Genomic DNA, 56,746 nt, shown 5'->3' with positions numbered 1-56,746 from the left:
GCCCACGGCCACAGGTGCGGCGGCGGTAAGCCAGCCGGCGTAGATTGCCACCGGCGAGGTTTGCAGCCAGCGGTCCATGTCCCCGGTCAGGAACAGCGCCACAATGGCGGTGACCAGCATCGCCCAGATCATCACCGTGGCGATGATCGGCGACATGCCTGCCACCGGCAGCCACGGCACGCCGATGAGGATGCTGATCGTCAGCCACTTGCGATGAGGTTGCCAGTCGGCCTCTTCACTGCGGCGCAGCAGGCCAAAGCCGGTGCCCGCGAGAAGCCACAGCACGATGAGCCCCCATATGGCAAAGGCGTAGCCCGCCGGCTGGACCGGCGGATTGTCCTGGGGCACCGGGAAGGCCTCGGGGGGATAGCCCCCGAAACCGCTCCAGCTGAGGACCACCGCCGCGAAGGCGAGGGTCACGATGAAGGTGGCAGCGGCCATGAGCTTCTGCATGGCTCAGACCAGCTTGCCATCGGCGGTGAGGGTGGTCTTGCCGCCCAGCCACGGGTGCAGCGCCTCGGGCAGCTTGACCGACCCGTCCGCCTGCTGGCCGTTTTCGAGCACGGCGATAAGGCAGCGTCCCACCGCAAGGCCCGAGCCGTTCAGTGTGTGCAGCCAGTCGGGCTTGCCGCCGCCGGCGGGCTTGAAGCGGGCGTTCATGCGCCGCGCCTGGAAATCACCGCAGACCGACACCGAGCTGATCTCGCGGTAGCTGTCCTGTCCGGGCAGCCAGACCTCGATGTCATGGGTGCGGCGCGCGCCGAAGCCCATGTCGCCAGTGCAAAGCACCACGGTCCGGTAAGGCAGCCCGAGCTTTTCAAGGATGCCCTGCGCGCAGCCGGTCATCCGATCAAGCTCTTCGCGAGATTTGTCGGGATGGGTCACCGACACCATCTCGACCTTCTCGAACTGGTGCTGGCGCAGCATGCCCGCAGTGTCACGGCCCGCGCTGCCCGCTTCGGAGCGGAAGCACTGGGTGTGCGCAACGTAGCGGCGGGGCAGGGTGTCTTCGTCTACGGTCAGGCCGTTGACGATGTTGGTCAGCGTGACCTCGGCGGTGGGCACCAGCCACCAGCCTTCGCGGGTCTGGTAGCTGTCCTCGCCGAATTTCGGCAGCTGGCCGGTGCCCTGCATCATCTCGTCGCGCACCAGAACCGGGGTCCAGGTCTCGGTGAGACCGTTTTCCTCGGTGTGGGTGTCGAGCATGAACTGCGCCAGCGCGCGGTGGATGCGGGCCACCGCGCCGGACAACACGACGAAGCGCGCGCCGGACAGCTTGGCGGCGGTCTCGAAATCCATGCCGGATTTGACGCCGGGCAGCTCGTAATGTTCGAGCGGCTTGAAGTCGTAGCTACCGGGCGTGCCCCAGCGGTGGATTTCGACGTTGTCGTCCTCGTCAGCCCCGTCGGGGATGTCGTCGTAGGGCAGGTTGGGGATGCCCATGAGCATCTCGGTCAGTTGGGCGTCCAGTTCCTTGGCGCGGGCCTGCATGGCCGCGACCTCGGCCTTCTTCTCGCCCACGAGGGCGCGGAGCCGTTCGAATTCGGCCTCGTCGCCGGATGCCTTTGCCTTGCCCACTTCCTTGGAGGCCTTGTTCTGCTCGGCCTGAGCGGTCTCGGCGGCGTGAATGGCGGCGCGGCGTTCTTCGTCGATCGAGAGGACCGAAGACGACTGGGCCTCCACCCCGCGGCGCTGGAGCGCCGCGTCCCAGAGCGCGGGGTTCTCGCGGATGGTGCGGATGTCGTGCATCGTCCCTTGTCCTTTCATGAGGGGTTCGAGTCGGGGCGGTTATGCCCTGTTTCGACATGAAGGTGTAGAGGGAGGGGGGGCCGCGCCAGCCGCCAGTTCGGGGCAGGGGGAAGACGTCCCCTACAGAGCCTGTCCGAAGCTGCAACGAAGGCGCGAAACAGGCCTGAAAAGGCACAGCATTCGGATTGAACCGGATGGCAGGGCACAACGATTTATTGTGGGTTGCCAATCCCTTGAAAGGATTGTGGCGGAGAGACAGGGATTCGAACCCTGGGACCCCGTGAAGGGTCAACGGTTTTCGAGACCGCCCCGTTCGACCACTCCGGCACCTCTCCGCGGGGGTCTTGGTGAGGGGGCGTTTAGCGGTATGCGCCGGGGGGTGCAACAGGGAAATTCGAGAAAAATGAGAACTCGCGCCGAGAACGTTCATCACGCAGCCGTGCCCTTGGAAAAGACCCGAGCGAGGCATAGGGTGCGATGCACTTGCTTACCGGGGAATCTTCTACATGCACCTGCGCCTTGTCGCATGCCTTTCCGTCATGACCATCTTTGCACCGCTTTGTGCCAGCGCAGAGCAGGGAGAGGAGACGAACGCGCTTCTCGATGCGCTCGGGCTGCCCGAGATTGTCGGGATCATGCGAGAGGAGGGGATGTCCTACGGGCAAGAAATGGCCATGGACCTTATCCCTGGCGGCGCGACCAAACGCTGGATGGACGAGGTGTCGGCGATCTACGACACCGACACCATGGAGAACGTGGTGCGCCACGGTTTTGCCGAGAGCTTCGGCGACACCGATCCCGCACCGCTGCTGGAATATTTCCGGACCGCTCCGGGGGATGGCATCGTCGATAAAGAACTGGCCGCCCGCCGAGCCCTCATTGATGATGGCGTCGAAGGAGCCGCGCGCGAGGCCTTCAATCAGATCGACGGCTCGTCCGACCCGCGTTTGGGGCAGATCACACGATTCGTTCAGGCCAACGATCTTGTGAACGAGAACGTGGTGGGTGCGCTCAACGCCAGCTATCAGTTCTACATCGGCCTCGTGGACGGCGGCGCGCTCGAGATGTCCGAAGATGATATCCTGACCGAGGTCTGGGCGTCCGAGCCGGAAACCCGCGCCGACACCCGCGAATGGCTCTATGCCTACCTGCTGCTGGCCTACGGGCCCCTGACCGATCGCGAGATGCGTGATTACGTCAAGCTGTCGGGCAGCCCCGAGGGCAAGGCGATGAACCGCGCGCTGTTCGAGGCCTTCAACGGCATGTACGACGGCATCTCCTATGCGCTGGGGCGGGCGGCGGCGCAGCAGATGATGGCACAGGATCTATGAGACCTTCGGGCCGGATCGTTCCGCGTCTTCAGCCAGGCTTGACAAATGCACCCTATCTTCGCATAAGCGCGGCTCGGACGGGGCTCTTGCAGCCCCGCTTCTGATTCATATATTTACAGCAGCCCTCGAAGGGCGCGCTGTCCGACGGCGGGGATTGCCCCCCAAAAGTCCCGTACCGGGCGCCACAGGACGCGGTAGAAAAAGGAAGACGACGATGTTCGCGGTGATGAAAACCGGCGGCAAGCAGTACAAAGTCCAGGCAGGTGATATCCTGCGCGTGGAAAAGCTGGCCGCAGACGCGGGTGAAACCGTGCAGTTCAACGATATCCTCATGCTGGGTGGTGACAGCGTCACCGTCGGCGCGCCGCTCGTTTCAGGCGCAGCCGTGCAGGCAGAGGTGGTCGACCAGATCAAGGCCGACAAGGTCATCAACTTCGTCAAGCGTCGCCGTAAGCACAGCTCGCAGCGCACCAAGGGCCACCGCCAGAAGCTGACCCTTGTCCGCGTGACCGAGATCCTTGCGTCCGGCGCAGACAAGTCCGGCGTCAAGGCAGCCATCGGCGCGGGTTCCGCTCCGAAGTCCGCCGCTCCGGCAGCTGCTCCCGCAGCCGCAGGCGACGACCTGACCCAGATCACCGGTGTCGGCCCCGCCGCCGCCAAGAAGCTCAACGAAGCAGGCATCAACACTTACGCTGACCTCGCTGCGGTGAACCCCGACACGTTCGAGGCCGCCAAAGTGAAGCCCGAGTGGGTTGAACAAGCCAAGACCCTCGCCTGAGTACAAGGAGACTGACCTATGGCACATAAAAAAGCAGGCGGTTCGTCCCGTAACGGCCGCGACTCCGCAGGACGCCGCCTTGGCGTGAAACTGTACGGTGGCCAAGCCGCCAAAGCAGGTAACATCATCATCCGTCAGCGCGGCACCAAGTTCTGGCCGGGCAACGGCGTGGGCATGGGCAAGGACCACACCATCTTCGCAACCGAAGAAGGCTCCGTGTCCTTCCACAAGGGTCTGAAGGGTCGCACCTTCGTATCCATCCTGCCCGTGGCGGAGGCTGCCGAGTAAGCCGATCTCGCAGCAAGAAATGAAGGGGATCGGCATCGCCGGTCCCCTTTTTCGTTCCGGGGGCATTCGTCCCCACGTCTTCGGGGGGAGGGCGCGGAACGACCAAGAGGACGTGCATAAGAGGAGCATGCACATGAACCTGGACCAACTCAAAAGCCCCGAACGGCCTGCGCCGGTCGCGCTTCAGGCTGACATCCCCGCAGAGCGGTTCATGCTGCGCCCGCTGCGCCGCTCGGATTCCGGTCTCCTGGCGCTTTATGCCGGTGACCAGCGCGTGGCGCGCATGACCATCTCGATTCCCCATCCGCTGCCGCCGGGCGCCATCGACGCCTATATCAGCCGCGCGACAGCGCAGGATCGTGGCAGCGACATCTGGGCGCTGGATGCATCGGGGCAGGGTGGATCAGAGGTGCTTGGGGTTATCTCGCTCAAGCGCATCGACACGGCTCAGAGCGAGATCGGGTACTGGGTCGCTCCTCCGTTTTGGAACACGGGCCACGGCTCCGAGGCGGTGCGTGCGCTGGTCGAGGCAAATCCGCAGAATTCTTCGACGATTTTCGCCAGTGTGTTCCAGGACAATGCTGCATCGGCGCGGGTCCTGACGAATTGTGGCTTCGAGTATATCGGTGACGCAGAGGCCTACTGCCTTGCGCGTTCAGCCAAGGTGCCGACGTGGACCTACCTGCGCCGCATGGGGTGACGATACCGCCATTCCGCGCTGGCGGGATGGTTGGCCACTACCGAAAGTTAATAAATTGTAAAAAAGAAGAGGCGCCCGGGAACCGGGCGCCTTTTTCTGAGTTGGTTCCGTGGAAGGATGCGCGAAGCCGTTAGCTACCCCAGGAGCGAACCGGGCCGCAGTCCATGTGCACGAAGCTGGAGCTCGTGTAACGCCCGACGCCACCTGCGCGGCAGGCGGAAGCTGCTTTTGCCAATTGATTCACGGAGCGTGAGTTCATGTGCAGATCTGCCGCTTCGCCAAGAAGATGGCGGGACTTTTTTGCCACTCCGCTGCTACGCGCACGGAGCATCGCATTGGTCTTGGGCGACCGGTAGCCGGAAATGAGCATGTAAGGCTCGGAGCTGCCGGTCAGGTTATGCGCGGCCGTCATGATATCGATGGTGCGCGCGTCGATGTTCTTGACATCGTCGGTGCGCCAGTCGCGCATGAAGTGGTTGATTTCTTTGAGAGCTTCCGGAATGTATTCGCCCTCGATCCAGTAGATCATGTCGATCTTTTCACCGGTTCGTCCCGAGTACATCTTCAGCCGTCGAATGTCGCCAGATCCCCGTAGAAAGCCGGCTGCGTTCGCGTAAGTTGGTGCTGCCGTGACGAGGGTGGCTGCAAATGCGCCAAGAAGGCCGCGGCGTGTGAAGCCGCCTGCAGATTGTTCAGTCATGTGAAAGCGCCTGTCCCGTTTAGTCGCTGTACCTGTTTATGTCGCCTCGTTGGACGACCTGCCATCTCTCCCCAGATGTTCCTCTTGTATGGCACAAGGTTTAAAGAGTCGGAAGCGTCACGACGATTTTGGTTCCATAGGCAAGTGTTTTGGGCGAAAACTTGCGTATGTCACAAGACATGTGTGGCTTCTTTGCCAAGAACAGATCTTCGGGCCGGTGCGTGACGTTGGTGAAACAGTTGCGCCCTTAAACATCCTCCTCGTAGCAGAATGCGGTGGACACTCGCTGAATGCGACTATCTCATTTGTAGAACTAGGTTATCCATAGATCCGGGGCCCCCATGACGACGAACCGAGAACGCAGAACCCGCACCGTGCTATCCGGCGTGGTTGCCATCGTCGTTTCCGGGCTGGTCGCCGGGGCGCTGCCCCAGGAGGCCGCGGCGCAAAGCTCCGCGCCCAGCCTGACGGCCGGGCTGGGGATGACTGCATACAAGCAGGCGGTTGCCGAAGCGTTGTCCGAGGACGAGGGGCTCGCTGCCTTCTACCGTGCGCGCGACTTTGCCCCGCTGTGGACCGCGGCGGATGCTGTGGGCGCGGAACGCCGGTCCGCCTTGATCGAGGCGCTGGCGACCGCGTCTGACCACGGCCTGCCCGAAGCGCGTTACGATGCCGATGGCCTGATGGCCCGCATGGCCCGCGTCACAGGCGAGCGTGCCATGGGCGAAATGGAAATCGAGCTTAGCCGCACTTTCCTGCGCTTTGCCCATGATCTCAACGGCGGCATGCTAGACGGGCGCCGCGTCGACAGTGGTATCAAGCGCCCGCCAATTCGCGTCCCCAGCGAAGCATTGCTGCAGGCCATGGCCGACGGTGAGCCGCGCACGGTGATCCATGGCATTGCACCACGCACGCCGGAATATGCCGGCCTCATGCGCGCAAAGCTCGAGCTCGAGCGCACGATCGCCCACGGCGGCTGGGGCATGCCTGTCACTGCGACGCGGCTCGAGCTGGGTGACAGTGGGCAGCAAGTTGTGTCCTTGCGTGACCGGCTTAGCGCCATGGGCTACCTCAAGCCGACGCTCACGGCTGTCTTCGATGACACCATGCGCAGCGCGGTGTCGGATTTCCAGGCGGACCACGGTCTTGCGGTGGACGGCATCGTCGGCGGCTCGACCCTGAGCGCGATCAACACTTCGCCCGAGGCGCGTCTGCAATCGGTTCTCGTCGCCATGGAGCGTGAGCGCTGGCTGAACCTACCCGAAGGGCGGGGCAAGCGACATGTCTTCGTCAACCTCGTGGATTTCCACGCCAAGATCATCGACGATGGCAAGGTCACCTTTGAAACCCGTTCGGTCATCGGGCATCAGGACCCAGACCGGCGCACGCCGGAATTCTCGGACGTGATGAGCCACATGGTCATCAACCCCTCGTGGTACGTGCCCCGGTCCATCGTGGTGAAGGAATACCTGCCGCAGTTGCGCCGCAACCCCGGCGCGGTCAGCCATCTCGAGATCACCGACAGGAACGGGCGCCGGGTTAACCGGGGGCGGGGTTTCTCGCAGTATTCCGCTGCGAGTTTCCCGTTCTCCATGCGCCAGCCGCCGGGGCCGCGCAACGCGCTGGGGCTGGTGAAGTTCATGTTCCCGAACAAGTACAACATCTACCTGCACGACACGCCCTCCAAGAGCCTTTTCAACCAGACGCAGCGCACCTATTCCCATGGCTGCATCCGGCTGAACGATCCGCAAGATTTCGCAAAGGCGCTGCTGGCGCTTCAGACCGACGATCCGGTGGGCTTCTTCCAGAGCCGCCTGCGCACGGGGGCCGAGACGCGGGTAAACCTCGAAACCCCGGTTCCGGTGCATCTTGTCTACCGGACCGCCTTCACCACGCCCAAGGGCCACATCAACTTCCGCAACGACGTCTACGGGCGTGACGCGAAGATCTGGCAGGCGCTGGCCGCTGAAGGGGTGGCGTTGGGGCGTCCGCAAAGCTAAGTCTGCCGGGGACGAAAAGCCTCGCGTGCGTCCAGCACGCGGGGCGCAGACAGCCCGGAGTCCTCCATGTCCTACAGCATTGCCGAGATCGCCGCCGCCTTGGGTCTTACCGCCGAGGGCGACACCGACATCATCGTGAGCGGCGTCAACGAGCCCGCGCTGGCCTCGGAGACAGAGATCGCGCTGGCCATGAAACCCGATTTTGCCGCACAGATCCCGGAAGGGGCCGCACGTGTCGCCATGCTCTGGGAGGGCGCGGACTGGCGGGCCATGGGCCTTGCCGCCGCGCTGCTGGCCAAGCGTCCGCGCCACGCCCTGTCAGGGCTTTCTGCGATGATGGACCCGGGCCAGGGCTGGGGTGAGGGCCTGCACCCCTCAGCGGTCGTGGACCCCAGTGCCGAGATCGGCGAGGGCGTGAGTATCGGGCCGCTCGCTGTCATCGGCGCAGGCGTGCGCCTCGGAGATGGAACGGTTGTGGGGCCGCATTGCACAATCGGTGCATGGACCGAGATCGGCCCGAACGCGCTGCTCCATGCAGGGGTGATGATTGGCCCACGTCTGCGCATCGGCGCCCGCTTCATCGCTCAGATGGGCGCGGTGATCGGTGGTGACGGATTCTCCTACGTCACGCCCGAGCCGTCCGGGGTCGAGAAGGTGCGCAGCACCCTCGGGCGTGAAAGCGATGCCGAGGCGCAGGCCTGGGCCCGCATCCATTCGCTGGGCGGCGTCGAGATAGGGGATGATGTCGAGGTCGGCTCGAACACCTGCATCGACCGGGGCACTGTGCGTGCCACCCGCATCGGCGACGGAACCAAGATCGACAACCTCGTGCAGGTGGGTCACAATGTGGAGATCGGGCGCAATTGCCTGCTTTGCGGACAGGCAGGCATCGCCGGATCCGCGCGCATCGGGGACAACGTGGTGCTGGGCGGCAAGGCCGGCGTGGTGGACAACATCTTCGTCGGTGACCGCGTGATTGCCGGTGCGGCCAGTGTCGTCATGTCCAACGTCCCTGCGGGGCGGGCGGTGTTGGGCTACCCGGCCACCAAGATGGACAGCAGTATCGAAAGCTACAAGGCGCTGCGCCGCTTGCCGCGGCTTCTGCGCGATGTGGCCGCTCTGAAGAAAGCGGTTCCCAAGGAGCGCGGGGACGGGTAGATGGACCGCGTCTGAAGGGCAGCAGGGAGCTATGCCATGAGTGACACGACTGTCAGGGAGAAGGTCATCGCGATCCTCGCGGAGCAGGCCATGCTGGAGCCGTCCGATGTGACGATGGACAGCAGTCCGGAGGATCTCGGTATCGACAGCCTCGGGTTGGTCGAGAGCATCTTCGCCATCGAGGAAGCCTTTGACATCTCGATTCCTTTTAATGCAAACGAGCCCGACCAGAGCGATTTTGACATCTCATCGGTCGCCACCATCGTGGCCGGCATCAAGACGCTGATCGCTGAGCAGGCCGACGCGTGAAACGGGTCGTCATCACCGGCGCGGGAACGATCAACGCGCTGGGGCGGAACGTGGACCAGACCCTTGCGGCCATGCGCGAGGGGCGCTGCGGCATCTCGGAACTGGAGTTCCGCGACGTGGAACGCCTGTCGATCCGCATCGGCGGTCAGGTCAAGGGCTATAATCCCGAGACCGCGTTCAACCGCCAGCAGCTGGCGCTTTACGATCGCTTCACTCAGTTCGCGTTGCTGTCCGCCCGCGAGGCGGTGGCACAGTCGGGCCTGACATTCCATGGCGAACTTGCCGATTGCTCCGGCGTGGTGCTGGGCACCTCCGGCGGCGGGCTGACCACACAGGACGACAATTACCGCTCGGTCTACGAAGAGGGGAAGAACCGCGTTCATCCCTTCGTGGTGCCGAAGCTGATGAACAACGCCGCCGCCAGCCACGTGAGCATGGAGATGAACCTGCGCGGCCCCACCTTTACCGTGGCCACCGCCTGCGCGTCGTCGAACCATGCCATGGGCATGGCCTTCCAGATGGTGAGGTCGGGAATGTGTTCGGTGATGCTCACCGGTGGGTCGGAATCCATGCTGTGCTTTGGCGGGGTCAAGGCTTGGGAAGGGCTTCGGGTCATGTCCAAGGACGGTTGTCGCCCGTTTTCCGCCAATCGCAATGGTATGGTGCAAGGAGAGGGGGCAGGTGTCTTCGTCTTCGAAGAATACGAGCACGCGAAGGCGCGGGGGGCCGAGATCCTCTGCGAGGTGGCGGGGTTTGCCATGACCTCGGATGCGTCGGACATCGTGATGCCCTCCAAGCAAGGCGCCGCGCGGGCCATTTCCGGCGCGCTGCGCGATGCGGGCATGGCGCGCGAGGAGGTGGGGTACATCAATGCCCATGGCACCGGCACCGCCGCCAATGACAAAACCGAATGCGCCGCCGTGGCGGACGCGCTCGGGCCGCAGTCTGACCGGGTGATGATCTCGTCCACCAAGGCGATGCATGGGCACTGTATTGGCGGCACCGGCGCGGTGGAGCTGCTGGCCTGCATCATGGCCCTGCGCGAGGGGGTGATCGCCCCCACAATCAACCATGAGGAGCCTGACGCGGAATGCGCGCTCGACGTGGTGCCGAACGAGGCGCGTGAGGCCGAGGTGTCGGCGGTGTTGTCCAACGCCTTCGCCTTTGGCGGCCTCAACGCGGTGCTGGCCCTGCGGCGGGCTTGACCCACCAGTGCAGCGCCCGGCCCCGACGCTGCGCAATGCGTATTTTCAAGAGAAGATGCAGGGCGGGCGGCGCGCCTGACTTGTCGTTTGCAGGCGTTGCGAGCGCGGTCGGCCGGGTCTGTGCAAAATTCGGTACGAGCAAGATGAGGGAGTGTATGCGTCTTCGTCGCGGACGCTCATGGATGGCGCGGGGCTGGGGTGTGAGCCTCTTCCAAACGGTTGCGACGTTCGAATGCGGCATGTGCTTTAGCTCAGCGGCGGTGGCAAAGCCATGGGGCCGCGTTGCCGGCGGTCGGTCGGGTTGTTACTCCTGAGCGGTGACGGTCACTTCTGACCGTTGCGGGCGCTCGGCCTTGCGCATCGTCCAGAGGCAGTAGGCGAGGCAGGGCGCGCCCTTGGGGCCGCTCTCTCACGCGTCGAAACGGTCCCAGGAAAAATCCCGCATTAATTGTGTATCCCTGCACAGATGCAGCGCGATCCGTGCACTGATCATTGCGGCCTGCCAGCACTATCTTTGTTCGTGAAGCACAAAGGAGCTCATCATGTCGAAGCATGTTGCCGTGATCGTCGGATCCCTGAGGGAGGGATCGTACAACCGCAAGCTTGCGCAGGCTCTTGTGGGGCTGGCGCCCGATGGTCTGGAATTCACCTTCGTGGGGACCGGGGATCTGCCGCTTTACAACCCCGACCTTGATGAAGCCGTCGTTCCCGAGGCATGGGTCCGGTTCCGCAAGTGTATGGGCCGGGCGGACGCGGTGTTGTTCGTGACTCCGGAATACAACCGGTCACTGCCGGCGAACGTCAAGAACGCGCTGGACGTCGGCTCGCGGCCCTACGGGAGCAGCGTGTGGGACGGTAAGCCCGCCGCCATCGTCACTGGCTCGCCGGGGGGGATCGGCGGGTTCGGGGCGAACCACCACCTGCGCCAGTCGCTCGTATTCCTCAACATGCCCGCGATGCAGCAGCCCGAGGCTTATGTGGGCGGGCTCCACGATCTGTTCGACGAGCAGGGCAACATCACCAATGATGGCACCAAGGACTTCCTGCGTGGCGTCATGAAGGGGTTCGCCGCCTGGATCGACAAGCTGAGCTGACCGTGCCAGATGCGGAGCCCTGTACCGCAGGGCTCCGCATCTGGTGCCGCGTGTTTGGCATTTCCTTGCAACCGATTGGCCACCAAAGGTCCATCAGCCGAAAAGCGACCCCTCGGCGGCGTGTTCAGAGTCTTGGCTGAAAGTTTGAACGGGATGGATCAGGCCGGGATGAATAAAGAGGCGGCGGTCTCCCCTCCGCCGCCTCTTCGTGTGGGGTCTGACCCGTGCCGTCACCTAGTGGTGCAGGCGGCCCATGGCAGCTGCCACGTCGGCCATGCGGGCCGAAAAGCCCCACTCGTTGTCATACCACGCCAGCACGCGCACGGTGCGCTTGCCGACCACTCGCGTCTGATCCGGTGCGAAGATCGAACTAGACGTCGTGTGGTTGAAATCCACTGATACCTTGGGTTCGGGGTCGTACGCAAGTACCATTCCCATACGGCCCGCAGCGGCTTCACGCACAACCTCGTTCACATCTTCGACGGTCACGTCCTTGCTGGCCTGGAACGTCAGGTCCACAGCGCTCACGTTGGGGGTGGGCACGCGGATGGCCGAGCCGTCGAGCTTGCCCTTGAGGTTCGGCAGAACCTCGCCAAGCGCCTTGGCGGCCCCGGTGGAGGTGGGGATCATCGCCATGGCGGCGGCGCGGGCACGGTAGAGATCGTCGTGCCGCCGGTCCAGCGTCGGCTGGTCGCCGGTGTAGCTGTGGATCGTGGTCATGACGCCGGACTCGATACCTATGGCATCGTCGAGCACCTTGGCCAGCGGGGCGAGCCCGTTGGTGGTGCACGATCCGTTCGAGATCATCACGTCACCCTTGACGAGATCGCGGTGGTTCACCCCGTATACGATGGTTTTCTGTACATTCTTTGCCGGGGCTGAGATCAGCACCGATTTCGCGCCTTGGCGGATGTGGGCATCCGCCTTGTGGCCATCGTTGAACTTGCCGGTGCATTCGAGCACCACGTCGCAACCGCTCCAGTCAAGCTCGGCGGTATTGTAGGTCGACATCACCTCGATCGGGCCACGCCCGAGATCGAGCGCATTGCCCCCCACGACTTTCACCTCGGAGCCGAAGCGCCCGTGCACGCTGTCATAGCGCATCAGGTGGGCGGCCGTCTCAATCGGGCCGGTGGCATTAATGCGGACCACCTGGACATCGTTGCGTGCGCTTTCGGCGATATGGGCCAGCGTGCAGCGGCCAATGCGGCCGAAACCGTTGATCCCGACGGTGACTGTCATGGCATTCTCTCCTTGCTGGGGCCAGTGGGCAAGGGTTCGTATACCTGCGCGTTTCTGGATTCCAACACAATTAGCGCAACCATTTCATAGTGTTAGCGATAAACATGAAGGTGGCGCTAACATTTGTCGGGGCATTTTGCGATGCTTGCGCAAACAGTCGCGCGTGGCATTTCTTGATCATCTTCACGGCTCCGCTACGTTGCCGTGAAACATGGATCGGAGACTTATATGAGCGGGCTTTTCGCGCTTCTCGACGACGTGGCGGCGATCGCCAAGCTGGCGGCGGCCTCGGTCGACGACATTACCGCCAACGCGGCCAAGGCCGGGTCGAAGGCGGTGGGCGTGGTGATCGACGACGCCGCGGTGACGCCGAAATACGTGCACGGATTTGCGCCCGCCCGCGAGTTGCCGATCATCTGGAAGATCGCTCGCGGCTCCATCTTCAACAAGCTCATCATCCTGCTGCCCGCGGCTCTTCTCATGGCGGCTTTCGCACCGTGGCTGGTGCCACCGCTGCTGATCCTCGGGGGCTCGTTCCTGTGCTTTGAAGGGGCAGAGAAAGTCATCCATGCGCTGTCGCCGCATAAACCCTCGGGGCCGGACGCGGCACTTGCGGAAAAGACCGATCCCGCGCATCTCGAGGAAGCCAAGGTAAAGGGGGCGATCAAGACCGACTTCATCCTGTCGGCCGAGATCATGACCCTTGCGCTGTCGACCATCGACGCGACCGAGGTGTGGATCCAGGCCGCAGTGCTGGCACTGGTGGGCCTTGGAATCACCGCGCTGGTCTATGGTGCCGTGGCGGTGATCGTGAAGATGGATGATATCGGGCTGTGGCTGACGCAGGTGGGCAAGCTGGGGATCACGCGGGCCATCGGCCGGGGCATCGTCAAGGGCATGCCTTGGGTGATGAAGATCCTGACCGTTGTGGGCACCGCTGCCATGCTTTGGGTCGGTGGATCGATCATCGTGCACATGTTGGCCGAGATGGGCTGGCATGCGCCCGAGGAGTTCATCCACCACTGGTCCGAGATCGCCGCCCACGCCGTGTCCGAGGATCTCGCGCCCGCGGTCATGTGGCTTGCCACCGCCGCGCAGGATTTCGTGCTCGGCATCGTCTGGGGCACCATCCTCGTCCCCGTGATAACCAAGGGTATCCTGCCGCTTCTGCCGGGCAAGAAGGCGCCGCACTGAGCCACAGTTTACCAAAGTGGGTGAGGGCTGAAGCGGTGCCTGTCGCAACATGCGCGGTAGGGCTTTCCGGGTGGCGTCCTGCCCTTGGCCAGGCAGAGCGTCCCTGCCGAAGCGTCCCTTCGGGCCGTCGAGTGTGTTGTCGAAAGCTGTGTTTTAGGAACAAGCGCGCCGGCGCTTTGCGTGCGATAGGGATATCTTGTCTACCCCAAGGCGGCACGCCACGGAGCCGGGTCAGTCCAGCCCGTCGACCAGAAGCGCATCCAGCGTGGAGCCCGGGCGCCTCAGGAGGGCGAGGGACTGGAACGCATCGGAATTCCAGAACGCCGTTGCGTGATCCCGGTCGGGGAATTCGATGATGAAGGCCGCGTGCGGCAGGGGAGCATCGCCCTCCATACGCTCGGGCGCGCCGCCCCGCACCCGAAAGGCGCCCCCGTGCCGTGCCACCACGTCGGGGATCTTGGCGAAGTACTCATCCATCCAGCCGCGGTCGTGGATCATCATCTGGCCGATCACGAAAGCTGTCATGTGACCCTCTCTACTGCTGACGGCACCTTGCCCCCGGTAGCGTAGGGTGATCGTCTGCACCTCGCAACCGCTGTGTCTTTGCCCTCGTGCGGGCGCTTCTTCGGGCGGCGGCTGACCGATGGCCGCGTGGCTGGAGGCGACCGACTGATACGTGGTGAGGTTTCCCTCGGTCCAGATAAGGGCGCTGCACTGCTGCGGGCGCCTTGGGCGCGCTCTCAGGCCGGAGGGCGTCAGGAGGGTGGGCTGAAGACGCGGCGGGCCTCTGCCGCTGCCTCGCGCAGAGCGCAGCCCTCGAGATGATCGTTGATCAAGCCCATCGCCTGCATGAAGGCGTAGACCGTGGTGGGGCCGACAAACTTCCAGCCGCGTTTCTTCAGCTCTTTCGACAGCGCCACCGAGGCGGGCGAGGTGGTCTGCGATTGCGGGGGCAGTCCATCGGGCGCGGGCTCGTAGGTCCAGACGAAGCGGGCGAGGGAGCCTTCGCGTTCCGTCAACTCGATGCAGCGGCGGGCGTTGTTGATGACCGCCTCGATCTTGCCCCTGTGGCGGATGATGCCCGCATCCCCAAGCAGGCGCTCCACGTCCGTCTCGTCGAAGGCGGCCATGCGTTCGATGTCGAAACCTGCAAAAGCCGCACGAAAGTTTTCGCGCTTGGCAAGGATGGTGCGCCAGCTGAGGCCGGACTGGAAACTCTCGAGGCAGAGCTTCTCGAAGAGCCGACGGTCATCGCTGACCGGAAAGCCCCATTCCGCGTCGTGGTAGGGGAAGAACTCCGGCACGGTGCCACACCAGCCGCAGCGCGGGCGGCCATCGGGGCCGGGGACGAGGATGCTCATGTGGGGGCTCCTTTCAGGCAGGACAGTAGGCGGCCGGCGCGGGTACAGGCAATGAAAAAGGCCCGGCGCAAGGGGTGCGCCGGGCCTTCATTCGTCACGGCAGAACCGCGATCAGAGCATGTCGCGGACCTTCTGGGCCACGTTCTCGGCCGTGATGCCGAACTTCTCGTACAGCACCTCTGCCGGAGCGGAGGCACCGAAGCTTTCCATGCCCACGAAGGCCGCCTTGGCCTCGCGGCCACGCTCGCCCAGCAGCCAGCGGTCCCAGCCGAAGCGGGCCGCTGCCTCGACGCCCACGCGCACGGGGCCGGCTGGCAGAACGCGCTTGCGGTAGGATTCCTCCTGCGCTTCGAACAGCTCCCAGCAGGGCATGGAGACCACGCGGGTGCCGATGCCCTCGGCCTGCAGGATGTCGCGCGCCTTCATGGCAATCTCGACTTCCGAACCGGTGGCCAGCAGGATCGCCTGACGCTTGCCTTCCGCGTCAGCAAGGATATAGGCGCCCTTTTCGACAAGGTTGTTGTTCTTGTGCTCTTTGCGCAGCGTCGGCAGGCCCTGACGGGTCAGCGACAGCACCGACGGCGTCTCTTTCTGCGTCAGCGCGATTTCCCATGCTTCGGCGGTTTCCACCACGTCCGCGGGACGGAACACGAACATGTTCGGGGTCGCGCGGCTGATGGCAAGATGCTCGATCGGCTGGTGGGTTGGGCCGTCTTCGCCAAGGCCGATGCTGTCATGGGTCATGACGAAGACCGTGGGGGTCTTCTGCAGGGCCGCCAGACGCATCGCGGGACGCGCGTAGTCGGTGAACGCCATGAAGGTGCCGCCGTAGGCGCGCAGGCCGCCGTGCAGCGAGATGCCGTTCATCGCGGCGGCCATGCCGTGTTCACGGATGCCCCAGTAGACGTAACGGCCCTTGCGGTCCTCGGTGTCGAAGATGCCCATGTCACCGGTCTTGGTGTTGTTCGAGCCGGTCAGGTCGGCAGAGCCGCCGATGGTCTCGGTCATCACCGGGTTCACCACCTCGAGCACCATTTCCGATGCCTTGCGGGTCGCGACCTTGGGCTGGGAGTCGGCGTTCTGCTTCTTGAACGCGCGAATGACGGACGACAGCTTCTTGGGAGCATCGCCGGCCATGACGCGGGCGAATTCCTGCTGCTTGCGGTCCGACAGACCTGCAAGGCGGGCTTCCCATGCTTCACGCTCGGAGGCACCGCGCGAACCGGCCTCTTCCCACCACGACTTGACGTCGGCGGGAATGTCGAATTCGCCAGCGGTCCAGCCCCAGCCAGCCTTGGCTTCGGTGTTCTGGTCAGCGTTGGTGAGCGCGCCGTGACCTTTGGACGTGTCCTGGGCGGCGTGGCCGAGGGCGATGTGGGTCTTGCAAGCGATCATCGACGGCTGGTCGGTGACTTTCTTGGCGGCGGAGATGGCGGCGTCGATGGCCTCGGGGTCGTGGCCGTCGATTTCCTGCACGTGCCAGCCGGACGCCTTGAAGCGCGCCACCTGGTCGGTGCGATCCGACAGGGACACCTTGCCGTCGATGGTGATGTCGTTGTTGTCCCAGAACACCACGAGGCGGCCAAGGCCGTAGCGGCCGGCGATGCCGATGGCTTCCTGGCTGACGCCTTCCATGAGGCAGCCGTCACCGGCGATGACATAGGTGTAGTGATCCACGACCTGCTTGCCGTGACGGGCGCGCAGGTTCTCTTCGGCAATGGCGAAGCCGACCGAGGACGAGATGCCCTGGCCGAGCGGACCAGTGGTCATCTCGATGGCATCGGCATGGAAGTTCTCGGGGTGGCCGGCGGTGCGGGCGCCCCACTGGCGGAAGTTCTTCACCTCGTCGAGGGTGATCTGCGGATCGCCGGCAAGGTAGAGCAGCGAGTAGATCAGCATCGAGCCATGGCCGGCGGACAGGATGAACCGGTCGCGGTCGGGCCAGGTGGGGTTCTTGGCGTCGAACTTCATGTGCTTCGACCACAGCACCGTTGCCACGTCGGCCATGCCGATGGGCATGCCGGAGTGGCCGGAATTGGCGGCTGCGACCGCGTCAAGGGTAAGGGCACGGATGGCGGTGGAGCGCATCCAGTGCTCGGGATGGGCTTCGCGCAGGGCTTTGATGTCCAAGATGACGTCCTCTTTCTCTCCCGGTGGGCCGTTGCCGTGGTGAATACCAGCCCGTGGGCGAAGATCAAGCGTTGGCGGTATCATAAACGGTTTCATGGGCGATCCGGCGCTTCTGCGATGGGTGAACGGGTGGCGATAAGGCGTTGGAAGTTATGGGGGCGCATTTTCAGAAAGCGCTTGGTAGACTGCCCCGGAACGGGGCCATTGCGATTCGCGCGCGGATCGGCAGGACAGACCCCGATGGGCAGACTTGAGAGGGCATGATGAGCCAGATCGACGAATTGCAGTCGCGCCTCACCCGGGCGCTCGACCGCATTGCACAAGGGGTCGAGGGGCTGTCGGCCCCGGTGGAGCAGCCTGACACCTCCGCCGAGGATGCCGCCGCCGCCGAAGCGGCGAAGGCCGACCGTTACGCCATGGAGGCCGAACTCAACGCCGCGGTCAGCGAAGCCGCCCGCATGCGCGATCTTCTCGACGAGGAGAAGATGGCCAACGCCCAGCTCGAAGAGCGGGTGAGGGTGCTGCGCGCCCGCCTGAACGACACGCCAACGGCCCCGAGCGCGCCGGACGTGGCCGCCGACGCGGCGCTGCGAGAACAACTCGAGGCGCAGCGTGAGAGCCTCGCCGCGCTCGACGGCGAAGTTCAGCGCATGCGCCTGTCCAACGAGATGCTCATGCGCACCAATCAGGAAATGCGTGAGGCGCTGTTGGGCAACGTCGGTGAGCCTCACCTCGTCAACAAGGCAATGCTGGCGGAACTCGAGGCGCTGCGCGCGGCGCGCGCCCTCGAGGAAGCCGAGGCGCGTGCTGTGCTTGGCGCGCTCGAGCCGTTGCTGGCGCAGGCCGCCGGTGAGACATCTGAGAATACCGCGCCCGAAACCAGCGGAAACCATGGGGAGGCCGCGCAATGAGCGAACAGATCGAGGTACAGATCAACATCGGCGGGCGCAGCTTCGACGTGGCCTGCCAGCAGGGCGAAGAGCAATACCTTCTGACCGCCGCGCGCATGCTCGACACCGAGGCGCGGGTTCTGGTGGATCAGATCGGCCGCATGCCCGAGGGGCGGATGCTGTTGATGGCGGGGCTCATGCTTGCGGACAAGACCGTGGGCCTCGAAGAGCGGCTGCGCGCTGCCGAGGACCGCATGGGCGTCATGGCCGAAGAGCTCAAGGAACTGCGCGGGCGTCCCGCGCCGGAGGCCGAAAAGGTCGAGGTGCCGGTGATCCCCAAGAGCGTCACCGATACGCTGGCGGAGCTCGCGGCCCGGGCCGAGGCGGTGGCAGACGAGGTCGAAGCCAAGGCGTCTTGAGCCTGCCAGACACCGTATTGCCAGTCACTGCTTTGCCGGTCACGGCATGAAAAGCGGCATGAAAAGCGGCATGAAAAAAGGGGCGGCACCCGCGCGGTGCCGCCCCTTTTCCGTTTGCTCCCGATCGGCCCGGCGACCAAATTCCTGTGACAGGAATTTGCACCGCCCCGTGGCTGGGGCGGTGCGGACGCGCTTAGCGCAGGATCGACTTGCCCGCGTAGATCGCGGTGTCGCCCAGCATTTCCTCGATGCGGATCAGCTGGTTGTACTTGGCCAGCCGGTCCGAGCGTGCGAGCGAGCCGGTCTTGATCTGGCCGCAGTTGGTGGCGACGGCGAGGTCGGCGATGGTCGCATCCTCGGTTTCGCCCGAGCGGTGGGACATCACGTTGGTGTAGCGCGCGCGGTGGGCCATATCGACGGCCTTAAGTGTCTCCGACAGCGAGCCGATCTGGTTCACCTTGACCAGCATGGAGTTGCCCACGCCCTGTTCAATGCCCATGGAAAGGCGGGCGGGGTTGGTCACGAAGAGGTCGTCACCCACCAGCTGCACCGATGCGCCGATCTTGTCGGTGAGCATCTTCCAGCCGTCCCAGTCGTCCTCGGCCATGCCGTCCTCGATCGAGATGATCGGGTAGTTGGCCACCAGCTCGGCGAGGTAATCGGCGTTCTCGGCAGAGGTCAGGGACTTGCCTTCGCCCTTCATCTCGTACTTGCCGTCCTTGTAGTACTCGGTCGAGGCGCAATCGAGCGCGAGGAAGATGTCCTCGCCGGGCTTGTAGCCGGCCTTCTCGATGGACTTCAGGATGAAATCGAGCGCTTCAGTGGTGCTGCCCAGTTCGGGTGCAAATCCGCCTTCATCGCCAAGGCCGGTGGACATGCCCGCCGCCGACAGTTCCTTCTTGAGGGTGTGGAACACCTCGGAGCCCATGCGCACGGCTTCGCGGATGTTTTCCGCCGCCACTGGCATGATCATGAATTCCTGGATGTCGATGGGGTTGTCCGCGTGCTCGCCGCCGTTGATGATGTTCATCATGGGCACGGGCAGGACGCGGGCCGAGGTGCCGCCGACGTAACGGTAGAGCGGCTGGCCGGTGAATTCCGCCGCTGCCTTGGCAACTGCCAGCGACACGCCGAGGATGGCGTTGGCGCCGAGGCGTCCCTTGTTCTCGGTGCCGTCCAGTTCGATCATCGCGCCGTCGATGGCTTCCTGCTCGGTGGCGTCGAAGCCCACCAGCGCCTCGGCGATCTCGCCGTTGACGGCGGCCACGGCCTCGAGCACGCCCTTGCCCATGAAGCGCGACTTGTCGCCATCGCGGCGCTCGTGTGCTTCGTGCACGCCGGTGGAGGCGCCCGAGGGCACGGCGGCCCGGCCCATGGAGCCGTCTTCGAGCGTCACGTCCACCTCGACGGTGGGGTTGCCGCGGCTGTCGATGATCTCGCGCGCGTGGATGTCGATAATGGTGCTCATGGGGTGTTCCCTCCCGCGATAAAAGCCTTTGATCCCGAGCTATAACAGCCCCGGCATGGATGTAAACGCTGCCCCGCGAGGCAGGGCGCTAACACTGGGGACCGGCGGCGCCGGGTCTCCCGGGTCCTGCCGATACCGCTAACATGTGTCGCCTGCATAACGCGCAGTTCTGCCCGAAAAGTGCAAGGGGGAGGCGCGGGAAATCGCTGTTTCGCGGTTTTCCGCCGCCTCGGCTTTTGCCTAACGCCGCGCTGCGGCTAACTGACGATGCAAGTGCAGAAAACCGACAGAAGCCACGAGCGGAGAGGAGGCGCGCGATGGCAGGAGATGTAATGGAACATGAACTTGAGCAGCTCGGCACACAGGTCGAGGAAATCACCACCGGTATCGAAGAGGTCATTCCTGTGCTGCCCACATGGGTGATGCCGGTGGCGGTGCTCGTGGTCGCCTTCCTCGCGGGGCTGATTGTCTTCCGGCTGGCGTTCGGCATCCTGAACCGCATGGTGGCGCAGAAGGACCTGTTCTGGCGCAGCCTCGTGGCCCGCACCCGCCGCCCGCTGCGGCTTGGGCTGCTGGTGGCTGCCCTGACCGTGGGCGTCGCCGTGGCGCCCTTATCGCCCGAGGGCACCCAGCTGGGCCGTCACGCGCTACTCATCGCTTTCATGGTGCTGGTAGGCTGGACGGTGCACACCGCCCTGCAGATCTGGACCACGGTGCACCTGCGCAAGTTCACGCTGGACTCCGAGGACAATTACCTTGCCCGCAAGCACGTCACCCAAAGCCGTATCCTCGTGCGGATGGCGGGATGGATGATCGTCATCATCGCCACGGCGGCCATCCTGATGACCTTTGACGGGGTGCGGCAATGGGGCGTGTCGCTGCTCGCCGCCGGTGGTGCCGCCGGTATTGTCGTCGGTCTGGCCTTTCAGCCGGTGCTCAAGAACATGATCGCGGGCATTCAGCTGGCCATCACCCAGCCCATCCGCATCGACGATGCGGTGATCGTCGAGGGTGAATGGGGCTGGATCGAGGAGATCACCGGCACCTACGTGGTCATCAAGATCTGGGACTGGCGGCGCCTTGTCGTGCCGCTGAGCTACTTCATTGAGCAGCCGTTCCAGAACTGGACACGGGACACCTCGTCGCTTATCGGCAACGTGCTGCTCTACCTCGACCACACCACGGACATCGCCCGCCTGCGCGAAGCTGCGCGCAAGGCTGTGGAAAGCTCCGAGCTGTGGGATGGCGAGGTCTTCGTGGTGCAGGTCAACGATTTCCGCGAACGCGAGATGGAGGTGCGTATTCTGGCCTCCGCCCGCTCTGCGCCGCGCACCTACGATCTGCGCTGCGAGATCCGCGAGAAGCTGGTGACGTGGATCCAGAAGGAGATGCCCCAGGCCCTGCCGCGCACCCGCGAGACGGTGTCCGTGGACGGCACCGGGCGGCCTCTGCCGCCGGAAATCCAGGAGATCAACGGCCGGGTTTGACACGCTGCCCGTTGGCGCGGCTCGCGACGCCGGCAGACCGGTGGGGCAAGCGGGCTCCGATTATGTCCTGCAAGCCCTGCGCCTGTGGCTGCCCGGCAACCGAGCCGGGTGGCAGATGAACTAAAGGGGCGCCGATTGCAGCGGGAACGCGTCTGGCCGGGGCGCCGTGTGGCGTGGCCGGTGTGTCTTTTTGCGTATTTTCAAAGAGAAGAAGAGCCGGAGCGTGCTTATGATCGGCAGCCGGCGGTCTGTTTGCATCGGTTGGCCGGGGCGCGCCGACCTTGACGGGTGATGGTGTCGGGCGCGCCGCGCGGTTTTGCGAATGTGGTCCTGCCATGTCCGCCTGACCGTATCGGGGTGATGGAGCCGGGCAGAGAGCTCAGGCAGGCCGCGCGAGGCGTCGTTCGCGCAGGAAACTGTAGAGCCCCGCCGCAAGGATCAGCGCCGCGCCGGCAAGAGTCCACTCGTCAGGCCGTTCGTCAAAGAACATCATCCCCAGCCCGGCGGTGAACACCAGCCGCGTGTACCGGAACGGCGCCACCGAGGACACCGGCGCCATGCGCATGGCGGCCGTCACCGCGAGGTAGCCCGATGCCGTCACCACCACCGCGCCCGCCATGTAGCCGAACGCTGCGGGATCGAGGCTGACCGGGCTTTGGGTGATCAACATCAGCAGCAGTCCGGCGGGCAGCACCGCGCCGAAACCGTAGGCCGAGACGGCGATGGAATCGAGATGGGCGGGCAGGGTGCGGGTGACAAGGTCGCGCGCCGCGAGGCCGGTGACGCCGATCACCGGGAACAGCTCCCACCCGGTGAAGCCTGCCCCAAAGGGGCGGATGACCATGAGCATGCCCACGAGGCCCACGCCGATGGCACACCAACGCCGCCAGCCCACGGGTTCATGAAGGAACAGCGCCGCGCCGATGGTCACCACGAGTGGCGCGGTCTGCATGATTGCCGCCATCAGTGACAGGGGGATGCGTGACAGCCCCACAACCATGCCGATGGCGCCGATCATCTCGAAGCCGTTGCGCAGCAGGATCTTGCCGCTCGTGAGGTCGCGCCAGCGCAGTGGCACTCGCCGCGTCAGCGCCAGCGCCACAAGAACCGCCGTGCCGCCTATGCTCAACATCGCCATGACCTGGCCCACCGGAGCATGTCCGGAGGCCAGTTTCAGGAAAGCATCACTGCCAGCCAGCAGCGCCATTGACAGGACCATCAGCGCGATGGCGCGAAGCGTGTCCACCTTGGGTCAGGTGATGACGTCGGGAGCATCGCGGCCTGTGCGGGCCTTGATCTCGGCGATGGTCTCGGCGGCTGCGATGACCTCGGCCAGCGCTTCCTGCGGGTCGAGCCCGAACTGCGCCGGATCGGTTTCGACCTTCTCAAGATAGACGCGCAGGGTCGCGCCCTCGGTGCCGGTGCCCGAAAGACGCAGCACAAGGCGGCCGCCCCCTTCGAAGCCGACCCGCAGGCCCTGGCCTTCGGCGCGCGAGCCGTCCACCGGATCGTCATAGGCAAACTCGTCCGCTGACACGACCTTGAGGCTGCCGAAGCTCTGACCCGGCAGGCTACCGAGTTGGCCGCGCACGTGGTCCATGACCCCGGCGGCGGCGTCGCTGTCCACCGCCTCGTAATCGTGGCGCGAGTAGTAGTTGCGCCCGTAGGTGGCCCAGTGTTCGTCCATCAGCTCGGCGACCGAGCATTTCTTGACCGCAAGGATGTTGAGCCAGAACAGCACCGCCCAAAGACCATCCTTTTCGCGTACGTGATCGGACCCGGTGCCAAAGCTCTCCTCGCCGCAGAGCGTGGCCTTGCCTGCGTCAAGAAGGTTGCCGAAGAACTTCCAGCCGGTCGGGGTCTCGTAGCAGTCGATCCCGAGCTTCTCGGCCACGCGGTCCACCGCTTGACTGGTGGGCATCGACCGCGCCACACCCTTGAGGCCGTCCTTGTAGCCCGGTACCAGCGTTGCGTTGGCTGCCAGCACCGCAAGGCTGTCCGAGGGCGACACGTAGCACTGACGGCCCACGATCATGTTGCGATCGCCGTCACCGTCCGAGGCGGCGCCGAGGTCGGGCCCCGAGGCTGACATCATCTCGTCCCAGAGCTGTTTCGCCCAGGTGGGGTTCGGGTCGGGGTGGCCGTCGCCGAAATCGGGAAGGGGGATCGCGTTGAACACCGTGCCCGGCGACGCGCCAAGCATCTCCTGCAGGATGCGGCTGGCATAGGGGCCGGTGACGGCGTGCATGGCGTCGAAACGCATGCGGAAGTCTGATTTGAACAGTGCGCGGATGGCGTCGAAATCAAAGAGCTCCGCCATGAGGTCGGCGTAATCGTCCACGGGATCGACGATCTCGATCTCCATGTCGCCAAGGCTCACGGTCTCAAGGGTGCGCAGGCCGATGTCCTGGGTTTCGGTGATCTTGAATTCGGCGATGGATTTGGTCGCATCGAAGATCTTGCCGGTGATGGTTTCGGACGCGGGCCCGCCGTTCGAGCTGTTGAACTTCACGCCGAAATCGCCGTTAGGGCCGCCGGGATTGTGGCTTGCCGAAAGGATGATGCCACCGTCGGCGCCGCGCTTGCGGATGAGGTTCGATGCGGCGGGGGTCGACAGCAGGGCGCGCTTGGCGACGATCACCTTCTTGGCGCCCGATGCGGCGGCCATGCGCAGCACGACCTGCGCGGCCTGGCCGTTGAAGTGGCGCCCGTCACCGCCCAGCACGAGGGTCTTGCCCTCGACGCCACCGATGCCGTCCCAGATGCTCTGGATGAAATTCTCGAGGTAATGATGTTCCTGGAACACGGCCGTCTTCTTGCGCAGGCCCGAGGTGCCGGGCTTCTGGCCGTCGATGGGATCGGTGGGAACGGTGCGAATGGTGGTCATCTTGAAATAGGTCTCCTATCGCCCGGCACGTTTCATGATACGGGCGCAGTTTGCAAGCACGGGCGAGGATGTGATGCCCGCCACTCCGGCGGCAAGTCGCTGACGCCAATTGGGATATTCGAACACGGTGCCTGGAAGGTTCGGCTGATCCGCCATCCCGAGCATATCCTCGACCTGAAGTGCCACCATGCGCGACGCGGTGGCGGCCAGAAGCGAGGCCATGGCCTCGGGGCGTTCGGGGGCATGGTCGCCGCGGTAGGGCGACGTTGCGCCGTCCATGCCTTCGACCTCGCGGCCGCGGAAGCCCAGCATGCCATCCACATGTGACGGATCGATGATGCCGATGTCGCGGCGCAGCTTGATCTCGCGACCCTCCCGCCAGCCTTTCCAGGTGGGCGCGTCATGGGACGAGAAGCTGGCAATCGCGCCCTTGGAATAGGCTTGCGGGGCTTTGTACCAGGGCGGATCGCCGTCATGCTCGAAACACATTAGGCGGCAGCCGAGGATGCCGCTTTGCTCAAGCTCGTGCTGTAGACCGTCGGGGATCACCCCGAGATCTTCGCCCACGATGACCGCCCCGGCGCGTGCGGCCTCAATCCGGGCGATGGCCAGCATCGCATCACGGGGCATGGCGACATAGGCGCCGGGCTGGCCGTCGGCAACCCAGTAGGCGCGCTCGAAGCCAAGGATATGGTCAATGCGCAGCGCACCCGAGAACCGCAGCTGCTGGCGCAGGGTCAGGGCCAGAGCCTCAAAGCCGGTGTCGATGAGATGCGCGGGGTTGAAGGGCGCAAGGTTCCAGTTCTGCCCCTGAGGTGCGAAGGCGTCGGGCGGCGCGCCGAGGCTGGCACCGAAGGCAAAGGCGTTGCGGTCTTCCCACGTCTCGGCCCCGTGCGGATGGGTGCCAACCGCTAGGTCAAGGTAAAGCCCGAGCTTCATGCCTGAAGCCTTTGCCTTTGCTTGGGTTTCCGTCAGTTCCGCCTCGGTGCGATACTGCAGCCATGCGTGGAACCGAACGCGGTCTGCCATGTCGCGCGCGGCGCTTGTGACGGCCTCGGAGGCGGGGTCGTGGTAGGCTTCGGGCCAGGTGTCCCAGTATGGCCCGAGCTTTTCCGACAATGCCTGATGGACCGCGAAGCGGTGCAGCGCTTCGCCCTCGTGAGCGAGGTAAGCCTCGAAGGCCGGGCCCGGCGGACTGGCGTGGAATTCGGCCTCGAGCGCAGACAGCCGCGCGGGGATCTCCTGGCTGAGCTCCAGTAGCGGGCCGGGGTCTTTGGCGGCAGCCTCGGTATGCAGATAAAGCGGCGCGAGGCGGCGGCGGTGGGATGGCGTGTAGGGGCTGAAGCCCCCCAAATCGCTCAGGAACCCGGCGTGGATCGGATTGATCCCGGCAAAGGCGGCACCCATGGTGCCGAGCCCTTCGGTGAGGCGGGCAAGATCACGGTAGCTGCCGATCCCGGCTTCTCCGATCCCGCGCAGGCAGGCCAGCGGCACCATGAGGCCCCACATCGGGTCCGGCAGCGACAGGCGTGCGGGGGCGCTCAGCAACCAGCATTTAGCGCCACTGGTGGTCAGCAGGTGGCGGCCCAGCGGCAGCGCAGGCAGGGGGCCGCGCCCTTCGATCGTGGTTCCGTCCTCGAGCGTGATCTGCCAGTCGGTCGGACAGTCGAGCGGCGCGGGAATGCCCGGCTCGCAAATCAGCCAGCGGGGCAGCGACTGGTCCGGCGCCACCATGCCATCCTCAAGCCCCATGGCCGCCAGAAGGGCGCGGCGGGTGTCGTCACTGGTGTGCTGGATCTGGCCGGAAAGGTCTCGGAATTCTGATAGGATTCCGGCACTTGCGGCGCGTTCTTCCAGTGTTTTTTCAGTCATGCAGGCTCCTCGACGAAGGCCACGACGGAACAAGCCGCCATATCGAAATGGGCGCCCACGGGCGCGGCCTCGGGCGTGGGGGTGTTGGTGTCGATGTGGCGGACCCAGCTGAAGCCACGGGGTACTCCGGGCAAGGTCAGGCGCACAGCGTCACCGGCGTTGAAGGCAAGGTAGATCGCTTCTTCCCTTTGGGCATAGCTGGGCGTGCCGCTGGCCATGCGAAATTCGGCGCAGAGCGTTTGCAGGTGGCCATTGGTCCAGTCGGCGCGGGTCATCTCGGTGCCGTCGGCGCGCCACCAGAAGAGGTCGGGCACGCCATCGACGATGCGCGGGCGCGAGTGCAGGAAGCGCTTCTGCCGCAGGATCGGGTGGGCCTGCCGGAAGTTGATGAGCCAGCGGGTGAATTCGATGAACTGCTCATCGGCGCTGTACCAGTCAAGCCAGCCGGTGGCGTTGTCCTGGCAATAGGCGTTGTTGTTGCCGCGCTGGGAGTTGCCGAACTCGTCCCCTGCAAGGATCATCGGGGTGCCTTGGCTCAGCAGCAGGGTTGCCATCATGTTGCGGCGGCGCAGGGCGCGGGCGTCATTTATCGCCTCGTCCTCTGTGGGGCCCTCGTGGCCCATGTTGTCCGAATGGTTGTCGCCGTGGCCGTCGCGGTTGTCCTCGCCGTTGGCGTCATTATGCTTTTCGTTGTAGCTCACCACGTCCATGAGGGTGAACCCGTCATGGGCAGTGATGAGGTTGACCGAGGACGTGGCCTGCCGCCCGGAATGATCGAACAGCCCCGCCGAACCGGTGATGCGGTCCGCGAGCTTTGGCACGAGGCCCAGATCGCCGCGCCAGAAGCTGCGCACGCCGTCGCGGAATTGGTCGTTCCATTCCGAGAACTGCGCGTTGTAATTGCCCACCTGATAGCCGCCGGGGCCAATATCCCACGGCTCAGCGATCATCTTTTTCATCGCCAGAACAGGGTCTTGCTGGACGGCCTTAAAGAATGCACCGTTCCGGTCAAAGCCCGTGTCGGTGCGCCCCAGAGTCGAGCACAAGTCAAACCGGAAACCGTCCACGCCCATGGTCGTCGCCCAGTAGCGCAGGCTGTCCATCACCATGCGCAGCACCATCGGATGCTCGAGGTTCATCGTGTTGCCGGTGCCGGTGTCGTTGATGTAGTGGCGCTTGTCGTCCTGAAGGCGGTAGTAGGACCGGTTGTCGAGGCCTCGGAAGGACAGCGTGGGGCCGTGTTCGTCGCCTTCGCCGGAGTGGTTGTAGACCACGTCGAGGATCACCTCGATCCCCGCCGAATGCAGCCGCGCGACCATGTACTGGAATTCCCACAGCCTGCCTTCGGTCATGAAGCGCGGCTCGGGTGCGAAAAAGCCGATGGTCTGGTAGCCCCAGTAGTTCACCAGCCCCTTCTTCACGAGGAAGCGGTCATTGAGGAAAGCATGGACAGGCAGCAGTTCGACCGCCGTGACCCCAAGCCGGATCAGGTATTCCAGAACCGCGTCAGAGGCCAGCGCAAGGAAATGGCCGGGATGGTCGGCGCCCGGAAAGGTCTGGGTGAAGCCCTTGACGTGGGCTTCATAGATGACGCTTTCCTCCAGCGGGGTCTGCGGCGCCCGGTGCCCCTGCGCGCCCCAGTCAAAGCTGGGGTCCTCGACGATGGATTTCGGCATGTAGCGCGCGCTGTCCTGCGGGTCGGGCGATGTGGTACCGCCCATGAGCGCATCGTGCCAGACCGGGTGGCCGGTGAGGCGCTTGGCATAGGGGTCAATCAGCAGCTTTGCCGGGTTAAAGCGGTGGCCGTTCTCGGGGTCGAACGCCCCGAGCGCGCGGTAGCCGTAATGTTGCCCCGGCATCAGGCCCGGCACGCGACCGTACCAGATCTGGCCGTCTCGCTCGGGCAGCGGCATACGAGTGGTTTCCACGCCATGTTCGTCGAAAAGACAAAGCTGCACCGCCTCGGCATGTTCCGAGAACACGGCGAAATTCACCCCGTCACCGTCAAAGGTCGCCCCAAGCTGTGCGGGGCTGCCGGCAAGGATCTCGGGAGAGGTCATGTGCCTCGGGCCATGTCGCGGTAAAGCTCTGCGTAGGCGCTGGCGGAGTGGCTCCAGCCGACTGGGGCTGCCATGGCATTCTTCATCATCTTCGTCCAGGTTGCACGGTCCTCGAAGAGTTTGACCAGCTTCATGAGAGCTTGTGCAAGGGCCTGCGCGGTCACCGGGTGGAACTGCACCCCGGTTGCCGCCCCCGCTGCCAATCCGGCAGGCGATGCATTGATGACCGTGTCCGCGAGCCCGCCCGTCAGAGCCACCAGCGGCAGGGTGCCATGGGCGAGGCCGTAAAGCTGCGTCAGCCCGCAAGGTTCGAACCGTGAGGGCACGAGGATGGCGTCGCCCCCGGCGATCATGCGGCGGGCCAGCGCCTCGTCATAGCCGATGGTGGTGGCGACACCGGGGTGCACTTCTGCGTAGTCGAGGAAAGCCTGCTCCAGCGCGCGATCGCCGCTTCCGAGCAGCACCAGCTGGCCGCCGCGGTCCAGTAGCGCGGGCAGCGCCTGCAATAGGAGGTCGAGACCCTTCTGCTCGGTCAGCCGCGAGATCAGCACGCAGACCGGGCCGGGCCAGTCGGGCAGCCCGAACTCCTTCCGCAGCGCGCGGCGATGCTTGGCCTTGCCCGAGGGGCTCTTGTAGGGAGCCGACCATATGCCTTCGTCGATGCCGTTGAGGATACCGGTCAGATCTTCCTGTCGCTGTTGCAAGACGCCGTCGAGACCCATGCCGAAATCTTCGGTCATAAGTTCGGACGCATAGGTGGGCGACACGGTGGAAAGTTTATCCGCGTAGACAAGGCCGGCCTTCAAAGCGCTGATATTGTTCCAGTATTCGTATCCGCGTTCGTTGAAGCCCGAATGCGGAAGGCCAAGCCGTTCGATCATCGACGCCCGGGTGATGCCCTGGAAGGCGATGTTGTGTATGGTCAGCAAGGATTTCACGCGATCGCCTGCGCCAAGCTCGCGCAGGTAGAGCGGCGCGAAGCCCGCCTGCCAGTCGTGGCAGTGCAGAATCTGTGGCTGCCAGCCCTCGATTCCGTCGGCACAGATGCGGGCGGCGGCGTAGGACAGCGCTGCAAAGCGTTCAGCGTTGTCCTGCCAGTCGCGGCCCATGGCATCGGAATAGGGCCCGCCGTCCCGATCAAACAGGTGCGGTGCGTCGAGCACGTAAAGCACCTGCTGCCCAAGCTTGCCGCGCCAGACCCGGGCAAAACCGCCGAAAAGGTCGTCCCATTGTGCGACGGTCTTCTTGCGGCCCATGGCGGCGATGACCTTGGGATAGCCTGGCAAGAGGGTGCGCATCTCGACCCCGTGCGGTGCCAGAGCGCCCGGCAGGGCCCCGGCGACATCCGCCAGCCCCCCGGTCTTGATCAGCGGCACGCATTCCGACGTGACCGACAGAACCTTCGTCATTTTTCGGCTTCCCTCCGGTCCAGCATCCGCTGGGTGATGAGTGTCACGCCATTGTCGGTAACGCGGAACCACTTGGCGTCTTCCACGGGGTCCTCGCCGACCACCAATCCTTCAGGGATATGCACCCCGCGGTTGATGACAACGTTCTTCAGCCGGGCATGGCGCGCTACGTAGACATAAGGAAGCGCTACCACGCGGTTGAGCGAGGAATAAGAGTTCGTGTGGCACATGGTGAACAGCAGCGACTCTCGGATTTCCGTCCCCGAGACGATACAGCCGCCCGTCACGAGTGAGCTGACAGCAGTCCCGCGCCTGTCCGCTTCATCGTGAATGAACTTGGCGGGCGGGGCGAGTTCGGAATAGGTCCAGATCGGCCAGTCGCGGTCCCACAGGTCGAGTTCCGGAGCAAATTCCGTGAGGTTGATGTTGGCTTTCCAGAAGGCATCCAACGTGCCCACGTCGCGCCAGTAGGCGGGCGTGCCGGCCGGCGAGCGCACGCAGCTGTCCTCGAACCGGTGAGCCTGCGCGGTGCCCTTGGCGACGATCTCGGGGATGAGGTCTTTGCCGAAATCATGGCTCGAGGTGTCGCTCGCCATGTCCTCGATCAGCCGCTCGCGCAGGAAGCTCCAGGTGAAGACGTAGATCCCCATGGAGACCAGCGATTTATCCGGATCCTCCGGCAGACCCGGCGGATCCTTGGGCTTTTCGAGGAAGGACGTGACGCGGTCTTGTCCGTCGACCGCCATGCAGCCAAAGGCCGACGCCTCGGAGCGGTCCACAGTCAGGCAGCCCACGGTCACGTCGGCGCCGCTTTCGGCGTGCTGGGCGATCATCACCTCGTAATCCATTTTGTAGACGTGGTCGCCTGCAAGGATCACGATGTAGTCGATGTCGTAGCTGTCGATGATGTCGATGTTCTGGGCCACAGCATCGGCGGTGCCGCGATACCACATGCCTTCATCCACCCGTTGCGAGGCGGGCAGAATGTCGAGAAATTCGTTGCGCTCGGCCCGGAAGAAGGTCCAACCCCGCTGCAGGTGGCGGATCAGGCTGTGTGCCTTGTACTGCGTCGCCACCGAGATCTTGCGGATCCCCGAATTGAGCGCGTTCGAAAGGGCGAAGTCGATGATCCGCGTCTTGCCGCCGAAATAGACGGCGGGTTTGACGCGGGTGTCCGTAAGTTCGTGCAGGCGCGAGCCGCGCCCTCCCGCTAGCACGAAGGCCATGGATCTGCTGGCAAGCCGATGTGGTGTCCGAGGCATATTGGGTCCCTCCCTTTGGCAGGGGGCCGCGCCTCGCGCTGCGGCCCCCTTTGTTTACCTGCGGCGCCATTGTCCTCCGGCAAGCCCCAAGCGTCCTAGATCTGGTCGGGGGTCGTCCCGGTCAGTCTTTGATGAGGTAGATCGCGGACAGGGGTGGCACTGTGAGATCCACATGCGCCGGCTGGCCGTGCATCTCTCCTTCCACGGCCTCCACCTGTCCGTAATTGCCCCGGTTGCCGCCGCCGTAGATTTCGGCGTCGCTATTAAGCGCCTCGCGCCATGTGCCCGCCGTCGGCATGCCGATGCGGTAGGCCGATTGTTCCTGCGGGGTGAAGTTGCAGATCACCACCACCTGCGGGTCTTCAGGGCCGGCCTTGCGGGTCCAGACGAAGACGGAATTCTGGCTGTCGCCACCAACGATCCATTCGAACCCATCCTCGAAACAGTCGCGCACGTGCAGTGCAGGCGTACTGGTGTAGAGGTGGTTGAGGTCACGCACGAGCGCCTGGATCCCCGCATGGCGCGGATCTGCAAGGCAATCCCAGTCGACCTGTGCATCGTGGTTCCATTCCGACCGCTGCGCCAGCTCCTGTCCCATGAACAGCAGCTTCTTGCCCGGATGACCCCACATGAAGCCGTAGTAGGCGCGCAGGTTGGCGAACTGTTCCCAATCGCTCCCGGGCATCTTGCCGATCATCGACCCCTTGCCGTGCACCACCTCGTCATGGCTGATCGGCAGGATGAAGTTTTCCGAATAAGCATAGACCAGCCCGAAGGTCATCTGGTGGTGATGATGGCTGCGGTGGATCGGGTCCTTCTTCATGTACTCGAGCGTGTCGTTCATCCAGCCCATGTTCCACTTGAACCCGAAGCCAAGGCCACCCTGGTTCACCGGCTGCGACACGCCGGGGTAGGCGGTGCTTTCCTCGGCCACGGTCATGATGCCCGAGTGCGCGCCATAGGTTTCGGTGTTCATGCGCTGCAGCACCGCGATGGCTTCGTAGTTCTCGCGCCCGCCGTCCTTGTTGGGCACCCATTCGCCGGGATTGCGCGAATAGTCGCGGTAGAGCATGGAGGCCACCGCATCCACCCGCAGACCGTCGGCGTGGTATTCCTCGAGCCAGTAAAGCGCGTTGGCGGTGAGGAAGTTCGACACCTCGGCACGGCCATAATTGTAGATGAGGGTGTTCCAGTCCTTGTGGAAGCCTTCCCTCGGGTCCGCGTGTTCATAGAGCGCAGTGCCATCGAACTTTCCAAGCCCGTGCGGGTCACTCGGGAAATGGCCCGGCACCCAGTCGAGGATGACGCCGATGCCCGCCTTGTGCGCGGCGTTCACCAGATCGCGGAACTCGTGTGGCAGGCCGCAGCGGATGGTTGGGGCGAACATGCCCACCGGCTGGTAGCCCCACGAGCCGTCAAAGGGATATTCGCTGATCGGCATCAGTTCGATATGGGTGAAGCCCATGTCGGCGACGTAGTCGATCAGTTCCTTCGCGGCCTCGATGTAGGAAATCGGGCGGCCCCAGTCCTTACGCCGCCACGAGGGAAGGTGCACCTCGTAGACGCTGATCGGGGCCTCGCGCTTCTGGGCTTCGGCGCGGGTTGTCATCCACTCATCGTCGGACCAGCCATAGCCCGATATGTCGCGTACGATCGACGCATTCTCCGGCGGGTGCTGCGAGCCAAAGCCCACCGGGTCGGCCTTGAGCGGCTGAACCTGGCCATCGGCCCCGAGGATCTCGTAGCGGTAGACCGCGCCGTCGGCGACAAAGGGCACGAAGATCTCCCACACGCCGGTGGCGCCCCGGCGGCGCATGGCGTGGCGGCGACCGTCCCACCAGTTGAAATCACCCACGACGGACACCCGGCGCGCATTGGGCGCCCAGACCGCGAACTGGCAGCCCCACTGGCCTTCGTGCTCGATCACATGGGCACCAAGCGCCTGCCAGATCCGCAGGTGGCTGCCTTCGCCCAGCAGGTATTCGTCCATCTCGCCCAGCACCGGCCCGAAGCGGTAGGCGTCTTCGAATTCCCAGGTGTTGCCCGAGGCCTCGCCGCGCAGCCAGTAATGGCCGCTGCCGGGCACCGGGCCGCGGAAGATACCGGGCGCGCCGCCCATGGGCGTCAGGGGGTGGGTGGTGCCGTCATCGGTCACAGCATGAAGCGTCTGGGCACCTGGATCGAAGACGGTGACGATCCGGTCCTTGCCAGTTCCGTGCGGCCCCAGAAGGGCGAACGGGTCATCATGCTGCCCGTGGATCAGGCGTTCAAATTCCGAGGCGGGAGGAGTGCTTGCATCCATCATACCCCGGACTGTAGCCCGATCCACGGAGTTCGCAATGGGGACACGCGTCCCCTAACTGCTCATTTTTCCAGCAGGCTTTCAGCCTTCCAGATGTCATTCATGTAGCCACGGATTGTCCGGTCGGACGAGAACCAGCCAGACCGCGCGGTGTTGAGTGCGGCCATGCGCGCCCAGCCGAGCGTGTCCTTGAAGGACGCGTCTACCTCGCGCTGTGCGCGCCAGTAATCGGTGAAATCTGAACAGACGAGGAAGTAATCCGCCCCCTCTAGATTGCTCACGATGCCCTCGTAGCGCCCCGGCTCGGACGGCGAGAAGCGGCCCGCCCGGATCTCGTCCAGGGCCCGTTTCAAGCGCGGGTCGGCCTCGATGGCCTTGCGGGCGTGGGCCTCTGTGGTGCGGCGCTCCATCACTTGCTCGGCGGTCATGCCGAAGAGGAAGAAGTTCTCGGCCCCTACATGTTCGCGGATCTCCACGTTCGCGCCGTCGAGCGTGCCGACCGTGGGCGCGCCGTTCAGGGCAAATTTCATGTTGCCGGTGCCCGATGCTTCCTTGCCCGCGGTCGAGATCTGTTCCGACAGATCCGCCGCCGGGACCAGCCGTTCGGCCAGCGTCACGTTGTAGTTCGGCAGAAACGCGATCTTGAGGAACTTCGAGGTCATCGGATCGGAGTTGATGACCGCTGCCGCGTCGTTGATGAGGCGGATGATGTCCTTGGCAAAGAAGTACCCCGGCGCCGCCTTGCCTGCGAAGAGCTTGAGGCGCGGCGTCCAGTCCGCGTTCGGATTGTCACGGATTTCCAGCCAGTGCGCGATCGTTTCCAGGATGTTGAGGTGCTGGCGCTTGTATTCGTGCAGACGCTTGATCTGCACGTCGAACAGCATGTCGGGGTCAGCGTGGATGCCATGGGCGCTGCTCATCCAGTTCGACAGCTCGACCTTGTTGGACCGCTTGATGGTGGAATACTTGTCGAGCCACCCCGCATCCTCGACGAAGGGCTCGAGCTTCGAGAGCTGACCGAGGTCATCGACCCAATCCTCGCCAATGGACGAGGTGATGAGGCCCGCAAGCCGCGGGTTGCAGGCCAGCAGCCAGCGCCGCGGCGTGACGCCGTTGGTCTGGTTGACGATGCGCTCAGGGTGCAGGTTGTGAAGCTCTTCGAAGACGGTTGTCTTCATGAGCTCCGTGTGCAGGGCCGACACGCCGTTCACATGGTGTGCCATCACGAAGGACAAAGGCCCCATCTTCACGAGGTTGTCCGAGCGCATGGATTGCGTGCGCTTGGGGAAATTCTTGGCATGTTCGTGGTCGATCTGGTCGACGATCTGCAAATGACGCGGCAGCAGCTTGCCGAATAGGCCTTCGCCCCAGGTCTCAAGCGCTTCGGGCAGAAGTGTGTGGTTGGTATAGGAAAGAGTGCCTCGGGCAATCTCGACCGACTCCTGGAATGACAGGCCCCGCTCGTCATGCAGGATGCGCACCAGTTCAGGGCCGGCGATGGCCGGGTGCGTATCGTTGAGCTGGATCGACACCTTCTCCGGCAGGCGGCGCAGGTCACCGAACTGGTTGTTGAAGCGGCGCAGGATGTCGCGCAGGGCGGCACCGGTCAGGAAATATTCCTGCTTGAGGCGCAGCTCCTTGCCTTGCTCGGTGGTGTCGTCGGGGTAGAGCACGCGGCTGATGGTTCGAGCCAGTGCCTCGGGGGCTGCGGCCCTGGTGTAGTCGCCATGATTGAACGCATCGAGGTCGAACGGATGGATCGCCCGGCCGGACCACAGGCGCAGGGTGTTGGCCCAGCGGCCCTTCCAGCCGACCACGGGGGTGTCATAGGCCTCGGCCTCGACTTCCTCGGACGGGTACCAGCGCACGGTCTCGCCCCGGGTGTCCACGTGGCCGCCAAAGCCGATACGGTAGCGCACTTCGGGACGCTCGAATTCCCAGGCGTGGCGCTGTTCGAGCCAGTGCTCGGGCATCTCGACCTGACGCCCGTCGACAAAGCTCTGGCGGAAGAGGCCGTGTTCGTAGCGGATGCCGTAGCCATGGGCGGGGCAGCCGATGGTCGACAGGCTTTCGAGGAAGCAGGCCGCCAGCCGCCCGAGGCCGCCATTGCCAAGCGCCGCATCGGGCTCGTCGTTCAGGACCTCGTGGTAGTCCTTGCCATACTCGGCCAGCGCCGATTTCGCCTCGTCCACCAGCTCGAGGTTGACGATGCCGTCCTCGAGAAGACGGCCGATGAGGAATTCCATCGACAGGTAATAGACCCGCTTGGCGCCGGTCTCGTAAGTTTTCTGGGTGGCCTTGAACCACGCGTCGACGATCCGGTCACGGACGGCAAAGCTGAGCGCCATGCGCCAGTCTTCGAGGATCGCGTGTTCGGGATCCTTGCCGAAGCTGTAGGTCAGGTGGCGCAGAATGGAGTCGCGAAGGGGTGTGGTCTTGGTGTGGATCATGGCTGAACGCTCGCTAAAGAGGTTTGGCCGCGCCCCGCGCCAAGGAGAGGCGGGGCGGGATATTGCGTGTGCCGCGCCCGTTTGTCGGACGGGTATGCCCATGGAGTCATCAGGAACCGGCCCGGATGGCAAGGCACATGGCGCTCACGCGTTCGTTTGCATCTGTTCTGCGAGGTGACATGCACATCCGGTGAGCGCCGCGAAGTCGTCTTCCACCAGATGTACAGGAAACTGCTCCATGAAGTCAGAGAAACGTCCCTTGTCGGTGAAGCCTTCTTTAAAGCCGTGCGCCATCAGGTGCGGACCGAAGTGCCGGGCCACGCCGCCGATCAGGTAAAGCCCGCCGAAGGGCAGGGTGATGAGCGCCAGATCGCCGCAGGCCCGGCCCAGCAGGGTCGAGAACATCGAGACCGCGCGCCGCGCCCGGTCGTCGCCCTCATGGAACAGCGCCATGATGTCGGCCGCCTTGCGCGTGTCCTCGATGCCGTCCTCGTGGCACAGCCAGTTCCAGATCCGCTCGAACCCGCGGCCCGAGATGAAGTGTTCCACCCCGGGGCTTTCGTGGTTGTGCGCGATGTAGGCCGCAAGGCGGTGTTCTTCCTCGGTGCGCAGGCCAAGGGTTGTGTGCCCGGCCTCGGCGGGCGGCACGAGGGTGCGATCGCCCAGCCGGAAGGCGGCGGCGGCGTTCATGCCGGTGCCGACGCCCACCACGAGCCGCGCCGATTGCGGGCTGGCGGGCTGGCCGGGGAGGATCTGCGTCAGGCAGTCGTCGGGGATGTGCCCCAGCGCGTGGCCCTGCGCCTGCATGTCGTTGAGCACCGCGAGGGTTTCCGCGCCGGTGGCGGCGAACAGGATCTCACGGTCCACGTGCCAGTCGAGGTTGGTAAGCGTGCCCGCGCTGTCGCGCACCGGGCCCGCCATGGCGACGCAGGCGGCCTCGACCTTGGCGCCGGTCTGGGCCAGGTAGTCCTTGAGCACCGGGCCGATGCCCTCCCAGTTGGCGTTGGTGTACCGCTTGACGCTGGCGGCATCCACCTGCGCGCCGCAGGCAAGCGCCACGCGGGTGTTTGTTCCGCCAATATCGGCAAGGACGGCTAGGGGTTGCTGGCTCATGGCGTCACACCTCCGCGTGTTTTGTTAGCGCTCTCGTCATGGCGTGGTAGGAGGCTTTGGGCGTCCGCGCAAGCGTCTCGAGATCCACATGGACAAGGCCGAAGCGCTTGTCATAGCCGAAGCTCCATTCGTAATTGTCCAGTAGCGACCACGCGAAATAGCCTTTGACCGGGACGCCGCCCGCGATGGCGCGGTTCACCTGCGCGAGATGCGCGTCGAAATAGGCGATGCGGTGGTCGTCCTCTATGGCCCCGTCCGGGCCGGGCTCATCAAGCGCGGCCATCCCGTTTTCCGTGACATAGATCGGCAGATCACCGGTGTATTCCTCGGCAGTGCGGGTGAGGAAGCGGTAGAGGCCCTCGGGGTAGATCTCCCAGTCCATGAAAGTCTTGGGCAGGATGCCGGGAACGGGCTTGTGGGCCGGCCAGGGCGTGTCCGCGGGCGCCATGTTCGAGCGGGTGTAGTAGTTGATCCCGCACCAGTCGAGCGGCTGAGAGATGAGGCCCATGTCGTCCTGCCAGCCCTTCGGCAGGTGGGGCTCCAGCCCTTCAAGCACGATGTCGGGGTATTCGCCCTTGAACGCTCCGCCCATGAACCAGCGGTTGTAGAGGCCATCGTAGCGCGCGGCGGCCAGCTGCGCCTCGGGGGTGTCCTCCGCAGGCTCCGCCCATTCAAGGTTGAAGACGCAGCCAAGCCCCGACATCCCGAGCCCGCGCATGACTTCGGTGGCGCGGCCATGGGCCAGCAGAACATGGTGCATCGCGCGGCTCGCAGCCCGTATGTCGCGCAGCCCCGGGGCCTGACCGCCAAGGAAATGGCTCAGCCATGCCACACACCACGGCTCGTTGATCGGGGCGACGGTTTCCATGCGGTCGCCAAGCCTGCGCATCACGGTCTCGGTGTAATCGCCGAACCACGCGGCGATGTCCCGGTTGCGCCAGCCGCCCATGTCCGCCAAGGCGGACGGCAATTCCCAGTGGTAGAGCGTGGCAAAGGGTTTCAGGCCCCGTTCCAGCATCGCGTCGGTCAGGCGGTCGTAGAAATCGAGACCTTCCGCGTTCACCGTCCCACGCCCCTCGGGAAGCACCCGCGCCCAGCTGATGGAAAAGCGGTAGGCGTCGAACCCGGCGGCCTTCACGAGGTCGAGGTCTTCCTCGTAACGGTGGTAGTGATCGCAGGCGGTGGCGCCGTTTTCGGCGCGCACCACGTTGCCGGGGGTGTCCGCGAAATCATCCCAGTGGGTACGCCCCGCGCCGCCGAAGCCGTGGCCTTCGATCTGGTAGCTCGAGGTGGCGGTTCCAAAGATGAAGTCGTCTGGAAAGTCCTTGCGCGACAATTGCATGAAGGTCGGTCCTGTCAGCGTTTCGGTTTCAGGGGATGGGCGGGTTTCATGGCGCGGGGCCGGTGGACCCACCGATGATAAGCTGCGCCTCGAGCAGGTGGCTCTCCGGCGCGGTTTGCGGGGCCGCGATATGACGCAGCAGCATCTCGGCGGCGATCCGGCCGGCCTCGCGGACCGAGGACCGCACGGCGGTAAAGATCGGCACGTCGCGCCCGTTGGACAGGTAGGTCAGATCGTCGTCATGGGTAATCACCGACACGTCGCGCCCGAGGGTCAGCCCCGCTTCGTGCAGCGCGCGGCGGATGCCGATTGCGATGATCGACGATGACGACAGCACCGCCGTGGGCGCATCGTCCAGTGCCAGCAGGTGGCACATGGCGGTGTAGCCATAGCTTTCGGTCATCTCGCCGCTGTGCATCAGAGCAGGGGCCGGCACGAGACCGCGGTCCGCCAGCGCCTCCTCGAAGCCGATGCGCCGGCGGTGGGCGAAATCCATGGTCTCGAGCCCGTTGATGAGCGCGATGCGACGATGCCCGAGGTCGATCAGGAAGGATGTGGCGCGGCGAAAGGCCGAGACGTTGTTCATGTCGACCCAGCTGTAATCGCTGGCGATCCCCGAGGCGCGTCCATGCACCACGAAGGGCAGGCCAAGCCCCTGAAGGAAGGGGATGCGCCCGTCGTTGATGCGAGGGCCATGCACGATCAGCCCGTCCACGTCGCCCTTGGCCTTGAGGCGGCGATAATTGTCAGCCTCGTCCTCGTCGCCGGTCATCGACAGGGTCATGTCGTAGCCCGCGGCAAGGTAGGCCTGCGACGCCCCCGCGATGAAATCGCCGAAGACCGGGTTGACCATCTCGTGCTGGGTGGACACCGGGATGACATGTCCCACCGCCATGGCGCGGCCCGTGGCCAGCCCCTTGGCCCGGGCATTGGGCCGGTAGTTCAGCGCCTGCGCCGCATCGCACACCCGCTGCCGGGTGGCCTCGGACACCTCGGGGTAGCCGTTCAGCGCCCGGCTGACGGTGGTCTGGGACAGGCCCAGGTGCGCTGCGAGCATCTTGAGGTTCACGGGTGGCAGATCTTTCAAAGCGCTTCGGGTGCCGGGGAGGGTAACCGCAAACCAAACCGGTTGGGAAGATCTTTTCAGACTGCCTTGAAATGACCCGCCACCGCGATAGAACAGAATGAAATACCGGCACGTTGCGGTTGACAGACTTCCATTGTCGCGAGACCGTGCCGAAAAGCCAAAGCGCTTTGGGAGAATCTTCTCAAGGCTGCAAGATGCGGACCCAGATCCGCGATAGACGGGAGGGAGACGTCACGATGACCACCACGATCACCAGCACCATCCGCAACCGGCTGCTCTGCGGCGGCGCGCTCATCGCGCTGGCCGCCGGGGCGCAAGCGCAGGACATGCCGTTCGAGATCGGCTCGGGCGATATGCACTGGGACGGCTTCGAGGCCTTCGCCGATGAATACGACCTCTCGGGCGAGACCATCGAGATCACCGGCCCCTGGACCGGCCTTGAGAAGGACAAGGTGGACGTGATGTTCCGCTACTTCGAGGAAGCCACTGGCGCTGACGTGAACTACTCCGGCTCGGACAGTTTCGAACAGGACATCGTGATTGCCGCCCGCGCGGGCACCGCGCCCAACCTCGCGGTCTTCCCGCAGCCGGGCCTTGCCGCCGACATGGCCAGCCAGGGCCTGCTGACGCCGCTGCCCGAGGAAACCGCCGACTGGGTGGCCGAAAACTACTCGGCCGGGGACAGCTGGGTGGATCTGGCGACGTATGAAGGCGAAGATGGCGAGGAACATCTTTACGGCCAGTTCTATCGCGTCGACCTCAAGTCTCTGGTCTGGTATTCGCCCATCGCCTTCGACGAGATGGGCTACGAGATCCCCGAGAGCATGGAAGAGCTCAAGGAGTTGACCCAGCAGATCGTCGACGATGGCGGCACGCCGTGGTGCATCGGCCTCGGGTCCGGCGCGGCGACGGGCTGGCCCGCCACCGACTGGGTCGAGGACCTGATGCTGCGCACGCAGGACCCGTCGGTCTATGACCAGTGGGTGACCAACGAGATCCCCTTCGATGACCCAGCCGTGGTCGAGGCGATGGAGGAATTCGGCTGGTTCGTGAAGAACGACGATTACGTGCAGGGCGGGGCGCAGGTGGCCGCTACCACCGACTTCCGCGACAGCCCCAACGGCCTCTTCTCGGTGCCACCCGAATGCTACATGCACCGGCAGGCCAGCTTCATCCCCGCCTTTTTCCCCGATAACGTCGAACTCGGTCAGGATGCGGATTTCTTCTACCTTCCCGCCTACGAAGACCGTGACCTTGGCAAGCCCGTGCTTGGCGCGGGCACGCTGTTTTCGATCACCAACCCGTCGGACGGTGCAAGCGCCATGCTTGAGTTTCTCAAACTGCCCATCGCGCATGAATTGTGGATGGCGCAGGACGGGTTCCTGACCGCTCATGCGGGCGTTAACCTTGATGTCTATGCCTCCGATGCGCAGCGGGCCATGGGCGAGATCATCGCCGATGCCACCACCTTCCGCTACGACGCCTCGGACCTCATGCCCTCCGAGATCGGGGCCGGTGCCTTCTGGACCGGCATGGTCGATTTTGTCACCGGCGACAGCGCCGAAAACGTTGGCGCCGCGATCCAGTCGCGCTGGGACGGCATCCAGTAATGCATGATGGCGCGGGCTGACGCAGGCCCGCGCCTTGCGCTGATACGAGGCCCGGCTGATGCGCGGGATCATGCTGGAGCATTAGGGGGAGACGCCGACCATGTCGCCAATCATCCAGGGCATCCTGACCATCTTCATCGGGGTCGGTGGCTGCATCGCCTATTTTTACGGATCGAACCTCGTGCTGGACCGGGTGATCTTTCCGGCGCGCAGCGACGACCACGGGCGCAACATCCGGCGTGCTACCATGGTGCGACCGTGGCTTTTTCTGCTTCCGGCGATCCTCGCGCTGGGGCTTTATCTGGTCTACCCGGTGATCGGCAGCTTCTGGCGGTCGCTCTTCAACCGCTCGGGTGACGTATTCATCGGACTTGGCAATTACACCGAGATGTTCGGCGAAGCCGGGTTCCGTACGGCGCTGCTCAACAACTTTCTCTGGGTGATCTTCGTGCCGGCGGGGGCGACGTTCTTCGGCCTGCTGGTGGCGCAGCTGACGGACCGCCTGCGCTGGGGGGCGATCGCGAAATCGCTGATCTTCATGCCCATGGCGATCAGCTTCGTGGGTGCCTCGCTGATCTGGAAATTCGTCTATGCCGCCGATCCCGACATCGGCATCATCAACGCCATTCGCGACTCGATGGGGTTTGCGCCGGTCGATCCGCTTCAGATCCCGTTCTGGAACAACTTCTTCATCATGTTCATTATGGTCTGGATGCAGACCGGTTTCGCCATGGTGATCCTGAGCGCCGCCCTGCGCGGCATCCCCGAGGAAACCATCGAGGCGGCCATCGTCGACGGCGCGAACCCGTTCCAGGTGTTCTTCCGCATCAAGGTGCCGCAGATCGCCGGGACCATCGTGGTGGTCTGGACGACGATCACGTTCCTTACGCTCAAGGTCTTCGACATCGTCTACACCATGACGGGCGGCAATTTCGACACCGAGATCCTGCCCAGCTACATGATGGACTACATGTTCCGCGATGATGGGCGGGCGACAGCGGTGGCCTTCGTCATCATGCTGATCGTGACCCCGGTGATGATCTGGAACATCCGCCAGGCCCGGAAGGAGCTGTGATCCATGGATAATATCGCAGGCAAGAAAAGCGGGCTGTCCATCGTTACCAACCTTTCGGTACTGCTTCTGGTGCTGATCTGGCTCATTCCCACGGTGGGTCTTGCGGTGTCCTCCTTCCGCGACCGGCAGCAGATTTCCGAAACCGGCTGGTGGATGTCGCTGTTTCCCGTCGAACAGGCGATCCGCGTCACCCCCGAGATGGGCGAGCCCACCCGGGACGGCGATCTCTACGTGCTATCGGGCAATGTCTTCGGCGAGGACGGCTCGGGGAGCGTGTCGGCCTTCGGCATCACCTCGCGCGATCCCGGAGCGGCAGAAGCGGGGATGACCTATGGCCGGCTGAAACTGGAGGTGCTCGACGAGGGCGGCGAGATCGACACCGAGAACTTCGAGACTGCTTGGGAGACGGGGGGCGAGCCGCAGATCCCCGAAACTGACGAGGACGGACGCGCCGTTCAGGGCTGGTTCATCGATCGCGCGCTCACCATGGAAAGCGACGGTACCTATGAATGGGTACAAGACAGCGAGCCGCGTCGCGCGCCATCGCTTTACATTGTCTCTCAGCAGCCCCCTGATTTCGGGCTTCAGAACTACGAGCTGATCCTCAGCTCCGACAATATGGACCAGGCGTTCATCAACACGCTGACGGTGACCATCCCGGCGACGGTGATCCCGATCCTCATCGCCGCTTTCGCCGCCTATGCACTGGCGTGGATGGATTTCCCGGGCCGGGGATGGCTTGTGGCCATGGTGGTGGGGCTGCTGGTGGTGCCGCTGCAACTGGCGCTGGTGCCCATGCTGACGCTGCACAACGACATCGGCATCGGGCAGAGCTTTCTTGGCATATGGCTGGCGCATACGGGGTTCGGCCTGCCGCTCGCCATCTACATCCTGCGCAACTACATGACCGGCCTGCCGCGCGACATCATCGAAAGCGCCAAGGTCGACGGGGCCACGGACTTTCAGGTCTTCACCAAGATCGTGCTGCCGCTGTCCTTTCCGGCGCTGGCGAGCTTTGCCATCTTCCAGTTCCTGTGGACGTGGAACGATCTGCTTGTGGCCAAGGTTTTCCTTCCTTCCAACAGCTCCAGCTGGGTGATGACCGTCAAGATCGCGGACGACCTGCTGGGCAGTCGTGGCGGCGACTGGGGGATCCTCGCGGCGGCGGCCTTCGTGTCTATCGCCGTGCCCTTGGCCGTGTTCTTCGCGATGCAGAAATACCTAGTGCGCGGTCTGCTGGCCGGCTCCGTAAAATGAGGCTTACATGAACGACACCCTCCACCTCGACAAGAACCCCGACTGGTGGCGCGGCGCGGTGATCTACCAGATCTACCCGCGCAGCTACCAGGACACCAACGGCGACGGCGTCGGCGACCTTCTGGGCATCGCGCAGCGGTTGCCGCATATCGCCTCGCTCGGGGTGGACGCGGTCTGGATCTCGCCCTTCTTCCGCTCTCCCATGCATGACTTCGGCTATGACGTCAGCGATTACTGCGACGTGGACCCGATGTTCGGCAGCCTGTCGGATTTCGACGAGGTTATCCGCATCGCCCACGTGCACGGCATCAAGGTGCTGATGGATCTCGTGATTTCACACTCGTCCATCGAACACCCTTGGTTCGAGGAAAGCCGCACCAGCAAGGACAACGCGAAATCCAACTGGTACGTCTGGGCCGACGCCAAGCCCGATGGCACACCGCCGAACAACTGGCTGTCGATCTTCGGCGGGTCGGCCTGGCAGTGGGAGCCGACGCGCTGCCAGTATTACCTGCACAACTTCCTCACCGAACAGCCAGACCTCAACTTCCACGAGCCGCAGGTTCAGGAGGCATTGCTGGGCATCGCGCAGTTCTGGCTTGACCGGGGGGTGGACGGCTTCCGTCTCGATACGGTGAACTTCTACACCCATGACGCCCAGCTGCGCGACAATCCCGCGCTTGCCCCGGAAGACCGCAACCCCATGACCGCGCCTGCCGTGAACCCCTACACATGGCAGAACCACCTTTACGACAAGACCCAGCCCGAGAACCTCGCGTTCCTCGCCCGGCTGCGCGAGCTGATGAACCGCTACAACGCCGCCGCCGTGGGCGAGATCGGCGAGGATCAGCGCGGCCTCGAGGTGCTGGGTGAATACACCCGCGGCGACAAACACCTGCACATGTCCTACGCCTTTGAGCTTCTGTCGGACCACGCGCCCACCGCCGCCTACGTCAAGCAGGTGATGGACGATTTCGACGAGAAGGCCAACGGCGGCTGGGCCTGCTGGGCGTTTTCCAACCATGACGTGGTGCGCCACATCTCCCGCTGGGGGGTGCCCGAGGCGGGGGCGCGGCTTTATATGACCATGATGATGTGCCTGCGCGGCTCGGCCTGCATCTACCAGGGCGAGGAACTGGCGCTGCCCGAGGCGGAATTGCGCTACGAGGATCTTCAGGATCCCTACGGCAAACGCTTCTGGCCGGCCTTCAAGGGGCGGGACGGGGCGCGCACTCCGATGGTGTGGCAGAACGACCATCACAACGGCGGCTTCACCACCAGCGAAAACTCGTGGCTTCCGGTCAGTCCCGACCACCTGAAACGCTCGGTCGAGGCGCAGGAAAAGGATCCGTCGGCGATGCTGCACCACTACCGGCGCGCCATCTCGTTCAGGCACAATCACCGGGCGCTGCGAGACGGCGCCATGAGCAAGGTCAGCTGTGACGGCACCGTGCTCAGTTTCCACCGCTGCGGCGAGCGCGAGGAGATCTTCTGTGCCTTCAACATCAGCCGCGATCCGGCGACCATCGAGGCCCCCGAGGGCAAGTGGCACCAGATCGGAAGCGAACTTGGCTCGACAGGTCCCGCGCCGGACGGCAAATTGCATCTCGGCCCGTGGCAGCCGGTGCTGGCACTGAAGGTCTGAGAAAGGGAGGGGACGACGATGGCCGATCTGAAACTGAGCGATGTGGGCAAGACCTACGGCGGCACGGTCGAGGTGCTCAAACACATCGACCTCGACATCGAAGCCGGGGAGTTGATCGTCTTCGTCGGCCCTTCGGGCTGCGGGAAATCCACGCTGCTGCGGATGATCGCGGGGCTGGAAAAGATCACCCACGGCACGCTTGATATCGACGGGCAGCGCGTCAACGACGTTCCTCCCGCGCAGCGCGGCATCGCCATGGTGTTCCAGAGCTACGCGCTTTATCCGCATATGACCGTGCGCGACAACATGGCCTTCGCGCTTCAGATCGCCAAGAAGTCCAAGGCCGAGATCGAAGAGGCGGTGCAGCGCGCGGCGAAGATGCTGCAGCTGACGCCCTATCTCGACCGACTGCCCAAGGCGCTGTCCGGCGGGCAGCGCCAGCGGGTTGCCATCGGGCGTGCCATCGTGCGTGATCCCAAGGTCTATCTGTTCGACGAGCCGCTGTCGAACCTCGATGCGGCGCTGCGGGTGGCGACCCGGATCGAGATCGCGCAGCTCAAAGAAAAGATGCCCGACCGTACGATGATCTACGTTACCCACGACCAAGTCGAGGCGATGACCCTGGCGACCCGCATCGTGGTGCTTGCCAAAAAGGGCGTGGCACAGGTGGGCACGCCGCTCGAGCTCTACGAGACGCCCAATTCTGAGTTTGTCGCCCAGTTCATCGGCTCTCCGGCCATGAACCTGTTGCCGGGCGAGGTGGTTGGCACCGGACCGCGCACAACGGTGAAGCTGGCGGGTGGTGGCACTGCGGTGTCCGAAATCCCCACACGCGACGGCGACATGGGGCTGAAGGTCAATGTCGGTATCCGGCCCGAGGATCTGACCATCGCCGAAGGCGAGGCGATCTATCGCGGCAAGGTTGCGCTGACCGAGGCACTGGGAGAGGTCACATTGCTGCACTACGAGCCCGAGAAGGGGCTTGCGGACCCGGTAATTGCCAAGTTGCCCGGCATCCATCAGGGCCTGCGCGGGCGCGACGTGCCTCTCACGGCAGAGCCCGCCAAGGTGCACCTGTTTTCCGAAGGCCGTTCGCTCCTCTACCGCAAGCGCGAGGAGCTTGGCTCTGCCGAGGCGGTGGGTGCCTGAGAGGGGCGAAGGTCAGCGGCGGGCGCGGTAGTCCACCAGCTGCTTGCCGTCCTCGTCAAGGAACAGGCCGGGCAGGGGCATGAGCCTGTCGATGGTCTCGAGCCGGAGTTCCGTGAAGGCCTCGGTGGTTTCGTTCCACGCGGTGCAGGTCCAAACCCGCCCCCAGTAATCGAGCGCCAGTGGCCGAATATCCTGCGGCTTATCCAGCCCCTCGACCCAAAGGCGCAGCTTCTGGCGGGCGCGGATCGCGGCGCGGATGGCCGGCATGTGGCGAAAGCCCCGCGCCGCCTGCGCCAGCGCCGGGTCGGCAAAGCCGAAGGCGGCAGAGGCGGGGCCGTCCTCGGGCAGCAGGGCGTCGATGCGTTCGGACAGGCTGCGTGCGGCCTCGGCCAGTTCTGGCATGTCGCCCGCGCCGGCCCCCACCGCAGCAAGCCCGAGGTGCAGCACCTCGAGTTCGGTTTCCGTCAGGTTCAGCGGCGGCAGGGTCAGCCGCGCCTGCGCGCGGTAGCCCGCGCCGCGCGTGCCCTCGATGGCGATGCCCGCCCGTCCAAGGGCATCCATGTCGCGGTAGATCGTGCGCACCGACACTCCGAAGTCCGCCGCCATGTCCTCGGCCCGGTGCAGCGCGCCATCCCTCAGCCGCTGCATCAGCAGCGCAAGGCGGTCTTGCCGGGTTTCGGGGTGATCAATCATGCTGACGATCTGCGCTCCTGACAGGATGATGTCAATCACTTCCCCAAGATTTGCCATCTCCGGGGCCTTGCCGATGCGAATCCATCTTTCGGCCTTTTCGCGCGCGCCGTAGAGATCGTGAACAGGTTTACGCAGGCCGCCGGGACGGGGGCCTGACACAGGAGACAAAGACATGCTCAACAACATCGGCCTTCCCGGCCTTCTTCTGATCGCCGTCGTGGTGCTGGTTCTGTTCGGTCGCGGCAAGATCTCGAACCTCATGGGTGAGGTCGGCAAGGGCATCACCGCCTTCAAGAAGGGCGTGAGCGACGGCAGCAACGAGCTCGAGAACGAAAAGGCCGACGGCGCACGCGACGTGACGCCCGAGGAAGAGAAAGACAAGGTGTAAGCCGGCATGTTCGACCTCGGATGGTCTGAACTGATGGTCATCGGCGTCGTGGCGCTTATCGTCGTGGGGCCGAAGGATCTGCCGATGCTGTTCCGCAACGTCGGCCGCTTCGTCGGCAAGGCGCGCGGCATGGCGCGCGAATTCACCCGCGCCATGAACGACGCTGCCGATGAATCCGGCGTGCGGGACGTGGCCAAGACCTTCAAGACCGCAACCAACCCGATCGGCTCGGCCATGGACGGGGTGCGCGATGCGGCCAAGTCGATGACCGACATCAATCCGCCCTCGAAGACCCAAGGGCTGAAAGAAGACCCCGGCGCCCCCGAGCCCAAGGCAGACGCCAAGCCTGATCCCGCGCCCGCAGCCACGCCCGACCCCGAGCGCGAGGCCCAGAAGCGCAAGATCGAGGCGAGCACCGCGCGGGCCGCTGCCGAACGCCAGAAGCGTGAAGCGGATCGTGCCGCCAAGCGGGCCGAGGAATCGGCGGCCAAGGCGGCCGAGCTCGAGGCAGCCCTCAAGAAAGAAGACGAGGCATGAGCCACGCAGACCGTGACGAGATCGAAGACAGCTCGGCCCCGTTGATCGAACACCTGGCCGAGCTGCGCACCCGGCTGATCCGGTCGGTGGTGGCCTTCATCATCGGCATCGTGCTGGCCTTCACCGTGGCCGAGCCGATCCTGCAGTTTTTGCTGGAGCCGATCAAGGACACGCTGATGCAGCTCGGGGACCCGGACCCGGTGATGCAGTACACCAGCCCGCAGGAATACCTGTTCACGCTGTTTCGCATTTCCATGGTGTTCGGCTTCGCGCTGGCCTTCCCGGTGATCGGACACCAGCTGTGGCGCTTTGTTGCGCCGGGGCTCTACAAGTCCGAGAAAGGCGCCTTCCTGCCGTTCCTGGTGGCCTCGCCGCTGATGTTCCTGCTGGGCGCCAGCTTTGCGCATTTCGTGGTGACGCCGCTGGCCATGGCCTTCTTCCTCGGCTTTGCCGACCTGCCGTCGGTGATGAACGGGCTCATCAGCACCGCCGCCGAACGGGTGAGTGACGGTGTTGCCGGCATTCCCGCCGGTGAGGTCGCGCCTGCCGCTGCCCCCGCAGCGGACGAGGGCATCCGCATCACCTTCTTCGGCAAGGTGAACGAAAGCCTCGACATCACGCTGAAGTTCATCATGGCTTTTGGGCTGTGCTTCCAGCTGCCGGTGCTGCTGACCCTCATGGGCAAGGCTGGGCTGGTGTCTGCCGAAGGTCTTGGCTCGGTTCGCAAATACGCCGTTGTGGCGATCCTCGGCCTTGCCGCCGTGGTGACCCCGCCGGACGTAACCACCCAGATCATCCTCTTCGCGGTGGTCTATGGCCTCTATGAGATCTCGATCGTTCTGGTTCGCATGGTGGAACGTAAGCGCGAGAAAGAGCTCCGGGCCCAAGGCCTGTGGTTCGAGGACGACGAGGAAGCCGCCGACATCGCCGAGGCGGATGACGACAAGGAAGACCGCAAGTGACCGAAGACGCTCTTGAGCGGATCGCGGCGGCGCTGGAGCGTATTGCTCCGGCGCCTCTTGCCGCGCCGGATTTCGACATTGCCGAAGCGTTGGTCTGGCACACGGAGCCAGACCGGCTGGAGCCGGTGCCGCAGGTGAACCGGGTGGACCTGTCCCTGCTGGTGGGCATCGACCGCAGCCGCGACACGCTGCTGGACAACACGGCCCGCTTTGCCGCCGGCATGGCCGCGAACAACGCGCTGCTCTGGGGCGCAAGGGGCATGGGCAAGTCAAGCGTGGTCAAGGCGGTCTGTGCCGCCGTGCGCGCTAAGGGCCATGATCTCAAGCTGGTGGAGCTTCAGCGCGAGGATCTGCCCAGCGTGGCGCGCCTGCTGAACCTTCTGCGCGCCTCGGACAAACGCTTCGTGCTGTTCTGCGACGACCTGTCGTTTTCGCACGATGACCAGCATTACAAGAGCCTCAAGGCAGTGCTGGACGGCGGCATCGAAGGCCGCCCCGAGAACGTCCTGTTTTACGCCACTTCAAACCGCCGCCACCTGATGCCGCGGGACATGATCGAGAACGAACGCTCGAGCGCAATCAACCCCAGCGAGGCGACCGAGGAAAAGGTATCCCTGTCTGACCGCTTCGGCCTTTGGCTGGGTTTCCACCCCTGTTCGCAGGACGAGTACCTCGAGATGATCGACGGCTACTGCGCCGCCTACGGCGTCAGCATCGCGCCCGAGCGGCTCAAGGCCGAGGCCATCGAATGGCAGGCCACCCGAGGTGCGCGGTCAGGACGGGTGGCGTGGCAGTATTTCACCGACCTTGCGGGCCGCGAAGGCGTTTCGCTGGGCTGATCCGGACTGAACTGTGGATCGAAAAAGGCAGGGCGCCGCTGGGCCCCTGCCTTTTTGCTGTGCCGGTCACCGGGACAGCTTGCTTCTGGATTATCCAGCGCGGAAACGGTGCGGCATAGAAACCTCCGATCTGACAAACGAAAACGCGGCGCCCGATGGGCGCTGCGTCGTGTGGTCCATGACCGATCCGGTCAGGCGGAACCGTCAGTTCAGGTAGGTCATCGGGTTCACGCTGTCGAAGCCCTTGCGGACCTCGAAGTGCAGGAAGGCGGGATCACCCGCGCGGACTTGGCCGATGTTCTGGCCCCGGCTGACTGCATCGCCCTTAGAGACGCTGAGGTTGTCGATATGGGTGTAGATCGACAGCACGTCGTCCGGGTGGCGGATCACAAGGATCTTCACGTTCTCGGTGTTGGTGGTCACCGCCGCGACGGTACCGGAGGCCGCCGCTTTTACCGGTGTGCCTGCCGTGGCCGAAATGTCGATACCGTCGTTGCTGCCCTTGGAATATTCGCGGATGATGCTGCCGTTCACCGGCATGGACATGCTGCCGCCACCCGACGCTTGTGCCGGTGGGCTTTGCGGCTCGGGGGCAGGCTTCGGCGCTGGTGTCGGTGCGGGCGCAGGCTTCGGAGCAGGCTCGCTCACCGGGCCGGGGCGCTCGATGTCGGCGGCGGTGGCCGAAGGCGTGTCAGAGGGCTCGGGAATGCCGGAGGAGGACGAGCTGCTTTGTGTTTCGGAGGCGACGGCTGGTGCGGCACTTGCCGCTGCCGGGGCGGTGGAGGCCGAAGCCGAAGGGGCCGGGCTGCCCACGGGGATCAGCAGGTACTGGCCTTCACGCAGGCTCAGGTCCGAGCCAAGCGCGTTCCATTCCGCCAACGACGAGGGTGTCACATTGTAGAGCCGCGCGATGGTGTAGGCGGTCTCGCCGCGGGTGACCTTGTGTCGGATCGGTTCCACCCCGCTGCCATCATTGGCGGCGGGCGCGGCGCGCGCAGGGGTCGCCGGTGCATTGTTGATGGCGTTACCCGCTAGCGTGGTGATGTCCACTTCGGCAGCAGGGCGGATTGGACCGGTGGCGGTGGCGCCCGTGGCAGGCGACGGCTCGGAGACCCGGCCCGGCAGCGCGAGGATTTCGCCGTCGCGCAGGCTGGTGTTTGACTGCATGCCGTTGTAGCGCGCCAACTCGCCGGCAGGCACGCCGATGCGGCCCGCGACCGAGGCGACCGTGTCGTTCCGCCGTGCCACGACCACCTGATAGTTCGGGTAGGAGATGATGCCGCGATCATCGGGGCGTGGGCGACCGGCCGTTGCGGAGAGGGCTGCATCGCTGGTGTCGACCGCGCCGCCCATGCGGCCGCGCATGTCGTAATCGAGCGGCTCGGAGCAGGCGCCGAGCGCCGCCACGAGCGCAAGCGGCGTCATGAAACGCAGCGGCACGACGGATCCAGGGGCAGGGGGCTGACGGTTGGAACGGGTCATCTCGATGTCCTCTGATGCGCCCCTTGTGTCCGGGACGTCACGGCATGGCAAAAGCAGGTGTGGGTCTAGCCGTCCTTGGCCAAGCCCTCCACCAGCGGCACAAAGCGCACGGGGCGCAGCTCGTCGTAGTCGAAGCCCTGGTCGGTGCGGGTCACGCGGATCAAGCGCTGCACCGCGTCCGACTGGCCCACGGGAACCACCATGATACCCCCGATCCTCAGCTGGGCCAAGAGCGGCCCGGGTGGGTCTTCGGCGGCGGCGGTCACGAGGATGCGGTCGAACGGGGCCTGGTCGGGCAGCCCGAAGCTGCCGTCGGCGGTAAAGGCGGTGATGTTGGCAAGATCGAGGCTCTGAAACACCTCGCGCGCTTCGGCCACGAGGCGGCGGTGCCGATCCACGGTGTAGACCCGCCGTGCCAGCTGGCTCAGGATCGCTGCCTGGTAGCCGGAGCCGGTGCCGATCTCGAGAACCTTCTCGCGGCCCGTGAGCTCCAGCGCCTGGGTCATGAGGCCAACGACCGAGGGCTGCGAGATGGTCTGCCCGCAGGGGATCGGCAGGGGCATGTCCTCGTAGGCGCGCTCGGGGAAGTAGCTTTTGACGAAGGCGCCACGGTCGATCTTCTCCATCGCGTGCAGCACGCGCTGGTCAGTGATCCCCTGCGAGCGAAGGGCAAAGAGGAACTGCATCTTGGCCTCGGCGTCAAAGCTCATGGCCAGGCGTCCTTGAGGGCGGGGAGCATGTCATGGGCGGTGAAATCCGCCCGCATGGGCGTCACCGAGATATGACCCTCGAGGTTGAGCGCCGCATCCGAGCCGGGCGTCGCCTCGGCCCGCTGGTCGCCACCTTGGACCCACAGGAACTTGCGCCCGGCAGGGGACATCTGCGGTTTGGTGGCGAACGAGGTGCCGCGGCGCTTGCCCTGCGGCGCGAGGCAAACGCCGCGCACGTCCGAGGCCGGCACAGGCGGGAAATTCACATTCCAGAACAGGCGGTATTCCGCATCGTCCTGCGGCGCTTTCTCGAGGATGTCGCGGATCACCGCAGCACCATAGGTCGCCGCCGCCTCGAACGGGTTCTCGAGGTCGCTGGTCTGCGGCCCCAGGTACTGAGACAGAGCGATGGCCGGAAGCCCCTGCAGCGACGCCTCGAGCGCACCGCCAATGGTGCCGGAATAAAGCACGTTCTCGGCGGCGTTGTTGCCGCGGTTGACGCCGGACAGCACGAGGTCGGGGGGGGTGTCGGCCAGGACGTCGTGGATCCCCGCAAGGACGCAGTCGGCGGGGCTGCCCTCGGCGGCCCAGCGGCGCGGTGCCAGTTCGGAAACCATCATGGGGCGCGAGTAGCTGATGCAGTGGCCAACGCCCGATTGCTCGAAGGCGGGGGCTACGGTCCAGACTTCACCCTCGGGGCCGGCGATCTCGGTGGCGATGGCCTCGAGCACCGCAAGGCCCGGAGCGTTGATGCCGTCGTCGTTGGTGATGAGAATACGCATGAAAACCCCTGTCTTTGCGACTGAATACGGAAACTGGACGCGAGGGGCAAGCGCGTGGCCCATGCCACCGTGGCAAAACAGGTTCGGACCGTTGCAAACCGGGGGCGCTGCCCCCTCGCGCGCCGCTGCGCGCTCTCCCCCGGGATATTTCTGGTCAAAGGAAAAACGCATTGGCCCGAGCGGACCCCGATGTTTCCTTTGACTTCAAATATCCCCGCCGGAGGCTCCTGCATGGCAGTCAGGCGATGCGCGTGTCAGTCCAGCCCGGCTTCGGCCAGCAGGCGTGCGGCTTCGGCGTAGGGGGTGGCGAGTGCATCCTTGTCCTCGCCGGGATGGAAGCGCATCCGGGTGGTGGTGTTCATCGGGCGCGGGGTGAGGACCTTTACGTCCGGACCGGTCTTTACCGTCTCGGCAGCCCAGGAGCGGGCGAGGGCGATCTGCGCCGCCTTGGTGCTGCCATAATGGCCGTAGAACCGCTCGCCAGCGTGGGGATCGTCGAAGAACAGGGCTTGGCCTTCGGTCCCCAGAAGGGCTGCCATGTAGGGCACGAGGTGGCCCATGGCGCTCACGTTGGTGCTGACAGACTTGTCGAAATCCTTGGGTGCCATGTGGCTGGCAGGCGCGAGGGGGGCGGCGTGGACGGCCGTATGCACCCAGAGCGCGGCGCCGCCCCAGCGATCATGGATAGAGCGGCAGAGCTGGGCCATGGCATCGGCCTTAGTGATGTCCATGGGCGCCAGCGTGGCGCTGCCGCCGCGTGCCTTGATGCGGTCGTCGAGATCTTCAAGCCCGCCGGTGGTGCGGCCCACCGCAACAACGTGAAAACGGGGGGCCAGTGCTTCGGCGAGGGCAAAGCCAAGCCCACGGGAGGCTCCGGTAACGATGGCGATCTGAGGCTCGGGCGTCTGTGTCATGGCATCGATGTCGCCCGGTTGCACGCCGTTGTCAATCGTTGCCGGGAACGCTCACCCAGTGAGCGGTTTTGCCGTTGGCCAGCGCGACGCGCCCATCGTCCACCGCCACGATCCGCAGCCCGGCGATGCGTTCGCCAATGCGGGCGCTGCCGGTCTTTCCGCCGGGGGTGCGGAAGAGTACTGATGGGGCCTCTTCGGATCCGTAAATTCCGAGCAGCACGATGCCTCGGCGGGGAATGTCAGCAGAGCGGGTCGCGGTTTTCGCGACGTTCGAGGGGGTGAGTTCCTGTGCCATAGCCTGCGTCTCCAACGTTGCAACAGCGTGTCCGAGACAGATACCGGCATCGAGCTCACGCCATAAGGGGGCGGCAGGTCACGGCGTGGTGATTGGCGTCCTGCGGGCAGGAAGGCGCCGGGAGACCGGCAGACAGTTGCCAACGAGAAACGTGCGGCCCTGTCCGCGGGCTTGCATTGGTCTCCCGCGGGCTTCGTGCCGGATACGGTGCGGAAACGAAAACGGCTCCCCGAAGGGAGCCGTTCGAAGCGATGGGCGGAGGCCTTATTCGGCGGCCTTCAGCTTGAAGCCTTTCTCGATCATGTCCGCCGGTTCCACGGGATATTCCCCCGAGAAGCAGGCGTCGCAGTATTGCGGGTGAGCGTTGTTGCGTCCGCCGTCCTCTCCCGCTGCGCGGTAGAGGCCATCGAGTGAGATGAACTTCAGCGAATCCACGCCGAGGTGATCGCGCATCTCTTCTTCGGACATGGTCGCCGCCAGCAGCTTTTCGCGCTGGGGCGTGTCGACACCGTAGAAGCACGGCCAGGCGGTGGGCGGGGAGGCGATGCGGAAGTGCACCTCGGCCGCGCCGGCATCGAGGATCATCTCCTTGATCTTGCGCGACGTGGTCCCGCGTACCACCGAGTCGTCCACCAGCACGACCCGCTTGCCCCTGATGAGCGCGCGGTTGACGTTGAGCTTGAGGCGCACACCCATGTTGCGGATCTGTTCGGTCGGCTCGATGAAGGTCCGGCCCATGTACTGGTTGCGGATGATCCCCATGCCGTAGGGAATGCCGCTTTCATGCGCGTAGCCGATGGCCGCCGGGGTGCCGCTGTCGGGCACCGGGCAAACGAGATCCGCGTCGACAGCTGCCTCGCGGGCAAGCTCCACACCGATCTGCCGACGCGTTTCGTAGACAGACTGGCCGCCGATGATCGAGTCGGGGCGCGAGAAATACACGTGCTCGAAGATGCAGAAGCGTGAGCGCTTGGCACGGAAAGGCTTGGTGCTTTCGACCCCCTGTTCGGTGATGACCACCATCTCGCCCGGCTCGATCTCGCGGACGAATTCGGCGCCGATGATGTCGAGAGCGCAGGTTTCCGAGCTCAGGCACCAGCCATCGCCGAGCTTGCCCAGCACCAGCGGGCGCACGCCGAGCGCGTCGCGCACGCCGATCAGCTTGGTGCGGGTCATGGCGACCACCGAGAACGCGCCTTCGACGCGGCGCAGCGCGTCTTCCATGCGGGAGGGGATGTCACGCTGAAGCGAACGGGCCATCAGGTGGATGATGCATTCGCTGTCCGACGAGCTTTGGAAGATCGAGCCGCGCTCGATCAACTCGCGGCGCAGGGCCTCTGCGTTGGTGATATTGCCGTTGTGGGCAATCGCCGCACCGCCCATGGAGAACTCGCCGAAGAACGGCTGGACGTCGCGGATGGCGGCGCCCTTCGATCCGGCGGTGGAATAGCGCACGTGGCCGATGGCCAGCGCGCCGGGCAGGGTTTCCATCAGCGACTGCTTGGTGAAGTTGTCGCGGACGTAGCCAAAGCGGCGGGCAGAGTTGAAGCCATGGTCGGGGGCATAGGAGACGATGCCGCCTGCCTCCTGTCCACGGTGTTGCAGGGCATGAAGGCCCAAGGCAACGAAGTTGGCGGCATCGGTGACACCGATACAGCCGAAGACTCCGCATTCTTCATGCAGTTTGTCCCCGTCGATTGCGTCAAAATCGAAAGGGTGGGCGGGGGGCATCTGGCGATCGGACAAGGGCAGCTCCGTATCCGGTATTGGGGAGTTATGCGCCCCACATAAAGGCATGTTGCGCCCGTGTCACGGGACGATGACAAATCTCCCCGGATTCGGGAGCATTGCGCGAAAACGTGACATTTCAGGGAAACTTTGCCCTGCGGCATCCCGTCTCGCGCGACAGCTGACCACATTGTGCAACTGGCCGGGGGCGTGGGATGCCCTAACTCGCATATAAAGTCACAGGCAGGAGACATGTTATGGACAGCTTCCTCGGGCTCGATGCCTTGATGCTGGCCCGGATACAGTTCGGGTTCACCGTGTCCTTCCACTTCATATTCCCGTCGATCAGCATCGGGCTGGCAAGCTACCTTGCCGTGCTGAACGCCATGTGGCTGTGGACGAAGGACGAAACCTACCTCAACGTCTTCAACTACTGGCTCAAGATCTTCGCCATCAGCTTTGCCATGGGCGTGGTGTCGGGGATCGTCATGTCTTACCAGTTCGGCACCAACTGGTCCGGCTTTTCCGACAAGGCAGGACCGGTGGTGGGCCCGCTCATGGCCTACGAGGTGCTGACCGCCTTCTTCCTTGAGGCAGGCTTCCTTGGCATCATGCTGTTCGGGCGGCGAAAGGTGGGGCCGGGGCTGCACATGTTCGCCACCGCCATGGTCGCCGTCGGCACCGCCATCAGTGCCACATGGATCCTGTCCGTGAACAGCTGGATGCAGACGCCGCAGGGCTTTGGCGTGAACGAGGTGGGCCAGTTCATCCCCGAGGATTGGTGGGCCATCGTCTTCACCCCGTCCTTCCCGTACCGTCTCGCGCACACCCTGACCGCCGCTTACCTCACCACGGCCTTCATCGTCGGCGGTGTCGGAGCATGGCACCTTCTCAAGGGCCGGTCGCACAATCCCGGTGTGGTGCGCATGTTCTCCATGGCCATGTGGATGATCGCCGTCACCGCGCCCCTGCAGGTCATGCTGGGCCATGAACACGGGCTCAACACGCTGGAATACCAGCCTGCCAAGATCTCTGCCATGGAGGGCCATTTCGAAAGTCACGAGGACGGCGCGCCGTTGATCCTGTTCGGGCTGCCGGACCAAGAGGCGGGGGAAGTGCGCTATGCGCTCGAGATCCCGCATCTGAGCTCGGTCATCTTCGGCAAGGGCTGGAACGGGGCGCTTGCGGGGCTCGACGTGGTGCCGGATGAGTTGGAGCCGCCCGTGGCTGTGGTGTTCTGGTCCTTCCGTGTCATGGTGGGGCTCGGGATGCTGATGGTGCTGGCCGGGCTCTGGGGGCTGTGGGCACGCTGGCGCGGGAACCTTGGCGCCACGCCGATGCTGTGGCGACTGATGGTGGCCATGGGGCCGTCAGGCCTTGTTGCCGTGATCGC

General features: G+C 64.6%; 49 protein-coding genes and 1 tRNA gene (2 of these 50 running past the window's edge). 23 read left to right on the top strand and 27 right to left on the bottom strand.

All coding sequences use genetic code 11. The features are described 5' to 3' along the window. The 3 genes from IEX41_RS01875 to IEX41_RS01865 form a co-directional block, all read right to left on the bottom strand. On the bottom strand, positions 1–453 hold the 5' portion of the coding sequence (locus IEX41_RS01875) for a TspO-related membrane protein (protein ID WP_188788267.1). The gene continues 249 nt to the left of window position 1, outside the view; only the first 453 of its 702 coding nucleotides appear in the window; the start codon lies at positions 451–453; its stop codon lies beyond the left edge, outside the window. 3 nt (positions 454–456) lie between these two features. After that, positions 457–1,749, bottom strand: a complete 1,293-nt coding sequence (gene serS, locus IEX41_RS01870; protein ID WP_188788264.1) for a serine--tRNA ligase — start codon at positions 1,747–1,749, stop codon at positions 457–459. A 245-nt stretch (positions 1,750–1,994) separates the two neighbouring features. Continuing rightward, positions 1,995–2,084: transfer RNA gene (locus IEX41_RS01865), tRNA-Ser, on the bottom strand. A 171-nt stretch (positions 2,085–2,255) separates the two neighbouring features. Between IEX41_RS01865 and IEX41_RS01860 the strand changes: the two genes are divergently transcribed. From IEX41_RS01860 to IEX41_RS01845, 4 genes are all read left to right on the top strand, one after another. Continuing rightward, positions 2,256–3,080, top strand: a complete 825-nt coding sequence (locus IEX41_RS01860; protein WP_188788263.1) for a hypothetical protein — start codon at positions 2,256–2,258, stop codon at positions 3,078–3,080. Between the two features lie 214 nt (positions 3,081–3,294). Further along, positions 3,295–3,858 carry a 50S ribosomal protein L21 gene (locus IEX41_RS01855; protein WP_188788261.1) on the top strand — a complete coding sequence of 188 codons (564 nt, stop codon included), beginning with the start codon at positions 3,295–3,297 and terminating at the stop codon, positions 3,856–3,858. 18 nt (positions 3,859–3,876) lie between these two features. Continuing rightward, positions 3,877–4,146, top strand: coding sequence for a 50S ribosomal protein L27 (gene rpmA / locus IEX41_RS01850; RefSeq protein WP_188788259.1), 270 nt, complete (start codon positions 3,877–3,879; stop codon positions 4,144–4,146). 133 nt (positions 4,147–4,279) lie between these two features. Beyond that, entirely contained in the window at positions 4,280–4,846 is a 567-nt protein-coding gene (locus IEX41_RS01845) for a GNAT family N-acetyltransferase (RefSeq protein ID WP_188788257.1), read from the top strand. A 130-nt stretch (positions 4,847–4,976) separates the two neighbouring features. Here the strand turns inward: IEX41_RS01845 and mepK are convergent, their stop codons facing one another. After that, on the bottom strand, positions 4,977–5,546 hold the full coding sequence (mepK, locus tag IEX41_RS01840; RefSeq protein WP_188788255.1) for a peptidoglycan L,D-endopeptidase MepK: 570 nt from the start codon (positions 5,544–5,546) through the stop codon (positions 4,977–4,979). 341 nt (positions 5,547–5,887) lie between these two features. Here mepK and IEX41_RS01835 point away from each other — a divergent pair, with 341 nt between their 5' ends. From IEX41_RS01835 to IEX41_RS01815, 5 genes are all read left to right on the top strand, one after another. Further along, positions 5,888–7,546: a L,D-transpeptidase family protein gene (locus tag IEX41_RS01835; protein ID WP_188788253.1), complete on the top strand. Its 1,659-nt coding sequence runs from the start codon at positions 5,888–5,890 to the stop codon at positions 7,544–7,546. A gap of 66 nt (positions 7,547–7,612) precedes the next feature. Continuing rightward, positions 7,613–8,704: a UDP-3-O-(3-hydroxymyristoyl)glucosamine N-acyltransferase gene (gene lpxD / locus IEX41_RS01830; RefSeq protein ID WP_188788251.1), complete on the top strand. Its 1,092-nt coding sequence runs from the start codon at positions 7,613–7,615 to the stop codon at positions 8,702–8,704. 36 nt (positions 8,705–8,740) lie between these two features. Beyond that, positions 8,741–9,013, top strand: a complete 273-nt coding sequence (locus IEX41_RS01825; RefSeq protein ID WP_188788249.1) for an acyl carrier protein — start codon at positions 8,741–8,743, stop codon at positions 9,011–9,013. Then, positions 9,010–10,218 (top strand): beta-ketoacyl-[acyl-carrier-protein] synthase family protein, encoded by a 1,209-nt coding sequence (locus IEX41_RS01820; RefSeq protein ID WP_188788247.1) that lies wholly within the window; start codon positions 9,010–9,012, stop codon positions 10,216–10,218. Before IEX41_RS01825 ends, IEX41_RS01820 begins: the two co-directional genes overlap by 4 nt. A gap of 542 nt (positions 10,219–10,760) precedes the next feature. Beyond that, positions 10,761–11,312, top strand: a complete 552-nt coding sequence (locus tag IEX41_RS01815) for an NADPH-dependent FMN reductase (RefSeq protein ID WP_188788245.1) — start codon at positions 10,761–10,763, stop codon at positions 11,310–11,312. A gap of 234 nt (positions 11,313–11,546) precedes the next feature. Here the strand turns inward: IEX41_RS01815 and gap are convergent, their stop codons facing one another. Continuing rightward, complete coding sequence (gene gap, locus IEX41_RS01810) at positions 11,547–12,554, bottom strand: type I glyceraldehyde-3-phosphate dehydrogenase (protein WP_188788244.1); 1,008 nt, start codon at positions 12,552–12,554, stop codon at positions 11,547–11,549. A gap of 228 nt (positions 12,555–12,782) precedes the next feature. On the opposite strand from gap, the gene IEX41_RS01805 reads away from it, so the two are divergent. Beyond that, entirely contained in the window at positions 12,783–13,748 is a 966-nt protein-coding gene (locus IEX41_RS01805) for a DUF808 domain-containing protein (protein ID WP_188788242.1), read from the top strand. Positions 13,749–13,979: 231 nt separating this feature from the next. Here the strand turns inward: IEX41_RS01805 and IEX41_RS01800 are convergent, their stop codons facing one another. From IEX41_RS01800 to tkt, 3 genes are all read right to left on the bottom strand, one after another. Next, positions 13,980–14,273: a DUF1330 domain-containing protein gene (locus tag IEX41_RS01800; protein WP_188788240.1), complete on the bottom strand. Its 294-nt coding sequence runs from the start codon at positions 14,271–14,273 to the stop codon at positions 13,980–13,982. Positions 14,274–14,503: 230 nt separating this feature from the next. Next, entirely contained in the window at positions 14,504–15,109 is a 606-nt protein-coding gene (locus IEX41_RS01795) for a DNA-3-methyladenine glycosylase I (protein ID WP_188788238.1), read from the bottom strand. A gap of 111 nt (positions 15,110–15,220) precedes the next feature. After that, positions 15,221–17,239 (bottom strand): transketolase, encoded by a 2,019-nt coding sequence (gene tkt / locus IEX41_RS01790; protein WP_188788236.1) that lies wholly within the window; start codon positions 17,237–17,239, stop codon positions 15,221–15,223. Positions 17,240–17,502: 263 nt separating this feature from the next. Here tkt and IEX41_RS01785 point away from each other — a divergent pair, with 263 nt between their 5' ends. Both IEX41_RS01785 and IEX41_RS01780 read left to right on the top strand, forming a co-directional pair. Then, positions 17,503–18,150, top strand: a complete 648-nt coding sequence (locus IEX41_RS01785; RefSeq protein ID WP_188788234.1) for a hypothetical protein — start codon at positions 17,503–17,505, stop codon at positions 18,148–18,150. Continuing rightward, a complete protein-coding gene (locus IEX41_RS01780; protein ID WP_188788232.1) occupies positions 18,147–18,548 on the top strand; it encodes a cell division protein ZapA in 402 nt (133 codons plus the stop codon). The genes IEX41_RS01785 and IEX41_RS01780 overlap by 4 nt, the downstream gene beginning before the upstream one ends. A gap of 193 nt (positions 18,549–18,741) precedes the next feature. On the opposite strand, the gene eno is transcribed toward IEX41_RS01780, so the two are convergent. Further along, on the bottom strand, positions 18,742–20,016 hold the full coding sequence (gene eno / locus IEX41_RS01775) for a phosphopyruvate hydratase (RefSeq protein WP_188788230.1): 1,275 nt from the start codon (positions 20,014–20,016) through the stop codon (positions 18,742–18,744). A gap of 332 nt (positions 20,017–20,348) precedes the next feature. Between eno and IEX41_RS01770 the strand changes: the two genes are divergently transcribed. Continuing rightward, positions 20,349–21,503, top strand: a complete 1,155-nt coding sequence (locus IEX41_RS01770; RefSeq protein ID WP_188788228.1) for a mechanosensitive ion channel family protein — start codon at positions 20,349–20,351, stop codon at positions 21,501–21,503. Between the two features lie 379 nt (positions 21,504–21,882). Here the strand turns inward: IEX41_RS01770 and IEX41_RS01765 are convergent, their stop codons facing one another. From IEX41_RS01765 to IEX41_RS01715, 11 genes are all read right to left on the bottom strand, one after another. After that, positions 21,883–22,749, bottom strand: a complete 867-nt coding sequence (locus IEX41_RS01765; protein ID WP_188788226.1) for a DMT family transporter — start codon at positions 22,747–22,749, stop codon at positions 21,883–21,885. A gap of 6 nt (positions 22,750–22,755) precedes the next feature. After that, the gene (locus IEX41_RS01760) at positions 22,756–24,390 is read right to left on the bottom strand and encodes an alpha-D-glucose phosphate-specific phosphoglucomutase (protein WP_188788224.1); all 1,635 of its coding nucleotides are present in this window, start codon (positions 24,388–24,390) and stop codon (positions 22,756–22,758) included. A 15-nt stretch (positions 24,391–24,405) separates the two neighbouring features. Further along, a complete protein-coding gene (locus IEX41_RS01755; protein WP_188788222.1) occupies positions 24,406–26,262 on the bottom strand; it encodes a 4-alpha-glucanotransferase in 1,857 nt (618 codons plus the stop codon). Continuing rightward, a complete protein-coding gene (glgX, locus tag IEX41_RS01750) occupies positions 26,259–28,322 on the bottom strand; it encodes a glycogen debranching protein GlgX (RefSeq protein ID WP_188788220.1) in 2,064 nt (687 codons plus the stop codon). The genes IEX41_RS01755 and glgX overlap by 4 nt, the downstream gene beginning before the upstream one ends. Beyond that, positions 28,319–29,731, bottom strand: a complete 1,413-nt coding sequence (gene glgA / locus IEX41_RS01745) for a glycogen synthase GlgA (RefSeq protein ID WP_188788218.1) — start codon at positions 29,729–29,731, stop codon at positions 28,319–28,321. The genes glgX and glgA overlap by 4 nt, the downstream gene beginning before the upstream one ends. Further along, a complete protein-coding gene (gene glgC / locus IEX41_RS01740) occupies positions 29,728–30,993 on the bottom strand; it encodes a glucose-1-phosphate adenylyltransferase (protein WP_188788216.1) in 1,266 nt (421 codons plus the stop codon). The genes glgA and glgC overlap by 4 nt, the downstream gene beginning before the upstream one ends. Positions 30,994–31,114: 121 nt before the next feature. Then, positions 31,115–33,298, bottom strand: coding sequence for a 1,4-alpha-glucan branching protein GlgB (gene glgB, locus IEX41_RS01735; RefSeq protein ID WP_188788214.1), 2,184 nt, complete (start codon positions 33,296–33,298; stop codon positions 31,115–31,117). A gap of 59 nt (positions 33,299–33,357) precedes the next feature. After that, complete coding sequence (locus IEX41_RS01730; RefSeq protein ID WP_188788212.1) at positions 33,358–35,745, bottom strand: glycogen/starch/alpha-glucan phosphorylase; 2,388 nt, start codon at positions 35,743–35,745, stop codon at positions 33,358–33,360. A gap of 144 nt (positions 35,746–35,889) precedes the next feature. Beyond that, positions 35,890–36,858: a glucokinase gene (locus IEX41_RS01725; RefSeq protein WP_188788210.1), complete on the bottom strand. Its 969-nt coding sequence runs from the start codon at positions 36,856–36,858 to the stop codon at positions 35,890–35,892. A gap of 4 nt (positions 36,859–36,862) precedes the next feature. After that, positions 36,863–38,200, bottom strand: coding sequence for a GH1 family beta-glucosidase (locus tag IEX41_RS01720; RefSeq protein WP_188788208.1), 1,338 nt, complete (start codon positions 38,198–38,200; stop codon positions 36,863–36,865). A 46-nt stretch (positions 38,201–38,246) separates the two neighbouring features. Then, a complete protein-coding gene (locus IEX41_RS01715) occupies positions 38,247–39,269 on the bottom strand; it encodes a LacI family DNA-binding transcriptional regulator (RefSeq protein WP_188788206.1) in 1,023 nt (340 codons plus the stop codon). A 254-nt stretch (positions 39,270–39,523) separates the two neighbouring features. Here IEX41_RS01715 and IEX41_RS01710 point away from each other — a divergent pair, with 254 nt between their 5' ends. The 5 genes from IEX41_RS01710 to IEX41_RS01690 all read left to right on the top strand — a co-directional run bounded on the left by IEX41_RS01710 (position 39,524) and on the right by IEX41_RS01690 (position 46,023). After that, a complete protein-coding gene (locus IEX41_RS01710; RefSeq protein ID WP_188788204.1) occupies positions 39,524–40,897 on the top strand; it encodes an ABC transporter substrate-binding protein in 1,374 nt (457 codons plus the stop codon). A gap of 100 nt (positions 40,898–40,997) precedes the next feature. Continuing rightward, positions 40,998–41,972 (top strand): carbohydrate ABC transporter permease, encoded by a 975-nt coding sequence (locus tag IEX41_RS01705; protein ID WP_188788202.1) that lies wholly within the window; start codon positions 40,998–41,000, stop codon positions 41,970–41,972. A gap of 3 nt (positions 41,973–41,975) precedes the next feature. Further along, positions 41,976–43,229, top strand: a complete 1,254-nt coding sequence (locus IEX41_RS01700) for a carbohydrate ABC transporter permease (protein ID WP_188788200.1) — start codon at positions 41,976–41,978, stop codon at positions 43,227–43,229. A gap of 7 nt (positions 43,230–43,236) precedes the next feature. After that, positions 43,237–44,874 carry an alpha-amylase family glycosyl hydrolase gene (locus IEX41_RS01695; RefSeq protein WP_188788198.1) on the top strand — a complete coding sequence of 546 codons (1,638 nt, stop codon included), beginning with the start codon at positions 43,237–43,239 and terminating at the stop codon, positions 44,872–44,874. Between the two features lie 18 nt (positions 44,875–44,892). After that, positions 44,893–46,023, top strand: a complete 1,131-nt coding sequence (locus tag IEX41_RS01690; protein WP_188788196.1) for an ABC transporter ATP-binding protein — start codon at positions 44,893–44,895, stop codon at positions 46,021–46,023. 12 nt (positions 46,024–46,035) lie between these two features. Here the strand turns inward: IEX41_RS01690 and IEX41_RS01685 are convergent, their stop codons facing one another. Then, a complete protein-coding gene (locus tag IEX41_RS01685; RefSeq protein WP_188789214.1) occupies positions 46,036–46,716 on the bottom strand; it encodes a helix-turn-helix transcriptional regulator in 681 nt (226 codons plus the stop codon). 172 nt (positions 46,717–46,888) lie between these two features. Here IEX41_RS01685 and tatA point away from each other — a divergent pair, with 172 nt between their 5' ends. The 4 genes from tatA to IEX41_RS01665 are packed head-to-tail and all read left to right on the top strand — an operon-like array spanning position 46,889 to position 49,442. After that, positions 46,889–47,104, top strand: coding sequence for a twin-arginine translocase TatA/TatE family subunit (tatA, locus tag IEX41_RS01680; protein WP_188788194.1), 216 nt, complete (start codon positions 46,889–46,891; stop codon positions 47,102–47,104). A 6-nt stretch (positions 47,105–47,110) separates the two neighbouring features. After that, positions 47,111–47,641 carry a Sec-independent protein translocase protein TatB gene (gene tatB, locus IEX41_RS01675; RefSeq protein WP_188788192.1) on the top strand — a complete coding sequence of 177 codons (531 nt, stop codon included), beginning with the start codon at positions 47,111–47,113 and terminating at the stop codon, positions 47,639–47,641. Then, a complete protein-coding gene (gene tatC / locus IEX41_RS01670; RefSeq protein WP_188788190.1) occupies positions 47,638–48,603 on the top strand; it encodes a twin-arginine translocase subunit TatC in 966 nt (321 codons plus the stop codon). The genes tatB and tatC overlap by 4 nt, the downstream gene beginning before the upstream one ends. Continuing rightward, positions 48,600–49,442: an ATP-binding protein gene (locus IEX41_RS01665; protein ID WP_188788187.1), complete on the top strand. Its 843-nt coding sequence runs from the start codon at positions 48,600–48,602 to the stop codon at positions 49,440–49,442. Before tatC ends, IEX41_RS01665 begins: the two co-directional genes overlap by 4 nt. 204 nt (positions 49,443–49,646) lie before the next feature. Here the strand turns inward: IEX41_RS01665 and IEX41_RS01660 are convergent, their stop codons facing one another. The 6 genes from IEX41_RS01660 to purF form a co-directional block, all read right to left on the bottom strand. Next, the gene (locus IEX41_RS01660; protein ID WP_188788185.1) at positions 49,647–50,924 is read right to left on the bottom strand and encodes a M23 family metallopeptidase; all 1,278 of its coding nucleotides are present in this window, start codon (positions 50,922–50,924) and stop codon (positions 49,647–49,649) included. Positions 50,925–50,989: 65 nt separating this feature from the next. Then, positions 50,990–51,634 carry a protein-L-isoaspartate(D-aspartate) O-methyltransferase gene (locus IEX41_RS01655; protein ID WP_188788183.1) on the bottom strand — a complete coding sequence of 215 codons (645 nt, stop codon included), beginning with the start codon at positions 51,632–51,634 and terminating at the stop codon, positions 50,990–50,992. Further along, complete coding sequence (surE, locus tag IEX41_RS01650) at positions 51,631–52,416, bottom strand: 5'/3'-nucleotidase SurE (protein ID WP_188788181.1); 786 nt, start codon at positions 52,414–52,416, stop codon at positions 51,631–51,633. Before surE ends, IEX41_RS01655 begins: the two co-directional genes overlap by 4 nt. 254 nt (positions 52,417–52,670) lie before the next feature. Continuing rightward, on the bottom strand, positions 52,671–53,330 hold the full coding sequence (locus IEX41_RS01645) for an SDR family NAD(P)-dependent oxidoreductase (protein WP_188788179.1): 660 nt from the start codon (positions 53,328–53,330) through the stop codon (positions 52,671–52,673). Positions 53,331–53,361: 31 nt separating this feature from the next. Next, positions 53,362–53,625, bottom strand: a complete 264-nt coding sequence (locus IEX41_RS01640; RefSeq protein ID WP_188788177.1) for an amidophosphoribosyltransferase — start codon at positions 53,623–53,625, stop codon at positions 53,362–53,364. 264 nt (positions 53,626–53,889) lie between these two features. Next, positions 53,890–55,356, bottom strand: a complete 1,467-nt coding sequence (purF, locus tag IEX41_RS01635) for an amidophosphoribosyltransferase (RefSeq protein ID WP_188789213.1) — start codon at positions 55,354–55,356, stop codon at positions 53,890–53,892. 254 nt (positions 55,357–55,610) lie between these two features. On the opposite strand from purF, the gene IEX41_RS01630 reads away from it, so the two are divergent. Beyond that, on the top strand, positions 55,611–56,746 hold the 5' portion of the coding sequence (locus IEX41_RS01630) for a cytochrome ubiquinol oxidase subunit I (protein WP_188788175.1). Its footprint extends 325 nt past the window's final position; the window shows 1,136 of its 1,461 coding nt (coding positions 1–1,136); it begins with the start codon at positions 55,611–55,613; the stop codon falls past the right edge of the window.

The organism is Salipiger pallidus (assembly GCF_014643635.1).
In the GTDB taxonomy this organism is placed as follows: Bacteria; Pseudomonadota; Alphaproteobacteria; order Rhodobacterales; family Rhodobacteraceae; genus Salipiger; species Salipiger pallidus.
This window is presented reverse-complemented; position numbering and strand designations above follow the sequence as displayed.

Excerpts from the sequence above, each read along its gene's own strand:
- serS (WP_188788264.1), bottom strand. The coding sequence starts at position 1,749 with ATGCACGACATCCGCACCATCCGCGAGAACCCCGCGCTCTGGGACGCG.
- IEX41_RS01860 (WP_188788263.1), top strand. The coding sequence starts at position 2,256 with ATGCACCTGCGCCTTGTCGCATGCCTTTCCGTCATGACCATCTTTGCA.
- IEX41_RS01855 (WP_188788261.1), top strand. The coding sequence starts at position 3,295 with ATGTTCGCGGTGATGAAAACCGGCGGCAAGCAGTACAAAGTCCAGGCA.
- rpmA (WP_188788259.1), top strand. The coding sequence starts at position 3,877 with ATGGCACATAAAAAAGCAGGCGGTTCGTCCCGTAACGGCCGCGACTCC.
- IEX41_RS01845 (WP_188788257.1), top strand. The coding sequence starts at position 4,280 with ATGAACCTGGACCAACTCAAAAGCCCCGAACGGCCTGCGCCGGTCGCG.
- mepK (WP_188788255.1), bottom strand. The coding sequence starts at position 5,546 with ATGACTGAACAATCTGCAGGCGGCTTCACACGCCGCGGCCTTCTTGGC.
- IEX41_RS01835 (WP_188788253.1), top strand. The coding sequence starts at position 5,888 with ATGACGACGAACCGAGAACGCAGAACCCGCACCGTGCTATCCGGCGTG.
- lpxD (WP_188788251.1), top strand. The coding sequence starts at position 7,613 with ATGTCCTACAGCATTGCCGAGATCGCCGCCGCCTTGGGTCTTACCGCC.
- IEX41_RS01825 (WP_188788249.1), top strand. The coding sequence starts at position 8,741 with ATGAGTGACACGACTGTCAGGGAGAAGGTCATCGCGATCCTCGCGGAG.
- IEX41_RS01815 (WP_188788245.1), top strand. The coding sequence starts at position 10,761 with ATGTCGAAGCATGTTGCCGTGATCGTCGGATCCCTGAGGGAGGGATCG.
- gap (WP_188788244.1), bottom strand. The coding sequence starts at position 12,554 with ATGACAGTCACCGTCGGGATCAACGGTTTCGGCCGCATTGGCCGCTGC.
- IEX41_RS01805 (WP_188788242.1), top strand. The coding sequence starts at position 12,783 with ATGAGCGGGCTTTTCGCGCTTCTCGACGACGTGGCGGCGATCGCCAAG.
- IEX41_RS01800 (WP_188788240.1), bottom strand. The coding sequence starts at position 14,273 with ATGACAGCTTTCGTGATCGGCCAGATGATGATCCACGACCGCGGCTGG.
- IEX41_RS01795 (WP_188788238.1), bottom strand. The coding sequence starts at position 15,109 with ATGAGCATCCTCGTCCCCGGCCCCGATGGCCGCCCGCGCTGCGGCTGG.
- IEX41_RS01785 (WP_188788234.1), top strand. The coding sequence starts at position 17,503 with ATGAGCCAGATCGACGAATTGCAGTCGCGCCTCACCCGGGCGCTCGAC.
- IEX41_RS01780 (WP_188788232.1), top strand. The coding sequence starts at position 18,147 with ATGAGCGAACAGATCGAGGTACAGATCAACATCGGCGGGCGCAGCTTC.
- eno (WP_188788230.1), bottom strand. The coding sequence starts at position 20,016 with ATGAGCACCATTATCGACATCCACGCGCGCGAGATCATCGACAGCCGC.
- IEX41_RS01770 (WP_188788228.1), top strand. The coding sequence starts at position 20,349 with ATGGAACATGAACTTGAGCAGCTCGGCACACAGGTCGAGGAAATCACC.
- IEX41_RS01760 (WP_188788224.1), bottom strand. The coding sequence starts at position 24,390 with ATGACCACCATTCGCACCGTTCCCACCGATCCCATCGACGGCCAGAAG.
- IEX41_RS01755 (WP_188788222.1), bottom strand. The coding sequence starts at position 26,262 with ATGACTGAAAAAACACTGGAAGAACGCGCCGCAAGTGCCGGAATCCTA.
- glgX (WP_188788220.1), bottom strand. The coding sequence starts at position 28,322 with ATGACCTCTCCCGAGATCCTTGCCGGCAGCCCCGCACAGCTTGGGGCG.
- glgA (WP_188788218.1), bottom strand. The coding sequence starts at position 29,731 with ATGACGAAGGTTCTGTCGGTCACGTCGGAATGCGTGCCGCTGATCAAG.
- glgC (WP_188788216.1), bottom strand. The coding sequence starts at position 30,993 with ATGCCTCGGACACCACATCGGCTTGCCAGCAGATCCATGGCCTTCGTG.
- glgB (WP_188788214.1), bottom strand. The coding sequence starts at position 33,298 with ATGATGGATGCAAGCACTCCTCCCGCCTCGGAATTTGAACGCCTGATC.
- IEX41_RS01730 (WP_188788212.1), bottom strand. The coding sequence starts at position 35,745 with ATGATCCACACCAAGACCACACCCCTTCGCGACTCCATTCTGCGCCAC.
- IEX41_RS01725 (WP_188788210.1), bottom strand. The coding sequence starts at position 36,858 with ATGAGCCAGCAACCCCTAGCCGTCCTTGCCGATATTGGCGGAACAAAC.
- IEX41_RS01720 (WP_188788208.1), bottom strand. The coding sequence starts at position 38,200 with ATGCAATTGTCGCGCAAGGACTTTCCAGACGACTTCATCTTTGGAACC.
- IEX41_RS01710 (WP_188788204.1), top strand. The coding sequence starts at position 39,524 with ATGACCACCACGATCACCAGCACCATCCGCAACCGGCTGCTCTGCGGC.
- IEX41_RS01705 (WP_188788202.1), top strand. The coding sequence starts at position 40,998 with ATGTCGCCAATCATCCAGGGCATCCTGACCATCTTCATCGGGGTCGGT.
- IEX41_RS01700 (WP_188788200.1), top strand. The coding sequence starts at position 41,976 with ATGGATAATATCGCAGGCAAGAAAAGCGGGCTGTCCATCGTTACCAAC.
- IEX41_RS01695 (WP_188788198.1), top strand. The coding sequence starts at position 43,237 with ATGAACGACACCCTCCACCTCGACAAGAACCCCGACTGGTGGCGCGGC.
- IEX41_RS01690 (WP_188788196.1), top strand. The coding sequence starts at position 44,893 with ATGGCCGATCTGAAACTGAGCGATGTGGGCAAGACCTACGGCGGCACG.
- IEX41_RS01685 (WP_188789214.1), bottom strand. The coding sequence starts at position 46,716 with ATGATTGATCACCCCGAAACCCGGCAAGACCGCCTTGCGCTGCTGATG.
- tatA (WP_188788194.1), top strand. The coding sequence starts at position 46,889 with ATGCTCAACAACATCGGCCTTCCCGGCCTTCTTCTGATCGCCGTCGTG.
- tatB (WP_188788192.1), top strand. The coding sequence starts at position 47,111 with ATGTTCGACCTCGGATGGTCTGAACTGATGGTCATCGGCGTCGTGGCG.
- tatC (WP_188788190.1), top strand. The coding sequence starts at position 47,638 with ATGAGCCACGCAGACCGTGACGAGATCGAAGACAGCTCGGCCCCGTTG.
- IEX41_RS01660 (WP_188788185.1), bottom strand. The coding sequence starts at position 50,924 with ATGACCCGTTCCAACCGTCAGCCCCCTGCCCCTGGATCCGTCGTGCCG.
- IEX41_RS01655 (WP_188788183.1), bottom strand. The coding sequence starts at position 51,634 with ATGAGCTTTGACGCCGAGGCCAAGATGCAGTTCCTCTTTGCCCTTCGC.
- surE (WP_188788181.1), bottom strand. The coding sequence starts at position 52,416 with ATGCGTATTCTCATCACCAACGACGACGGCATCAACGCTCCGGGCCTT.
- IEX41_RS01645 (WP_188788179.1), bottom strand. The coding sequence starts at position 53,330 with ATGACACAGACGCCCGAGCCTCAGATCGCCATCGTTACCGGAGCCTCC.
- IEX41_RS01640 (WP_188788177.1), bottom strand. The coding sequence starts at position 53,625 with ATGGCACAGGAACTCACCCCCTCGAACGTCGCGAAAACCGCGACCCGC.
- purF (WP_188789213.1), bottom strand. The coding sequence starts at position 55,356 with ATGCCCCCCGCCCACCCTTTCGATTTTGACGCAATCGACGGGGACAAA.